Consider the following 56,338-nt stretch of genomic DNA (forward strand, 5'->3'; position numbering starts at 1 on the left):
GCCTACGTCCACAAGATCCTCACCGGCCGCAAGGACGACTTCGAGCGCCTCCGCAAACAGGGCGGCCTGTCCGGCTACCCGAGCCGCTCGGAGAGCCCGCACGACTGGGTCGAATCCTCGCACGCCTCGGCCGCCCTCTCCTACGCCGACGGCCTCGCCAAGGCGTTCGCGCTCACCAAGCAGCGCCGCCACGTCGTCGCGGTCGTCGGCGACGGCGCCCTCACCGGCGGCATGTGCTGGGAGGCGTTGAACAACATCGCCGCCGGACCCGACCGCTCACTCATCGTGGTGGTCAACGACAACGGCCGCTCCTACTCGCCGACCATCGGCGGCCTCGCCGACCGCCTCACCGCGCTGCGCATGCAGCCCGCCTACGAACAGGCCCTCGACGCCACCAGACGTTTCGTGCAGAGCATCCCGCACGTCGGTGGTTCCGCGTATTCGATGCTGCACGCCGTCAAGACCGGTATCAAGGACGCCGTCGCCCCGCAGGAGCTGTTCAGCGACCTGGGCGTGAAGTACGTCGGCCCGGTCGACGGCCACGACATCGTCGCCCTCGAGGCGGCCCTGCGCCGCGCCAAGGACTTCGGCGGCCCGGTCATCGTGCACACCGTCACCCAGAAGGGCCGCGGCTACCGTCCCGCCGAGAATCACGAAGCCGACCAGATGCATTCGATCGGCGTCATCGACCCCGAGACCGGGGAACCCATGGGCGGCAAGACGATCGGCTGGACGTCGGTGTTCTCCGACGAACTCGTCCGCCAGGCCGAACAGCGCGACGACATCGTCGCCATCACCGCCGCCATGTCCGGCCCCACCGGCCTCGCCCCGTTCGGAAAACGCTTCCCGGACCGCATGTTCGACGTCGGCATCGCCGAACAGCACGCCATGACCTCCGCCGCCGGACTCGCGCTGGGCGGCCTGCACCCGGTCGTCGCGATCTACTCGACGTTCCTCAATCGCGCCTTCGACCAACTCCTCATGGACGTCTCGCTGCTGCACCTCCCGGTGACCCTGATCCTGGACCGCGCGGGCATCACCGGCGACGACGGCGCCAGCCACAACGGCATGTGGGACCTGTCGGTGCTCGGCATCGTCCCCGGCATCCGCGTCGCCGCCCCCCGCGACGCCGCCACCCTGCGCGAGGAATTGGCCGAGGCGCTCGCCGTGCAGGACGGCCCCACCGCCCTGCGTTTCCCGAAAGGCGCTGTCGCCGAGGACATCACACCCGTCGAACGCCTCGACGGCATCGATGTGCTGTGTATGCCCGAGGGCGCGTCCGCGCGCGCCGTACGCGGTGACGTCCTGCTGGTCGCCGTCGGCCCGTTCGCCCACACCGCCGTCCAGGTCGCGGGAACCCTTCAGCGCGAAGGGGTTTCGGTCACCGTGGTCGACCCGCGCTGGGTGCTGCCGGTGTCGGACACCATCGTCAAACTCGCCGAGAACTACCGCCTCGTCGTCACCGTCGAGGACGGCGGCCTGCACGGCGGCGTCGGCTGCACGGTGTCGGCGAAGCTGCGCGCCGCCGGGCTGGACGTCCCGACGCGCGATCTCGGTGTGCCGCAACAGTTCCTGGAGCACGCCTCGCGCGCCCAGATCCATCAGGACCTCGGCCTCACCGCCGAGGACATCGCCCGTCGCATCACGGGCTGGCTCGCCGGAAGCGCCTGAGCGTTTCTATCGATTCCCTAACCGTTCCCGAACGGTCTCCCAGCACTGCGCTCATACCGTCGTCGGTGTTCGACAGATCGGACGAGACATCGTCCCCGAGCGCAGGAGTCCGTGCCATGTCGTTGTTCACCGTTCGCCGCCTCACCGCCGGTCTCGCGGGCAGTGCCGCCATCGTCGCGCTGGCGCTGCCCGCCGCGGCGAGCGCCCAGCCCCCCGTGCCCGGCCCCCCGCCGGGCGGCGAGGTCGGCCCCGTCCCCGGCCCCCCGCCGATCGAGGTCGGCCCCGACGGCCAGCGCTACGCGATCGGCCCCGACGGTCAGCGGATCATCATCGGCCCCGACGGCCGGGGCGAGTTCGACGGCCCCGACGGTCGCCGCGTGATCATCATCGCCCCGGGGGAGGGCGCGCCCGGCGAGCCCGGACCCTGCGCGGCCGTACCCGGTGACGACCCCGCCACCATCCACATCGATCGCGACGACACCGACGCCGAGGGCCACCACATCATCATCTGCCACCGATAAACCCCCGCGGATATCGTCGAATCGTGACGAGCAGTCGAGTTCTCGTGGTCGACGACGACGCCCGCGTGCTCACCTCGGTGGCACGCGGGCTGCGGCTGTCGGGTTTCGAGGTGCACACCGCCGTGGACGGCACGACCGCGCTGGCCGCCATCGCCGCCGACGCCCCCGCCGCCATGGTCCTGGATCTGAATATGCCCGGCCTGGACGGAGTTCAGGTCGTCACCGCCCTGCGCGCCCTCGGCAACGACATCCCCATCTGCGTGCTCAGCGCGCGGTCGGAGGTCCTCGACCGGATCGGCGCGCTCGAGGCGGGCGCCGACGACTACCTGACCAAACCCTTCGACCTGGGCGAACTCGCCGCCCGCCTGCGCGCCCTGCTGCGCCGCGTCCCCGCCCCGGCCGCCGACCCCGGCCGCATCGTCGTCGGCCCGCTGACCATCCGGCCCGCCGCCCGCCGCGCCTACATCGACGATCGCCCCCTGGATCTCACCAAACGCGAATTCGACCTGCTGGCCGCCCTCGCCGCCGCCCCCGGCCAGGTCCTCAGCCGCACCCAACTCCTGAATCGCGTGTGGGGCTACGACTTTCGCACTCAGACCAAGGTCGTGGACGTCTTCGTCGCCTACCTCCGCCGCAAGATCGAGGCCACCGGCCACCCCCGCCTCATCCACACCGTCCGCGGCATCGGCTTCGTCCTGCGAGCGGAACCATGAAAACCTCTGTCTCCCTGCGCACTCGGGTCGCCTTCGCCAGCGCCACCGCCGCCACTCTCGTCGCCGCCGCCATGTGCGCGACCTTCTTCGCCCTCGCCCCCTCGGGCACCGAACACCAGGTCGACAAGGCCGTCCGCTCCCTGCGCATCACCGCCTTCACCCCCGGCGACCCCGATTCCCCCGCCCCACCACCGAATTCGAACTCCACTTCGCCCGCCAAGCCTCCCGGTCTGGATGCCACGCCCCCCGATCTCCCAAGTGCCCTGAATTCCCCTGGCCCCCAATCGGCTTCGGCAACCGCGTCGCCCACCGGGCCTGACGAGACGGTCCTCGGCTCCCCGAGCGGCCCGAAACTCGTTTCCCCGCAACCGGTTCCGCCGACCGCGCCGGATGCCTCCGCCCCGACTCCACCCCACCCACCCGCGGGCCGCTTCTTCTTCCTCACCCAACGCCCCGGCGACCCCGCCCCCGATACCCCCCTCACCTGGGACGTCCCCACCCAACTGGCCCCAGGCAACACCGTCCTCGTCGCCGCCAGCGTCCCGCAGCAGACCCTCGCTCAAACCGTAGCCGATCAGCGCACCCGCATCCTCGCCGTCGGCGCGGCCGCCATCGCCGTCGCGGCGGCCCTCGGCTGGTTCTTCGCTCACCGCGCCGTCCTCCCGCTGCGCCGCCTCACCGCCGCGACCGCGAACGTGGGAACCCGTCTGTCCCTGGACATTCCACCCACCCGAGGCACCACCGAGACCGCCGAACTCACCGCCGCCATGAACCGGATGCTCGACCGCATCGCCGCCGAACGCCGCCACACCGCCGATGCCCTCGCCGCCGCCCGCGACTTCGCCGCCACCTCGGCCCACGAACTGCGCACCCCGCTCACCTCCATGCGCACCGACCTACAGGTCCTGCGCACCATGGACCTCCCCGAACGCGACCGCCGCGAGATCCTCGACGACATCCTCACCACGCAACGCTCGGTCGAGGACACCCTGGTCGCCCTGGAACGCCTGGCCCTGGGCGAACTCACCACCGCCGACGATTTCGCCGAGGTCGATCTCGACGACCTCATCGATCAGATCGTCGAGGACGCCCACCGCACCCACCCTGGCGTCACCATCGAGGCCACCGTCCCCGAACCCCTGCGCCTGCGCGGCCTCGGCGCGGGCCTGCGCAGCATCCTCGAGAACGCCCTCACCAACTCCGTCCGCCACGGCCACGCCACCCGCGTCGACATCACCGCCCGCCGCGCCGGCGACCACATCGAACTCACCGTCGACGACAACGGCACCGGCGTCCCCGAGCCCGACCGCGACCGCCTCTTCGACCGCTTCACCCGCGGCGACACCACCGCCACGGGCAGCGGCCTCGGCCTCGCCCTGGTCGCCCAACAGGCCCGATTGCACGGCGGCACGGCACAACTCACCGACTCCCCGCACGGCGGCGCCCGACTGCGCGTCACCTTGCGAGACACCCCGGTAGATTTCTGAAACAGGTTACAGTTCGGTGCATGTCCTTCGTGCTCGTCGACAAACCGCGCCCCCAGATCGCCCTCGTCACCCTGAACCGTCCGGACCGCATGAACGCCATGGCGTTCGACGTCATGATCCCGCTGCGCGAGACCCTCGAATCCGTCGCCGCCGACAACGACGTCCGCGTGGTCGTACTAACCGGCGCGGGCCACGGCTTCTGCTCCGGCGCGGATCTGCAAGGGGCGGGCAAGGTTCCGAACATCGGCGGCCTCACCCGCACCACGATCGCCCGCCGCTCCATGGACCTGCTCAACGACGTCATGCTCACCCTGCGCCGCATGCATCAACCGGTCATCGCGGCGGTGAACGGCGCGGCCATCGGCGGCGGCCTGTGCCTGGCCATGGCCACCGACCTGCGAATCGCGGGCGCCGACGCCTACTTTCGCGCCGCGGGCATCAACAACGGCCTGACCTCCGCCGAACTCGGCCTCAGCTTCCTGCTGCCGCGCGCGGTCGGCTCCACCCGCGCGTTCGAGATCATGCTGTCCGGCCGCGACGTCGACGCCGCCGAGGCCGAACGCATCGGCCTCGTTTCCCGCACGGTCCCCACCGCCGAACTTCTCGACACCGCATACGAATTGGCCGACCGCATCATCGGCTACAGCCGCGTCGGCGTCGAATTGACCAAACGTATGCTTTGGAGCGGCCTCGAGGCGGGCTCCTACGAATCGCAGATGCAACACGAGGGCATGTCGCAGCTGTACGTGCGACTCACCACCGAGAATTTCGACGAGGCCATTCGCGCCCGCCGCGACCGCCGCCCACCCGTGTTCGAGGATTAACGCGGCCGATACTCGTCGGATATCGCGAGCAGCAATGCGGCGGAATCGCTTTCGCTCAACGCCACCCGCCGCAATTCCGCGAGCACGGCCCGGTACTTCTCGACCTCCGCCGCCCGCTCGAGATACAGTTCGCCCGTGTATTCCTCGATCGACACGATCGGCGGTTCCATCATCCGGGTCTGGCTCAGCATCGGAAACTCCAAGAGCGAGAACGACCCGACCAGCGACCCGATATGGCTGCGTGCGTTGAACGGAAGCACGCGGATCGACACATTCGATCGCTGCCCGATCTTCACGAGATGATGACGCTGTTCGTCCATCACCGCGAATCCGCCCCATTCCTCGCGAATCGCCGCCTCGGACACCATGATCTCGACCGCGAATGTCGGATCGTCGACGCGCCGTTGCCGTCGCACCTCCGCCTCGATGCGCGCCTCGATCCGCTCGGTGGGCAGGTGCGGGCACTCGGTCCACGCGATCGCGCGCCGGTAGTCGATGGTCCGGACGACCGACGGCAGCAGCACGACCTCCCACACCGTCAGCCGCGCCGCCGCGTTCTCCAGCATCGTGCGCGGATCGAAATCGTGAGGGCCGCGGTCGAGATGGGCCCGCCACCATCCGCCGCCGTATTTGGCCGTCGCGCGGACCTCCCGGGCCAATGCCAATATGGCACGGCGATTCTCGTCGGACACGCCGTAGTGATCGCACAACGTATTCATATAGAGATCATTGGCCGAACGCGCCGACAGCCCGTCCTCGATTCGTCCCATGGTTTGCGGGGAGATTCCCAGTATCCGCGCCGCCTGGCCCTGACTCACCTCCGCCTTCTTGCGCAACGCGTGCAATTGCCGACCCAACGCCCGGCGCGCGAGCGTAGAACCCTCTGCGACCATTCGTTTCCTCGCTCTCTCTCGGCTGCCATTGTTCGAAAGGGCCTCGGCACCCGGGGAACCGGGCGTAGTTCCGCCGCCGTTCTGCGGGGGCCGTAGTCGGTCCGGCGGCCCATCCTCGAAGGGACCGTGGAATGGCCGGGGTGCCGAGGCAACTCCAGGATGCCGGTAAGGGTCGGCGCGAGAAAACTGCCGAATCCGCACCAAAGTCGGCACAAGCCAGGTAATTTGGCGGTTCCACAGTTGGTCGCAGGGGAGAGATGGGCCACGACATGAATCTTGAATGGACACCGGAAGAGGTGCGTGCGCTGCGCGTCGCGATGCGCCAGAGCCCGCGAGAATTCGGCAAAACGGTGGCAGTGACCACACGAACGGTCACATACTGGGAGAGCGGCCGGACAAGCAACATCCAGGCCGCGAACAAGAGAAGCTTGGACGCGGCGTTGGAGAACGCTCCGTCACAAGTACAGCAACGTTTCCGGCGGGCCGTCTTCGGGACGGAGGCCAGCGATGACGTGGTCCGCGTGTCGGACGTACCCGCCGGTGAGGAGGTGGGCGACGTGCTGCGGCGCGAGTTCCTCATGAATGTGTCGGTTGCCGGTGTCGGGGCCGTGGTGGGCCTCGAAATGACAAGGCACAGTTTGAATCAGGCATTGGAAGCGGGGCCGGAGATCGATCTTGCGGATTGGTATCAGATCGTTCGGGACTACGGGTATCTGTCGCAGACGGAGGCTCCGGTTCGGCTGTACGAATTGCTGCGCACCGATCTGCTGAGTCTGCAAGCGGCTTTGACGGCCGCGTCGGACGCGGATCGGCGTCGGGAGCTGTACCGGATCGGAGCGTTCCTGAGCCAGACGATGGCGGAAGGCGTTCGAGATGTCGGTAAGGGACCCGAGGCCGGAAGATGGTGGCGCACAGCGCGTTACGCAGCGGACGCGTCGGGCGATCCGCACGCGATGCTCTGGGTGCGCGGTCGCGAGGCCATTTACGGCATGTACGACGGCCGTGCGCCCGAGCAGATCGTCGCCAGCGTCGACGCGACCGAGGAACTGATGGCGAGGGGGCCGGTCATCGGCTTGCCGAGCCTGCTCTCGGCCCGAGCCCAAGCGTACGGAATGCTCGGTCGAGCTCAGGAGGCGGAGGCGGATCTCGTCAAGTTGCGAGATGTCTTCGCGCAGTTGCCCAGTGAGGTGACCAACGACCAGGGTAATCACTGCTGGGCGCACGGGGAGGAAAGAGTCCGGTTCACCGAGAGCTACGTCTGGTCTCATCTCGGCAATGTCGAGGCCGCCGAGCAGGCCCAGAACGCCGCCTTGGCGTTGTACGAGGCCAGGCGGGTGCGTGCGATCGCTCAAATCGAGATACAACGCGCTTTGTGCATGGTGCAGAGCGGTGATTTCGATGGGGGAGCACGGTATGCGGCGACCGTGGTGAACGACCTTCCCGCCGAGCATCACACCTGGGGCTCGACCGGATTGAGCGAAAGCGTCCTGTCCGCCATCCCGGTCGAGGACCGAAACCGCCCAGCCGCAAAGGAATTGCGCGACGTCATCATCCGAACGGAGAACCTCAACCGCCAGAACCGGTCCGTCCTGTCCTGACCCCCGGAACCTGTCGCCCCCGCCCGCTACCATCCCGCGTATGCCCATCAAACTCGAGAACGTAGCCATCGCGGTCCGCGACCTCGACGCCGCGATCGCCTTCTTCACCGACCTCGGCCTCACGGTCCTCGGCCGCGACACCGTCAGCGGGGAGTGGGCCGACACCACCGTCGGCCTCGACGGCAACCACACCAAGATCGCCATGCTCCAAACCCCGGACGGCCAGGGCCGCGTCGAACTCTTCGAGTACATCCACCCCCCAGCCATCGAAACCGCCCCCACCCTCCCCAACGAGATCGGCATGCACCGCATCGCCTTCTCGGTAGACGACCTCGACAAATCCCTCGAAATAGCCGCCCGCCACAACTGCCACCCCCTCCGAGGCGTAGCCAACTACGAGAACATCTACAAACTCACCTACCTCCGAGGCCCCAGCGACATCCTCGTAATGCTCGCCCAAGACCTCACCCAAAACCCCTGACCCCCAACCCCTTTCGCCCCGACATCCCACCGCCGCCCGGGTCGCGCAACTTCACCCCCTACCCCCTGGCCTGGGATTCCGCAGCGCCCCGGCGAGCTGCCCGAGGGCGGGCACAATCAGCAGTTCGATCAGGTGCGATGTGACGTGATCCAGCAAAGGTCGACGCACATCGACATTCACGAAACCACCCCCAACACGCCGGGTGCCGTGAACCCCGACGGAATGGCGAACTCCGGGTGAGGGTTGAGGCTGAGTCGGTACATGACTCGTTCGCCGGTGAACGCTGCCCGTCCGTGCAACCACCGATGGTTGTGCAGTACATAGCCTTGCCCAGGCTCGAGGCTGAATCTGACGGTGTGGCGGTCGATCGCGGCGTCGAATGTCAGCAGCCATCGCCGGACCTCCGGCGAGTACTTGACCAGGTTGTCGCGGCGATAGCGGATTCGGATCCGCCCACCCTGCGCGTGCTCGAAAACAGAGCCCAAATGGCCCGAAGCGCCGCCGAACAACGCGGTTCGAGGTCGCGTGAGAGCTTGCACAGCATCGGGTTGAGTCCGCGCAAGGTCGTCGTACACCGCCCGTCCGTCGATTGCGATGCACTCGCCGCCCCTTGTGCTCTTGCGACCGCAGAGAACGAGCAACAGCGCTGGGGGTTCCAGCACTCCGGACCGGTCGGTGTGGGGCGGTAGGGATCCGGTGCCGAATCCCTCGAATCCGAGCTGCTGCGCGAGTCCCGCTCGGTGTCGCAACGCGGTGACGCCGTCATGGCCGCTGTCCCGGTGGGGGGACGATTTGCCCGAGGGACGCTCCCAACGCAACCATTTGCTCGCGTGTGCGAATTGTGTCGAATCTGTCCATCCCGTCAGTGGCGAGGGCTGTCGCCACCCGTGCCGCCCAATCCTGGTGTAGCTCAACCATCATGCCGAAACCGTGCGCTCGGCGCGTTCGCCGTGTCCACTGACGAACTGTCACCGCCAACCGCCCGGCCAGCGGCAGGGCGCGGTGCTAGCGTCGCGGGCATGACCTCCGGATACGTGCCGCACATGTACTCGATCTCGATCAAGGGCGTTGTCGTGCGGGACGGGCGCGTGCTGCTGCTGAAGAACGAGCGCGAAGAGTGGGAGTTGCCAGGCGGCAGAATCGAACCCGACGAAACACCGGAAGAGTGCGTGGCACGGGAGATCACCGAAGAGACACAGTGGCCGGTCACGACGGGGCCGATTCTCGACTCGTGGATCTACTACATCAACGAGGCCGAACGGCACGTATTCATCGTGACCTACGGCTGCTTTCCGGACACCGACGCTGAGCCGGTGCTCTCCCACGAGCACAAAGAGGTCGGTTTGTTCGCCGAGGACGAGGTAGCCGCGCTCAACATGCCCGAGGGCTACAAGCGGTCGATCATGACATGGTTCGCGCAACTGAGGGCAGCGGAAAGCGTCTAGGGGTGGACCAGTGGCCGACACCCGATCGTGGCCATCGGTCGTCCAGGCTTCCATCGTGACGTCCGCCGACTGGCTGTGGGCTTCCCCGGAAGCCTCCACCGCGATAGCGTCCAGGGACTTGTCCACGATCCTCCGGGCGTTCCGGCGCATAAACGGCATGAGCCAGGTGGCGCTGGCGGAATTGCTGGGCTACGACAAGTCGTACGTGTCCATGCTCGAGACGGGACGCCGAGCGATCAACGATGTCGGCACCCGTAGGCACATAGCCGCTCGCCTCTCACTGCCTGCTCATGTGCTCGGCGTGACCGACGTCGACGATGCCGAGTACCGGGCAATGCTCCAGTTCGGTGACAGCACCGTGCGTCTCGCCGAAATCGCCAGACAGGCCGGTCGGGCGGTCGAAGCGGTGAACGAACTATGGCCCTTGGTCGCGCGTCTCGAAGCGCGAGCGGCCGAAGGTCAGATGGAACGCGATAGCCTGGCACTACTCGCCCGAGCGCGCGTCGCGCTCGGAGTCTCACTCGGCACCGTGTTGCCCGAGGAGCGTCTGTCCTCCGCGGCACGATGGACCGGACTGGCAGTCGAAATAGCTGCCCGCCTTGATGATTCGAACTTCTACGCACATGCCCTTCGAATGCATGGGAATGAGTTGCGAAAGGCAGGCCATCCCGGCGCCGCGGTAGCCCGACTCGACCACTCCCTACAGTTGTCGAACGATCCAGCCGACCGAGGCAGTGCGCTCGCCTTCATCTGCCGAGCCGCAGGCGAACTCGGCGACGCTGAGCGATTCGACACCGCGCTGAGCGATTACCGGAACTTGCTCGACAAGAACACCGGCAGCGGCTTGCTGTTCCAGCCATTCACGCTGCGAGAGATCGCACTTCGTGGGCTCATGAGCACCGGACGGATCATGCGAGCGTGCAGCCTGGTCCACCGTCAGGCCGGGAGACCGCCCGCGCCACAGTGGTACATCATCGAACGGGTGACCACGGGCGAAATACTCGTGGAAAGCCGGAACGTCGAGGGCGCCGTCGACGCGTTCACCGACGCAATCGACTCCGCGGAACGTCATCGATTGCCCCATCAGATCCAGCGCGCCGTTCGCGCGAGCGTGAAAGCCGGACTGGTCGACGTAGCTGATGCCGGGCGGGCGGCTCTCGCGCGCAACCAGTCACGGCTCAGCGCGCGGTAGCCCAATCTGCGGACGGGGCCGCTGTTTCGAGCATCGGTGCGGCCTTGGAGACGAACCCGCCGCCCCGGCTCCAACGCGCAATTACACCCCCTGCCCGCGCCCCTGCTATGCGACTCCACCCGCCGCCGCCCGCCCCTGGCCCATGGCTTCGCCTGCCGCTGCCTCGATCCCCGATGCGCGACTTCACCCGCTGCGCTCTCCGTCCCTGACTCGGAATTCCCCAGCGCCCCGGCGAGCTGCCCGAAGGCCACGGCGTAGCCGACCCAGCGCCGCCAGCGCCGCGTAAGGCCCGCGCAAGAACCCCCTGCCACCGTGGGTTCATGACCTGGCACAACGGCCGACGCGCCGACGAGCGGACCTTTCTGGTGACCGGAGCCAGCGCGGGCATCGGCTACTTCGTCGCCGAGCAGCTCGCCGCCACCGGCGCGACCGTCGTCCTGGCCTGCCGCAACCCCGCCAAGGCCGACCTCGCGATGGCCACCATCCGCGCCCGCGTCCCGGCCGCGCGCCTGCGATCGGTCCCCTTGGATCTGGCGGACCTGTCCACCCTCCCCGCCACGGCCGACGCCCTGCCGGTCGACCGCCTCGACGCGATCGTCCTCAACGCCGGGATCCTCCTCGACGATCCCGAACGCCACACGACCCCCCAGGGGGACGAATCCATGTTCGCCACAAACCATCTCGCGCACTTCGCCCTGACCGCCCACCTGGCCCCGCGCCTCGCCCCGAACGGCCGCGTGGTCACCGTCGGCAGCTACGCCGCCCGCTCCGAACGCCTCGACCTCGCCGACCTGGACTCCGCACACGACTACCGCCCCAAACGCACCTACGCCCGCTCGAAACTGGCCCAGATGATCTTCGCCTTCGAACTGGACCGCCGCCTCCGCGCCCAAGGCTCCGACATCGCCAGCGTCGTCGCGCATCCCGGCGGCGCCCTCGACTCCCTCACCCCCTCCCGGCCCCCGCTGTTCACCCACCCCCGACGCCTCCGCGCCCTCCCCGCGGCCCTCGCCCTGCACGGCAAACACCAGGGCGCCGAAACCATCGTCCGAACCGTACTGGACCCGCACATCACCGGCGGACAACTCTGGGGCCCAAGGGTTCTCGGCCTCCGCGGCCACCCCCACCGAGAAACCCCGCACCCCCACGTGACCGACCCCGCCACCGCCGCCGCCCTCTGGACCGCCAGCGTCACCCGCACCGGCACGAACCCCTTCACGGCGGCATCGAGTCCCGAGCGCTAGCAGGACACACCCGATCGCAATGAAGCGAGACCGGCCTCGGCACACGCGTCGTCCTGTTCGGGCGAACCCCCACTGACCGCGATCGCGCCGACCACCGCCTCCCCGCGCCGAATCACCCGGGAACCGGCCCCCACCACGATCGGCGCCCCCGCAACCTCGTTCACCTGCGCGAACAGTCCGGGCCACGCCTGCTGCATCCGCAGCAACTCACTCCCGTCGCGCTGGAACAACGCGACCCCCGACGCCTTCGCCGGGGCGATCCGAGCCGACAGCGGCGGCGCACCATCCATCCGATCGACCACCACCACATGCCCGCCGCTGTCGACGACCGCGACCGTGACACGCGCGCCGAGCCGAGCGGCATGGTCCTGGACGTGGGCGCTCAAGGCCCGCGCCTGCTCCGAATTGATCGACATCCCTGCACCTTTCGAAACCACGTAAAAAAGCTTGGTCCGACCAAGAGTAACCGAATTCGTGGGTCCGGCCAAGAGATTGATTAGACTCCGGGCATGGAGCTGGACGACACACCCGCTCGCCTGCGGGACAAACCGACCTGGTTGATCAGCAAGACGGCCGCACGCGCACACCGCCTCATCGGCGAGGCCATGGCCGAGATCGACGGCCGCGCTTACCATTTCGCGATCCTCGCCGCCCTCGACGAATTCGGCCCCGCCAGCCAGACCCGAATCGGCCAACGCTGCGGGATCGACCAGAGCGATATGCACGCCATGCTCGCGGAACTCACCGACCAGGGCCACGTCTCCCGCGCCCCCGACCCCGCCGACCGCCGCCGCAACCTGATCACCCTCACCCGCTCCGGCCGCAAACGCCTCGAAAAACTGGACGCGTCCCTCACCGCCGTCCAGGCCGACCTCCTCGCCCCCCTGTCGGCCGCGGAACGAAAACGCCTCGCGGACTTGCTCATTCGCGTTCTCCGGTAGCCCGGCCACCCGAGGCCCGGGAAGTTCATCGGGCCACGGTCCAACTCGCCCTCACCCAGCGACGAAACATCGTATGGTAACCCCACCGCACCCGGTAAGGAGACAGATGAGCCCCACGGTAACCGACGACCAGATCAAGGCCCTGGCCGCGACAGCGAAGCCCTACACCCTGGTACTCCTGCACTGGACGCCCGAGCGAACAATGGACGGCGCCGACGCGATCGAACTCGAGCATCAGCGCCGCATGGTCTCCCTGCGCGCCGACGGCGTGATCGCCGTCCTCTGCCCGGTCGCCTCCGACTCCGTGGCAGGCGTCGCGATCCTGACCGTGCCCGCCGACGAGGCCACCGAGCTCATGGCCGCGGACCCCTGCGTGCGCGCGGGAATGATGCGCTGCGAGGTACACCCGTGCCACGGCTTCCCGGGCGACACCCTCCCCGCCTGACTCACCACGCTTCGATGATCGGCGAATCCGCCTCGGCCCCTTGCCATTCCCGATCCAGGCGCCCCAACCGGCGCCCATCGGCGATCCCGCACACCCCCGAAACCTTTCCGTCCCGAACCTCCAGCACGGTCACCCCCACGACCCGCCCACCGACAGCGAAAAGCAAAGCCGGACACCTGTTGACCACCGCCGCGTGAATCGACGGCGTCCCCCCGGCGAGCCTCCGCTTGCTCGGCGTCGGTGTGAATCCCGCCCGCACCGCCCCGGCCACGCGCTCGGGAGACCCGTACCGAATCAGTTTCCCGCCCGTCCGCAATCCGGCCCCATCGGACACACCGCTCGCGTCCTCGGTCAACAACGCCACCAGCCGCTCCGTCCGCCCCGACGCGGCGGCCTGAACGAACTCCTCGACAATCCGCCGCGCCGATTCCGCATCGACCTCGAAACTGTTCCGTGACAGCGAGATTCGCCGCCGAGCCCGATGCAGATGCTGCTGACTCGCGGCCTCGGTGATGTCCAGAATCCCGGCGATCTCGGCGTGACCGTACGAAAACGCCTCGCGCAGAACGTAAACCGCCCGCTCGACCGGTGACAGCCGCTCCATCATCACCAACACCGCCAGCGTCACCGACTCCCGTTGCTCGACGGTGTCCGCCGGACCGAGCATCGGATCCCCGTCCAGCAACGGCTCGGGCAGCCACGCCCCGACCGCGCGCTCATGCCGAGTCTTGGCCGCCCGCAACCGATCCAGCGCCAGATTGGTGACGACCTTGGTCAACCACGCCTCGGGCACCGCGACCTGTTCCCGGTCGGCGTCCTGCCACCGCAGGAACGCGTCCTGCACCGTGTCCTCGGCGTCGGCGGCCGACCCGAGCAGACGGTAGGCGAGCGCGGCCAGCCGATTCCGGCTGGCCTCGAATCGCGCCACGGTGGCGGTGTCCATGGCCGTCAATCTAGGCGGCCACGCCGAGCGACCGTTCCCGTGGTACGGCCGCCCGATACACCCGGCTCGGCATGCCACCCGTCGGATGCCCGACCGCCCACCCGCTCGACGCCACGATCGCCGCCTTGACCAGCGCCGCCGCCCGACCCCGCAGCGCCCCCGACCTGGCCCGCGCGTCCCCGTCGACGAGCTGGAAGATCCCGTCCCCGCGCCCGAGGCTGATGTGATTGCCGATGTAGCTCAACGCCGTTCGCTCGATCTCGCGCCCGGTGCGGTCCCCGATGATCGCGGCCGCCGCCTGCTTGCCCGTGAAACCCGCGGAAGCACAGGACATCGGCAACGGCAAACCGTTCTCGCCGACGACGAAAACGCTGTCACCAGCGGCGTACACATCCGGATGCGACACCGATCGCATCTGCCGATCGACAACGATCCGACCGTCGCCCGTCACCTCCAGCCCGCTGGCGGCGGCGATCGGATGCGCGGCGAATCCGGCCGTCCACACGACCGCGTCGGCGCGCAGCACGCCGCCGTCCGCGGCGACCGCGCCCGTGGGTTCGACCCGCTCGATCGTCGTGTGCTCGTGCACCTCGATATCGAACCGCTCGAACGCCCGCAGCAGATGCCGCCGCGCCTTCACCCCCAGCCAGCCGCCCACCTCGCCGCTGGTCGCGAGCCCGACCCGCAACCCCGGCCGCGCCTCGGCGATCTCGGTGGCCGTCTCGATCGCGGTCAGGTTCCCTCCGACCACCAGCACGTCCCCGTGCCCGCCCAACTCGTCCAGCCGCGTCCGCAGCGCCAGGGCCGAGGGCCGCGCGGCCACGTGGAACGCGTGCGCGGCGACACCCGGAACCCCGTGCTCGGCGACGGTACTGCCGAGCGTGTACAGCAATGTGTCGTACCCGAGCCGACCGACGCCCTCCCCGTCGACAACGGTGACGGTCCGCCGCTCGACATCGATCTCCGTCACCCGCGCCACCCGCACCCGAATCCCGGTGCCGCCGAACACCTTCGCCAACGGCCGATGCGGAATCCGATGCCCGGCGGCCAGCTGATGCAACCGCATCCGCTCGACGAAATCCGCCTCGGCATTGACAACGGTGATCTCGAAATCGTCCGAATGAAGCTTGCGAGCCAGGTACCCCGCGGTGAAGGCCCCGGCATACCCGGCCCCGAGAACAACGATCCGATGCTGCATGTTTCGCTCCTGTCTGGTTCGCGTGCTCCTTGAACGAGACAGCCCCCGAATTCCTGACAGCCCCGACCGTGACATGGCTCACTCGTACCGGCGCCCGAGATCGTGATATGTATGCCCTACGAAAGCCCCGGCACGTCGCCGCGGCCCGAACAGCACGGGGGAGCCATGGCCGCGATAGCGAAATTCGGTGCGATAGCCCTCGACAGCCGAGACCCACGCCGCCTCGCCGAGTTCTACCGAGCCCTCCTGGACTTCGAAATCCGTTACGAGTCAGACGAACTCGTCGCCCTCCAAGGCGCGGCCATCTTCCTCACCATAGAACACGTCGCCGACCACGAACCCCCCGACTGGCCCGACAACAAAATCCCCAAACAAATGCACCTCGACCTCTTCGTCCCCGACCTCGACGAAGCCGAACAAGCCGCAATAGCCTGCGGCGCAACCAAACCCGCCTTCCAACCCTCCCCCTCCCGCTGGCGCGTCCTCCTCGACCCATCGGGCCACCCCTTCTGCCTCACGGTCCCGCCGACCGCCTGACACCCGACGAACCCACCCGCGTCCCGAATCGCCAAAAGCCTTTGTCCCGCAGGGCATCTCTCGTTCCGAACAAGGACCCCTCACCGGTGGTGTACTGTCGAACCATCGAGACCGCCGAGGTCTCGCAAACAAAGGACGTCCCCTTGTCGGACAAATCTCCGCGCAGCACGATGTCGAAAAAGCCGGGTAAAACCATCAAGCAGAAGCGAGCGGAGAAGAAGGCCAAGTCGGCCACCGCCCGATCGAACGTCGAGGCCCTGGAGAGCAGGGACAAGAAGCGCAGGTAGAGCGCTCGCCAAACCGCAACCCGCCCACACCGATATCACCCGGTATAGGGCGGGTAACCCCACTCCTCGGCCGTCAAATAGGGATCGTCGTGCCAAGGGTCGCCGTACTTCTCATACGGATTTCCCAGCGAGTCCAGCCTCTTTCATCCGAAGAAGTATTCCGTTGTGCCCCAAGCTGATGCGCCGAATCCCCTCCTCGATCGACACATTCCACGGCTCCCACGCCCGTGGTCGGATGCCCGCTACCTCTCGAGGACCACCGCACGCTCCACGGAATCATCCACGCGCGCGACCTCGGACCGATACCCGTCCCCTCCCCTCCAGGCAACGATGGCTCTATCAGAGCAAGCGCCCAGGAGGAACAGTGACGGCCACCAAATCCGGAACCTACATCGGTGCCACAGCCGCGGAACTCCGCGACAAGAACACCCCCGACAAGGCGGCGGCCCTCGTCAGCCAGAAGGCCCTGTTCCACCGCCGCGGCAAGATCGTCCTCGACCCCCACACCCTCCTGTTGTCGGCCTGGAACGATTCCGGCGACCTGCTCCTGCGCCCCACCGACATCACCGCGATCGAGCGAAAGTTCACCGACCACTACGGCCGCTTCGTCGGCGGCCTCCTCAACTCCGGCAAGCCTTTGATCCTGCACACCGTCCCGGTCGGCGAGATCTACCTCCTCATCGACCGTAACGAATTCCTCGAAACCACCCGAAACAAGACCTGGGCCGAAGCCCTCCTCGACTGGCAGGCCACCGGCACGTCACATACGAATTGAACTGTGCCGCAACGACTTCCGACTAGCGCGATTCGATACGTGAGCACGCGACAGCCTGGCGATCGCGACCGACCTCAGCCCAGAATCAACCGCGTCGCAGTCTCGACGATATCGGCCCGAGTACCCGTGCTGTGATCGGCGGCGATCAGATAATTAGCGATGACCAAGGAGAAGGCAAGCATGCTCCGGGCCTCCACATCGCGCGGGTCGTCGCTGATCGTGCCGATGAGATCGCGCAGATAGTCCATGCGGCGGTTGTCGACCCTGCGGAGCCGCTCGGCGACCGCCGGATCGCGCCGCGCCCATTCCCGCACGGCGAGATCGAGGGGGAGTAGCTCTCTGGAGAAGGTCAGCCTGCCCGCACTGCGCACCTTGCTCTCGGCGTCGCCGCCCTCCCGCTCGACGCGCTGCCTGACCTCGTCGATGCTGCGATGCTCCCACGTGTCGAGGACGGCATCGAGCAACTCCTGACGGCTGTCGAACTGCCGATAGAACCCGCCCCTGGTCACACCCAGCTGCGCCGCGAGGGTTTCCACGCGCACGGCATCCGGCCCCGACTCGGACAGGATCGCCATGGCGGCGTCGATCCAGGCGTGACGGGGATTCCGCACCGGTGGGGCCATCGGTAGTCGACCAATCTCGTGGGGTTCGAAGTACTGCCCATCATAGATGCAGTACAGTACTGTATCTATGGCGGGGTCGATCTCGTCCCGCCGATCGGAAAGGAATCCCCATGCCGCGCAACGGAATCGCAGAGCCGGACGTCGACCTCGAGCCGTCGCCGAGGATCGAGGCCCTCGACATCACCCCCGAGATCCTCGCCCGCAGCACGCTGCCCGACATCCAGCACACCGACGCCCACCTGCTCCACATCGACCGTGCCGCCGACCGCTCGGCCGAGCAGTGGGCACGCGCGATCATGGAGGAGGTGCCCGCCGAGGTCCGTACGACGCTCGAGCGCGCCTGGCAGTCCATCGCCCTGCGCCTGACCCCCGGCGCCCCGCGTACCGTCGCGGGCTGGTCGATCGCACACTCCGGTACGGACTACGTCCTGCTCCAGGCGGAATCCGCCCTCGATTTCGAAGGCCAACTCCTGTTCGAGCGCCGCGAAAACACCGTTCTCCTGGCGACTTTCGTCCGCTATCGCGACCCGGCCGCGTCAACGGTCTGGGAACGCGCCCTGCCGTCCCACCTGGGGTTCGTGCGGGCGTTGCTGGAGCGGGTCGCCCAGTTTGAGTAGCGGTATTGAGTAGATCGGCGGATTCGGGCACCCGCGTGCGGCCGATACCGTGATCGGAATCCAAACGGCTACAGGAGGTTTCGCGATGATCACGGAAATGATGCGCAGGCTGGCGGCGGTGGCCGCGCTCGGCATGCTCGGGGTGACCGCGTCGATGGGCGTCGCTCGAGCCGATGAAACCAGCTTCACTTGGGACACGATCCACCGCGGTGACTGCCGGATGTACGGTGCGACCTGGACGATCCACTCCGACGGCACGGCGACGTTCGACGGCAACCTGCTGTCCTCCACCGGCGGCGACGCCTGGCTCATGCACGCCGAACTGTTCGACCACGACGACGCCTACCTGGCCAACCTGACCGTCGACGGCCCACCCGCCGACCCGGGCGATATCGGCAAATTCGTCATGAACCTACAGTTCGCCCACCGTGACACCCACTGGATCACCTACGGCAAATACGACCGCAACCTCTACCCGCTGATCGGCTCGATGAAGCTGCGATCGGACTGCTGACGGGCGCTCCCGCGCACACCGGCGATCCTCCCGTCCCGGATCCCCAGAACCGTGACGCCCACAACCCGATCGCCGACCACGAAGACCAGAGCCGGGCAATGACGCCACCGGCGTCCGGGACTCGCACCCGACGGGAAACCGGGCCTATACGAGTCGCCAGCGGTCCATGCGGTCGGCCCTCGAACCGACCGCGAGCAAGCGCCGACTCGCCGGGGCACGCCGTCGGTGCACGCAGGGGTGGTCTCATCGACCGGGCAGGCACCAACCCCCCCAACTACCCCGGAAACAACGCCCCCACCAACACCGGCACCACCAACCCCCGCTGCCACCCCCGAGCCCCACCCGCCTTCAAGAACTCATCGATCTCCCACCCCGGATCCTCCGGCCGCACCCCACTCCGATACGCCCCCAACCCATCCCAACACAACCGCCGCAACAAATCCGGCGTCAACAGATTCTCCACCGGCACCGAATACCGAGCAGACAACTCGCCCATAGCCGCCCGAGCCGCAGCCAGTCGCGCCGCCGCCGCCGGATCCCGCCGCTCCCACCGATTCACCGGCGGCGGACCGTCATACGGCTGGCTCAGCGTCGGCAACTCCGAATCAGTAAGCGCCCGGGCCCGTTCCACCGCACCCAGCCAGTCCCGTGAATACCGCCGCTGCCGCGGCCCACCGAACACCGGCAACGCCCGCAACTGCCCGATAGACTTGGGATCGGTCTCCGCCGCCGCGATGATCGCCGAATCGGGAAGGATCCGCGCCGGAGCCACATCCCGGCTGCGCGCCAATTGATCTCGCGTGGTCCACAATTCGCGCACGATCGCCAATTGCCGCGCCCGGCGCAAGGTATGGATCCCCGACGTGCGCCGCCACCGCTCCGCCCGCGGCGGACCCGGCTCGAGCGTGCGCACATGTTCGAATTCCTCTGCCGCCCAAGCGGATTTGCCCTGCTCCTCCAGCGATTCGGCGACCGCCTCGCGCAGTTCCAGCAACAGCTCCACATCGAGCGCGGCGTAATTGAGCCACTCGGCGGGCAACGGACGCGTCGACCAGTCGGCCGCGCCGTGCCCCTTGCGTAACTCGCGACCCAATAGTCGCTCAACCATCGCCGCGAGCCCGACCCGCTCGAAACCGGCCAGCCGCCCGCCCAACTCGGTGTCGAACAGCCGCGCGGGTCGCAGGCCCAGCTCGGCCAGGCCGGGCAGATCCTGATCGGCCGAGTGCAGCACCCACTCCAGGTCGTTGATCACCTCCGCGAGGGGAGCGAGATCCTCGTCCACGGGGATGGGGTCGATGAGCACCGTGCCCGAACCCTTGCGCCGCAATTGGATCAGATAGGCGCGATTGGAATAGCGGAATCCCGAGGCGCGCTCGGCGTCCACCGCGAGCGGACCGTCACCGGCGGCCAGCCGGGCGGCGGCGTCGGCGATATCGGCCGCGGTATCCAATACCGGTGGCACGCCCTCGGCGGGTGTCAGCAGGGGAACCGCGGTCGCATTCCCCCCGACCCCACCCGGGAAATTCTCGGACTCGTCGGGCATAGCCCAGAACTTTACGTTGCGGTCAGAACCGGTCGTCGGCAATCTGCGGACCCGGCCGCAAATGCGTTATGCCCGCCGGGGGCAATCCCGCCGCATAGGCCAGCACTTCGCAGAAAGCCTCGACGTGCGGTCCGAGCTCGGTCGAGCCCACCGTCCAGGAGGCACGCAGTTCGAGCTGATACGCGCGCGGCGGTCCGGCGATGTCGCCGTAGCGGACCGAACTGGTGGACGTCACCGTCCCACCCAACGCCGTGAACTGCTCGTTCCGCGATTCCAGGGCATCGACCAGCCAACTCCACGCGACCTCGGGGAGCAGCGGATCACCGGCGAGAGCGGCATCGATATCGGCCTGAATGTAGGCCACCAGCCGGAAAACCCCGTGCCACGCCTCCTGCCCGTTCGGATCGTGCAGCAGGATCAGCCGGCCGAAGGCGTCGCCCTCCGAATCGACCGGAATAACATTCGTGTCGGGATGTTTGACCTCCGCTCCGATGGCGTATGAATAGGGAGCCAGGCGTTGCGGCGGCCGGATCGGTGCGAGCTCGATCCGGGGATGCACGGAGGCGGTGCCCATCGCATCGACCGCCGCGCGAAACTGGGCGGGTTCGCTGTCCGGTCCCGGAGTCGGTGCGGCGCCGTCGCGGAAGTCGAGCGGTGTCACGTCTGCGAACTTAAACCCGAACGGCGTCCCTCGGTCGGAGGCGCGCGGTTGAAGGTTGATGAATCTGGGTTCGCGGCACCACATACGATGGCGATGATGAGCACACCTACCCGCCGCCGGTTGTCCGATGCGCCCTTCCTCGCCGCCGCCACGGGCGCCCGGCCGACGCGGCGTCCCGTCTGGTTCATGCGGCAGGCCGGGCGGTCGCTGCCGGAATATCGGGAGGTGCGGGCCGGGATCGGGATGCTCGAGTCCTGCTTCGATCCCGAACTGGTCTGCGAGATCACGCTGCAACCGATCCGTCGGCACGGCGTGGACGCGGCGATCCTGTACTCCGACATCGTGGTTCCGCTCAAGGCCGCGGGCGTCGATCTCGACATCGTGCCCGGCGTGGGTCCGGTCATCGCCCAGCCCGTGCGCACCCCCGACGCCGTGCGCGCCCTGCCGCGGCTGCGACACGAGGAGGTCGGCGCGGTCGCCGAGGCCGTGCGGCTGCTGGTGGACGAACTGGGCGACACGCCGCTCATCGGATTCGCCGGAGCGCCCTTCACTCTCGCGTCCTACCTGGTCGAGGGCGGCCCGAGCAAACATCACGAGCGCACCAAGGCGATGATGCTCGGCGACCCCACCACCTGGCACGCGCTGCTCGGCGCGCTCACCGACATCACCATCGAATTCCTGCGCGCCCAACTCGCCGCCGGGGTGGACGCGATCCAGCTGTTCGACTCCTGGGCCGGCGCCCTGTCGCTGGCGCAGTACCGCGAGTACGTGCTGCCGCATTCGGAGCGGGTGTTCGCCGAACTGGCCGAGGCCGGCGTGCCGCGCATCCACTTCGGCGTCGGCACGGGGGAGTTGCTCGGCGCGATGGGGGAGGCGGGCGCCGATGTGGTCGGCGTCGACTGGCGAATTCCGCTGCCCGAGGCCGCGCGCCGCGTCGGGCCCGGAAAGGCGTTGCAGGGCAACCTCGATCCGGCCGCCCTGTTCGCGGGCACCGCGGTGGTCGAACGCGAGGTGCGGCGGATCGCCGACGAGGCCGACGAGGCCCTGGCCCTCGGCGCTGCCGGGCACATCTTCAACCTCGGGCACGGGGTGATGCCCGACACCGACCCCGGGGTGCTCACGGCCACGGTCGAATTCATCCACGGTCTGTCGGTGTAGCCGTGCGGGTCGCGGTCATCGGGGGCGGCATCAGCGGTCTGGTCGCGGCGTATCGGCTGCGCGCCGCACTGGGGGAGACCCTCGAGCTGACCCTGTTCGAACGCCGCGACCGCGTCGGCGGCATCCTGCGCACCCGCGACATCGAGGGCGACCCGGTCGATCTCGGGGCCGAGGCGTTCGTGGGCCGGCGCCCCGAAATCCCCGCGCTCATGCGCGAATTGGGCATCGAGGACCAACTCGTCCACCCGGCTGGCCTACGCCCCCTGATCTGGTCCGGCGGCGCGCCACACCCCCTCCCCGAACGCACCCTCATGGGCATCCCCTCCGGCCCCGACGCCGTCGCCGGACTCGTCGACGACGCCACTTTGCGGCGGATCACCGAAGAGCCGAACCGCCCCCTCCACTGGGACCGCGACACCGACACCTCCGTCGGCGCCCTGGTCTCCGACCGCTTCGGCGACCAGACCGTCCGCCGCAGCGTGGACCCCCTCCTCGGCGGCGTCTACGCCGGACTGGCCGACACCATCGGCATCCGAGCCGCCCTCCCCACCCTCGCCGCCGCCCTGGACGCCGGAGCCCCCAACCTCACCCAAGCCGTCGCCGCCGCCCTACCTCCACCCTCCACCACCCCAGTCTTCGGCGGCATCCGTGGCGGCTACCGAGCCCTCCTCGACGCCCTCCTGACCGCCGCCGCCCCCGACCTCGAAACAACAACGGCCGCAACGAAAATCGAGCGCATCGGCCGCAAGTGGCGTGTCCACACAGCCACGCCCGCAACGGGCACCGAACCAATAGCGGACCGCTCGAACGTCCATAACAACCTGGCGGCCAGGGATCACGATGGCGCCGCTCTCGGTGCGCCGGTCGATACCGAAACGGCCGCAACAGACTTCGAGCGCACCCCCGGCGGTTCACACGCCGTCGGCCCGGCCGCTCAGGGGCTCGGAGAGGCAGCGCCTGGCACTCGCGCGGTTGGTTCGGCCGCCCGAGGTCCGAGAGAGGCCGTATCTGGCGCGCGCGGCGCTGGCTCGGCCGCCCGAGGTCCCGGGGAGGCCATGCCCGGCGCGCGTGGCGTCGGTTCGGCTGCCCAAGGCCCCGAACGGGCAACGCCCGACACATCCCCCGCCCCAACGGATCTCGAACCCGGCTGGCACCCCGGCCCACTGGGCGAGTTCGATGCCGTGATCCTGGCGACACCCGCCCCCGTGACCGCCCGGCTGCTGGCCTCCGTCGCCCCGGACGCCGCCCGAGCCGCCGAGGGCATCGGCACCGCGTCCTCGGTCGTCGTGGCCTTGGCCTTGCCCGCCGACACTCCGCTACCCCAGAACTCGGGCATCCTCGTCGCCACCGGAGAACCCTTGCGGGCCAAGGCTTTCACTCTGTCGAGCCGCAAGTGGTCCCATCTCGCCGAGCGCGAGGTCGCCCTGGTGCGCGCCTCCTTCGGCCGGTTCGGCGACGACCGCCCGCTCTCCTGGAGCGATGAGGAGCTGATCGCCGCCGCCGTCGAGGACCTGGCGACCGTCACCGGCATTCAGCCGCAACCGAAGTCGGCCGTCGTGCAACGCTGGCCCAACGGCCTGCCTCAATACGCCCCCGGCCACACCGAACGCGTGGCCACCATCGAGGCCGCCGTGGCCGAACTCCCGGGCCTCGCCGTCGCCGGATCGTATCTGCGCGGCGTCGGCGTCCCGGCCTGCGCGGCGGCCGGAACCGCCGCGGCTCGGCGGATTCTCGGCGTGGCACGATAGAGCCATGGCGCGACTCGATTACCAGGCCCTCAACTCGACCATCCGGTACCTGATGTTCTCGGTGTTCCAGGTGGAGCCGGGCGTGCTCGGGGACGATCGCGAGGCCGCGATCAAGGAGGCGCGCGCGTTCTTCGACTCGCTCGACGAGCGCGGGGTGGTGGTGCGCGGCATCTACGACGTCGCCGGGATGCGCGCCGACGCCGACTTCATGATCTGGAGCCACGCCGAACGCATCGAGGACCTCCAGTCCGCCTACGCCGACTTCCGCCGCACCACCGAACTCGGCCGCGCCAGCACCCCGGTGTGGAGCAACGCCGCGCTGCACCGCCCCGCCGAATTCAACAAGAGCCACATCCCCGCCTTCCTCGCGGGCGAGGACCCGGGCAACTACATCTGCGTCTACCCCTTCGTCCGCTCCTACGAGTGGTACCTCCTCCCCGACGAGCAGCGCCGCAAAATGCTCGCCGACCACGGCAAGGAGGCCCGCGGCTACCCCGACGTCCGCGCCAACACCGTCGCCGCTTTCGCCCTGGGCGACTACGAGTGGATCCTCGCCTTCGAGGCCCCCGAACTCCACCGCATCGTCGACCTCATGCGCGACCTGCGCGCCACCGAGGCCCGCATGCACGTCCGCGAAGAAGTCCCCTTCTTCACCGGCCCCCGAGTCGAACTCGACCAACTCATCACCGCCCTCCCCTGAAGCGCTCCCCCCACCCGCCACGGCAACCCAGCCGCACCCTTTATTCGAATCCGCACCCCCTGCATGGCCCGATAACGGGTGCGGATCCGAATAAGGGGTGCGGCTGGGCGTACGTTGCCGCCGGACGGGCATAACGTCAGAGCAAACCTCTGGCTGCACCCCTCCGGAAAGGGATTCGCGCGATGGATGTACTGGTGGCGGGATCGTCCGGCTTCGTCGGCAGCCGACTGTGCCCGGAACTCGAGCGGGCCGGGCACACGGTCCGCGCGATGACCCGCCGCCCGCACTCGTATCACGGTGCGGGACAACCGATTCGGGGCGACGTGCACGACCGCGACTCGCTGCGAAAGGCCATGGACGGCTGCCAGGCCGCCTACTACCTCGTCCACTCCCTCGACGACCCGAAATTCGAGCAGCGCGACGCCGACGCCGCCCGCACCTTCGGCGAGGTCGCGGCCGAGGCGGGCCTCGAGCGCATCGTCTATCTGGGCGGCCTCGGCGCGGAGGGCGACGACCTCTCCCCGCACCTGCGCAGCCGCCGCGCGGTCGAACGACTGCTCGGCGTCGGCGGCGTGCCCGTCACGACCCTGCGCGCGGGCGTCATCATCGGCCACGGCGGCATCTCCTGGGAGGTCACCCGCCAACTCGTGGAGCATCTGCCCGCCATGGTCACACCCAAATGGGTGCACGTCCGCACCCAGCCCATCGCCCTGGACGACGTGGTCCGCTATCTCGTCGGCGTCCTCGACGAGCCCGAAACGACCGGACGCACCTTCGAGATCGGCGGCCCGTACGCGCTCACCTTCGCCGACATGCTGCGCCGCGTCGCCGACCTCGAGGGCAGACCGCTCATCCTGGTCCCCGTCCCCCTGCTGTCGCCCTGGCTGTCGTCGTTGTGGCTGTCCCTGGTCACCGACGTCGACGCCCGCACCGGCCGTTCCCTCATCGGCTCGATGGTCAACGAGACCGTCGTCCACGACGACAGCATCCGCGAACTGCTGCCCTTCGAACCCCTCGACTACGACGAGGCCGTCCTGCGCGCCCTGCGCGACCGAGTGAAAGCCCGACACGCCGCATGAGCACGAGAACCGTCGGCGCGGCCTGGCTGCTCGGCACCGCCCTGCTGCGCCGCTCCCTGTCCGCCCCACCCGATTCGACCGAGTTCTACACCCAGAGCCTCGCCACCGCCGCCACCTTCGCCCTCGGCGGAACCGCTTGCGGCCCACCACGATTCGCCGCCGACCGCCCCGCCCGCACGGCCCTGACCGCCACAGCCACCGGCATCGGCGCCTTCGGCGTCTTCTACGGCTGCGCCCTCATCGCCCGTCGCATCCCGATCCTGAACCGAGCCATCACCGACGTCCTCAGCTACGCCCGCTTCGGCACCACCCCCCGCGCCCTGGCGGTCGCCCTGATCAACGGCGCCGCCGAGGAGATGTTCTTCCGCGGCCCGGTCTACGACGCCTCCGGCAAGCACCCCGTCGCCACATCCACAGGCGTCTACTGCTTGACCACGGGAGCCACCGGCAACCCGGCCCTCACCCTCGCCGCCGCCCTCATGGGCACCCTGTTCGCCCTCGAACGCCGAGCCACCGGCGGCATCGGCGCCCCCCTGCTCACCCACCTGACGTGGTCGACCCTGATGGTCCGCTACCTGCCCCCGCTGTTCCCCATCACTCCTTCGGCAGCAGCCGCAGCGAAATCGAGTTGATGCAGTACCGCTTGTCCGTCGGCGTGTCGTACCCCTCGCCCTCGAACACGTGCCCGAGGTGGCTGTGGCAGTTTGCGCACAGCACCTCGACTCGCCGCATACCGAGGGAGTTGTCCTCGCGCAGGATCACCGCGTCGGAGTCGGCGGGGTCGAAGAACGACGGCCAGCCGCAGTGCGAGTGGAATTTCTCGGTGCTGCGGAACAATTCGGCACCGCAGGCGCGGCAGGCGTAGACGCCCTCGGTCTCGGTGTCGGTGTACTCGCCGGTGTAGGCGCGTTCGGTGCCCGCCTCGCGCAGCACCGCGTACTCCTGCGGGCTCAGCCGCGCCCGCCACTCCTGCGGCGTGAGCTGAATCTTCGGCGCGGGCAGGGACGTGTCGGAACTCATGCATACGAGTCTAGTGCGGCCCACGGCCCTGTCCCTCCGGCCGCCGCGCAGCCGAACGCGGGACGGTTCCGCGCAGGTGGCCGAACCCGGGGCGGCACCGCGCGGGTAGCCGAACTCGGGACGGCACCGCGCAGGTGGTCGCACCCAGAACGGTACTGCGCAGGTAGCCGAACTCTGCGGAACGAGCCCGCCGCCTAACTCAACGCGGTGGCCCGCGCGTCGGGCTCGCGGACGTCCGGCTCGATCAGAGCCCGTTCGGTCTCGGCGGCCACGGGCCGCGGCGCCGAATCCTCCAGCAGGAACGCCGGTTCGATGCCCCCATCCAGCCGCCCCTCGCGCCGCGCGGCCAGATACCGGTCACCCAGCACGCAGAACGTCACGATCAGCAGCAGCCCCCACCCGAACGTGACCCGCAGGTATTCCAGTGCCCGACCCGTACTCTGCCAGTGGTCGAGCAACCACTTGTCGTAGGTCATGAACCCGAAGATCGCCAGCCACGCGGGCCAGTTGCGCAGCACCGAGTTTCGCAGCACGACGGTCATCAGGAACGGGAACAGCATCATCGAGTAGTACTGCTGACCCAGCCCCGACAGCAGGAACAGGGCGGTCAGGAGGATGCCCGTGCTCGTGCACACGAAGAACAGTTCGTCCTCGCGGCAGTACCGATACAGCAGCCACAGCGAAACCAGCACCAGCACACCGACGCTCAACCGGATGGTCCACGTCAACCAGACGGGCAGCCCGTAATAGCTCGCATTGCCGACGATGGCGCTGTTGAAGTAGTCCCGCGACTTCAACAGATACGGCAGCGTCCGATTCACGAAATCCATCGGATCGGTGATCAACGGCCACGCCACCGCGTTCAACACGACCGGCACCCCGACCGACGTGATCAACACCTTCCACTGCCCCCGCATGATCGGAATCAGCAACAGCGGAGCCAACGTCGGCTTGACCGCGATCGTCAACCCCATCACCACGCCCGCGAGCAGATCCCGCCGCTTCAACAGTAGATGGATGAACACCACCTCGGCCAGCAGCACGCACCCGTTCACATTGCCGAAAGCCAGTGTGTTGATGACGGTTTCGGAGGCGAACATCAGCAGCAACAACAACGGTGCCGCGGGGGAGGAGAGCCGAAAGCCGAACAGCCGCAACAGCAGATACCAGGCCAGCACGATCGCGATCGCGTTGAGCCCCATGAAGCACCACTTCGACGCCTGCGGATCGATGATCGCCAACGGCGCGATCAGCAGCGTCCCGCTCGGCGGATACAGGTAGTGCGGATCGACGTAGTCGAAGTTCTCGTTGTACACGGCCCGGCCGTTGAGGAACGCCAGCGAGGCCCGATAGACCGGCGCGAAGTCATCGGTGATGGTGAAGTTGGTGGCCTTCACGAACACCTGGTGCAGCACGGTCATGACCGCGAACGGCCACAGGACGAAGTTCAAGACCTCGGCGGTCGTGCGAGCGGTGCGGGGCTCGAGCTGACGAAACAACACTGGGGCACGGTACACCGGAACCCCTACCCGACGTACCACGGACCCGCCGTTCAACCGTGCTTCAGACCACTTCGCGCCCCCTTTCGACATCACCCGCGCGGCACGCCCGCCCACGCCTCAAGCCGGGCAGGCCGTCCCGTCCGCGGGCAACTTCGCGTCCTTCAGATACGCCACCAACGCCTGCTGCCCGCACCCCGAATGATTGAGCACCGGATGCCCGTACCCCTGCCACCGGATCGTCGCCGTCCCGGCCCCCGCCCGCCCCAGCGCGCCCGTGACGGTCGGCAGGGCGTCGCTCCCGGTGACCGGATCGGCCGTCGCCCCCAGCAGCAGCACCGGCAGCGTGAGCTTCTCCGGGAGCTGGGTGGGGTTGGGTACGGGCCAGGCCGCGCACGCCATCATGCGCACGGCCGCGTCCTTCCCGAACACGGGATACGTTCCGCCCCAAGTGTTTTCGAGTTCCCGCGCGCGTTCGGGCGTGGCGGGTTGCTGATTGTCCGAACACCGCGACACGAACTGCCCGTCCGATCCGACCGACCCCGACTGCCGCTGCAACAGCGCATTGATCGGCCCCCGATCCCCGCGCCCGGCCGCCGACAACGCGTCCGCGAGCTCGCCCACCCGATTGCTCTGATCGGCCCGCGGATCCCCGAGAAACCCGGCGATCCCGGTCAGCAACGCCCCCGCCGACAGATCACCCAGACCCCCGGCCCGCGCCCGATTCACCAGATCGAGCACGGCCGCCCGCGGATCCGCCCCCAACGAGCAGTTCAACCCCGCACACCGCTGCGCGAACGCGGTCAACGCCGCCTCTTCCCCCTTCACGCGTTGTTCGGTCCGCGTCACCGCGTCGGCGTCCACGGCCTGCGGCGCGTCCAGGACCAACCGCGCCAGATGATCCCCGTACTTGGCCGCGTAACTCATCGCCACCCGGCCCCCGCTGCCCGTCCCCACGAGCGCGATCCGGTCGACCTGCCACGCCTTGCGCAACTGCTCGATGTCGTCGGCGGCGTGCGGCGCGTCGAACGTCCGCTGATAGGGCTGCAAGAAGTCCTGACACGCGACCGTCGCGTCCTGGCTCAGCTTCACCATCGCGTCGACCTGGTCCCCGCCCGCGAACTGCGCCGAATCGGCCAGCCCCCGCCGCGTGTCGGTGGCCATGCAGTCGATCGCCTGCGAATTGCCCACGCCGCGCCGATCCACCGCCACCACCGGATGTGCCGCCAGCAGCGCCGAATTCGGCCCCGTCGCCAGCCCGGCCAGGGTCTCGGTCGAGGACCGGTCACCCCCGGAGGTCAGCACCACCGGCGCGGCGTCGGCGGGCGTATTCGCCAGCTTGGCCCGCACGGCCGCGGTCCGGAACGTGCCCAGCACCGACCCGCTCGTATCGATCGGCGTGGAGAACTCGGCGCATTCGAACACCAGGCCCGCCGGGGGAGCGCCGAGCCCGAGCTTGCCGAATGTGGGTGCGGCGCAATCGCGCCAGGCCAGATCCGTCTTGGGCACCTCGGGTCCGGGCGGCGGCGCGGGCGCGGCGGACGTCGTGGTGGGCGATCCCGCCTCGTGCGGCCGCTCGACCGCGACGCCGGGGCGGCTCGACGGACCCGCGCCACACGCGCCGACGAGGACAACCGTCAGCGACGACGACATCAGCAGGGCGGCCCGACTCCAGCGCATGCGCTACAGCCTGCCAGGTCCATCGAGCCGTTTCAGCTCTGGGTGTGCGTGCGTTCCCAGCGTGTCAGCACCGAACCGTCGTCGTCGAGCAGCGCGTGGCACAACGTCATCGGCGTCGGCATCTCTTTGGGCGCCACCGCGATTCGGCCCGCGGTGCCGCCCACGAGCAGTGGCGACACCGTCAGGCACAACTCGTCCACCGCCCCGGCCGCGATGAGCTCCCCGAACAGCGCGGGCCCGCCCTCGCACAGCACCCGCAGCAATCCGCGTTCGGCGAGGGCCGCGCGAATGCCCGCCGCCGTGACCGAGGTGTCGCCCGCCTCGATCACCTCCGCGCCCGCGTCGGCGAGTTCGGCCTTGCGGTCCGCGGGCGCGTCGGTGGTGGTGAGCACCAGCGGCGGCCGGGTCGTATCGGTGAACAACCGGCTCGCCGGATCGAGCGCCGCACTGGCCGTGACCACCGCGATCGGCGGCGCGGAGCCGTCCTGCGCGCCGCCCAGCCCGTGATGGAACAGCCGGATGCGCCGGAAGCTGTCGGTGCGCGCGCCGCCGTAGTTCTCCGACCGCGCCGTGCCCGCCCCGACCAGCACCACATCGGCCAGATCCCGCAGAATCCGGAACACCGCCTTGTCGGCCGGACCGCCCAGCGCGCCCGACCGGCCGTCCAGCGTGACCGCCCCGTCGATGCTCGACACGAAGTTGATTCGCACCCAGGGTGATTCGAGCCTCGCCGGATACGTGTAGAGGCGCACCAGTTCGTCGGTGCTCAGCTTTGTGAACTGGATCGCATTGGGCACACGCTGCATAACGACCGATCACACCACGTCAGTACGCTACATGCGTGCAACAACACCTCGTCGATCGCAACCCGGAGGTCCCGGCCGATCAGCTCATCGCGCAGATGGTGCCGCCGCCCACATTCGACGAGGTGAGTTTCGCCTCCTACATTCCCGCCCCCGACGAACCCAGCCAGGCCGAGGCCGTGGCCAAGGCCGAGCGGTTCGCCGGACAGGTCGCCAAGATCCACGCCGCCCAGGGCCGCAAGACCCTGTTCGGCAAGAAGAAGCAGGTCGACGGGGCGGGCCTGTACCTCGACGGCGGTTTCGGCGTCGGCAAGACCCACCTGCTCGCCTCGATCTTCCACGCCTCGCCCGCACCCAAATCGTTCGGCACCTTCGGCGAGGTCACCAATCTGGTGGGCGCGCTGGGTTTCGCGAACGCCGTCGAACGACTGTCCGGAAACAGCGTGTTGTGCATCGACGAATTCGAACTCGACGACCCGGGCGACACCATGCTCGTGTCCAGACTCCTTACCGAACTCACCGCGCGCGGTGTCTCGGTGGCCGCGACCTCCAACACGCTGCCCGACCAGTTGGGCGAGGGCCGCTTCGCCGCGCAGGACTTCCTGCGTGAGATCCGCAAGCTCGGCGCGCTGTTCGAGACCGTGCGCGTCGACGGCCCCGACTACCGCCACCGCGACCTGCCGCCCGCGCCCGAGCCCACCGATCCGGCGCATCTGGCCGAAAAGGCCGCCGCCACACCGGATTCCACGCTCGACGAGTTCGACGCGCTGCTGCAACATCTGAGCACCCTGCATCCCTCCCGGTACGGGGCGCTGCTCTCGGGTGTGTCGGCGGTGTTCGTGTCGAACGTGCACACGCTCACCGACCAGGCGGTCGCGTTGCGCGTGGTGGTTCTGGCCGACCGGCTCTACGATGCGGGTATTCCGGTCACGGTGTCCGGGGTGAAGCTGGACAAGATCTTCTCCGAGGAGATGCTCGGCGGCGGTTACCGCAAGAAGTACCTGCGCGCCATCTCCCGGCTGCTCGCGCTGTCGCGGTACGAGGTACCGACCGCCTGAGGAAAGGAATCTTCGTGGCCCACCGCTCCGTTCGTCTCGCCGCGCCGCTGATCGCCGCGGTCCTCGCCTGCGGTCCCGTCGCCGGGGTCGCGCTCGCCGTCGAACCGCCCGCGGCCACGAGTTCGGTCGTGACCGATCTCGACCAGCGCTCGCTCGGATTGCAGGGGGTGCTCAACGCCCGCGACCTCGGCGGCTACCGCACCACCGACGGGCACGTGGTCCGCTCGGGACTGGTGTTCCGCACCGGCGAGCTGAGCAAGGCCACCGACGCCGACCTGACCGCGCTCACCGATCGCGGGGTGCGCGCGGTCGACGATCTGCGCATGGCGATCGAGCGGGCCGTGGCCCCCGACCGGATACCCGTTGGCGCGCAAGCCCATTGGGACGACATCATCGGCCAGGCCCCGCCGCAGGTGATGGCCTCCGCGATCACCGCGGGCCCGGATCTGTACCGCGCGTTCATCACCGCGCCCGGCGCGAGCGAGGGCTTCGCGAACGTCGTGCGCGACATCCTGGCGGGCGACGGCGCGGTGCTCTACCACTGCACCGCGGGCAAGGATCGCACCGGCTGGATGTCGGCGGTGCTGCTGACCGTCCTCGGCGTCGACCGCCAGACCGTCACCTACGACTACCTGTTGTCGAACTACTACCGCGACGCCGCGCCGAACGACACCCTCAACGGCGTCGCCCCCGCGGCCCTCGACGCCGCGTTCGACCAGGTGGACCAGAGCTACGGGTCGTTCGACAACTACGTACGGGACGGGTTGAAGCTCAGCGCCGACGAGGTCGCGGCGCTGAAAGCCGCACTGCTGTCCTGATTCCCGATCGCTTCCAACTGGGCGCAATGTCGTTAGCGGACGTAAGATTGCGCGTGTCCGTGGTCACGGACGCTCGATCGTTTTCCGTTGCGTCACAGCTGGTTCTACCGATCGGAGGAATGCCGTGCGTACTGAGGGAGATACCTGGGACATCGTGAGCAGCGTCGGGGCGACGGCCCTCGGCGTCGCCGCCGCCCGGGCACTCGAGTCCGAACAACCCGACGCGTTGATCCGCGACGATTTCGCCGCCCGCTTCGTCACCGCCTCCGGCCACGAGGGCATGACCCGCTGGCTGCACGAGGATTCGGACCGCGTCGAATCCAAACTGGCCTCGACCATGATCGGCCTGCGCAGCCGGTTCTTCGACGAACACTTCCGCGCGGCCGCCGCGGACGGGGTGCGGCAGGCGGTGATCCTCGCGGCCGGTCTGGACGCGCGCGCCTACCGCCTGGACTGGCCCGCGGGGACCACGGTGTTCGAACTCGATCAGCCCAAGGTGCTCGAATTCAAGGCCCGGGTCCTCGACGAACACGACGCGGTGCCCGCGGCCCGGCGGCACGCCATCGCCATCGATCTGCGCGAGGACTGGCCCGCGGCACTGCTCGACTCCGGTTTCGATCCGGGCGCGCCCACCGCGTGGACCGCCGAGGGTCTGCTGCCGTATCTGCCGGGCGCGGCGCAGGAGGCGCTGTTCGAACGCGTCGAGCGACTGTCGGCGCCGGGCAGCCGCCTGGCCCTGGACTCGATGAGCGATCTGCGGGATCTGGATCGGATGGCCGAATTCCAGGCCGAGCAACTGCGGGGCACGCCCATGGCGGAGATCGATCTGCGCGAGCTGTTCTACACCGACGACCGCAGCGCGCCCGAAACCTGGTTCGGCGCGCGCGGCTGGACCGCGGAATCGCTGACGGTGCGGGAACTTTCGGCTCGTTACGGCCGCGCGCTGCCGGAGATTCCGGAAGTGTACGAGACCATGTTCCTCGGGGCGCGGTTCGTCGCGGTCGCCAAACCGGTCACAGCGCCATCTGCATGACGTAGTCCTCGCACACCCGCGAACCGACGGTGAAGGTCTTGGTGCCGACGCGTTCGAATCCGTGCTTGGCGTAGAAGCGTTGGGCGCGTTCGTTGTACTGGTTCACCCCCAGCCACACCACGGCGAACCCACCGCGGCGGGCCGTGTCGACGGCGGCGGCCATCAACGCCGTCGACACGCCGCTGCCGTGATGGCCGGGGAGCACGTACATCTTGCTGATCTCGATCACCGGGCGCGCCGTAACCGCTTGTGCCACATCGGGATCGGCGGGTTCGCCCGCGACCAGCATGGTGTAGCCGACGATCTCCGCGCCCGCTACGGCCTTGAGCACGGTCCGGTGCGGATCGCTGAGGTAGTCGCCGAAGTGGTCCTCCGACAGCACGTTCGCGACGAACGCGTCGATGTCGGCGGGCGCCAATTCCGGCGGGCACGCGAGCGGGAAGGTGGCCGCCGCGACATCGCTCAGGGCCTCGGCGTCCCACAGCCCGGCCCGGTCGACGGTGACTGGGGTATCGATCATGGTCCTATCGCACCACAACCGACCGACGCGGATGGAACCACCGGGCGGACCCGATCAGCAGCACCGCGAAGATCAGCGGGATGACGAATCCGACACGCCGCGAGGTGGCGTCGGCGACGGCCCCGACCACGCCGCCGCCGATGAGGGTGCCCGCGTAGTTGAACAGGTTGAGCCGGGCGATCACCGCGTCGAGCCCCCGCCCGCCGGTCAGCTCACCCGCCTCGCTGAAGCACAGCGGCGCGATCACCGGCAGCCCGAGCCCCGCGACGAGGAATCCGAGCAGCGCCGGGACGGGGGAGGGGGCGGCCACGACGAGCAGCAATCCGACCGACCCGATCGCGGCGGCCGTGCGGACCACCGCCCGCGCCCCGAACCGCCGAGTGAACGCGTCGCCGGTCGCCCGGGTCAGCAGTGACGCCCCCTGATAGGCCGCCAAGGCCAGCGCCGCCGTCGCCGACGAGGACAGCAGATCGTCCTTCAGATAGAGCGCCGACCAGTTGCCCACCGCGAGGTCCACCGCGAACACCAGCGCCATCGCCACCCCGAACGCCAAATACGCTCGCAGCCCGACCCTTTCGGCCGCGGCGGCCTCCTCGGGTTCGGCCTCCGCCTGCCGCGTCCCCAGCAACCGCGGCCCCAGGACCAGCCCCGCCACGAACACCACCCCCGCCGCGATCCCGAGCGTCCAACTCGCGTGCACCCCCACCTTCTCCGACCCCGCCACGAACAACGCCCCCAGAATCGACCCCGCACTCCACGCCGCGTAGAACGACGCCAGCACGAACGTCCCCAACCCGTGCTGAATGAACACCGCCTGCATATTCGTACTGGCGTCCACCATCCCCACCGCCACCCCGTAACCCCCCAACGCCACGAACAACACCCCCACACTCGGCGCCACCGCCACCCCCACCCCCGTCATCCCGATCAACCCCAACCCCACCCGCACCGCGACCCGACTCGACCACCGCACCGCCACAGCTTCGGCCACCAAACTCCCCACCGCCGCCAACACCGAAACCATCACCACCGCCCCCAAAACCTCCCCATCCCCCAACCCGAACCGATCCCGCTGCTGCGGCAACTCCGTCAACACCACAGCCAAGAAGAACCCCTGCAACCCGAACGCCACCCCATTGGCAACCCGAGCCCCCCGAACCACCGCCAAACCCATTGCGGCAGCCTAACCCCCACCACCACCCCCAGGCCCACGAACCCAGCCGCACCCTTTATTCGAATCCGCACCCCTTCCAGGGCCCCGAAACGGGTGCGGATCCCAACAAGGGGTGCGGCTGGGTTCGTGGGCCTGGGTCTCGGCGGGGCCTCGTTCCACGCTTGTTGGTCACGCCGACGAACCGGTTGCATAACGAATCCGGTCGGGTTCACGTGAACTGTCCTGATCTTTGCGGCACTCTGGAGGGAGCAGGCCGGAACGGTCGGCGGGTGCACGGTGTAGGGGAAGTGGTCGCGTGAGCACGAAGGAACGGACCGAGGTCGGGCCAGCGGGCGCGGCGGTGCTGGCGCCCACGGATATGCCCGTGGTGGAGCCGAATCCGCGCGGACATCAGCCGGGGGAGCGGTGCCGGGAGCCGGGGTGCGGTAACTGTCACTGGGATGTGCAGCGGTTCAAGTACTGGCTCCGCGGTCGGCTGCTGGCGTGCGGCGCGGACGACGCCGAGGTCGACAGGCCGCTCGGCGCGCAGACCCCGAGTGTGTTGTGGCGCAAGGGTTCTCGCCGCTGCGCGATCGAGGTGCGCAGCGCCCCGGTATCCTTGGCGCACGCGCAGGAACGCACGGCCCGCCTGCGCGCGGTCGGCTGCGACGAGGTCCTGTGGTTGTGCGCCCCCGGCTTCTGGGTACCGCGCCTGCCCGCCCTCGGCGTCGACGACTTCGCCCCGGCGGTCTGCGAGTACCGCGCGGTCTCCGGACGCGTCGAGGCGGGCCCCGCGGGCGTGGTCGAACCGACCGAAAAATCCTGGGCGGTACGAGATTTCCTGGACGGCTGGGTATCCGGCGACCTGGCCTGGGGCTGGCGCGACGAGACCACGGGAGGATGGGCGACGGTGACCGACTGGGAGCAGCACACCCGCGCGCAGGCACTGCTCATCGCGCAGCAGCGCCAGGAACTCGTCCACCAGCGCACCGCATTGGCCTTGGCCCGCAAGGCCACCCGCGACAAGGCCAAACAGATCCACAAACTCCTCGGCCGCCTCGAACGCGCCGAACAGACCGCCGAGGACCTCGACGCCACCCGCCGCCGCCTCGCCGACCACGACCGCGTGGACGCCACCCTCCGCGTCACCATCGCCAAACAACAAGAGGCCCTGAAACATTGGCAACTGATCACCTGCTTCGCCGTATTGGTGATCATCACCTTCATCGCGGCAGGCCTCATGCTGCACTGACCCGTCCCGCCGAATTCCGGCGGAGGTCGTGCCCAGAGGGGTCCCGCAGGCGCGGGACTCCTCAACGCGCCGCCCGCCCCGCCAACACCGACGCCGCCGTCCCACCGACAGCACACCCCACCACCGTCATCCACGCCACCGGCCCCAGCGGCACACACCCGAAGAACCGGCTCACTCCCGGCGTCATGATGATCCCCGCCAGCAGCGCCCCGCTGCCCGCGACGGTCGCCCACACCAGTCGGCTGTCCCGCCCGATCATCAGCGTCTGACCCAGCTGCGTTCCGATCAACGCCGCCAGCGCCATCGTCTCCGCGCGCCGCCGTCGTCCGGTGTACCGGCCGATCAGCCACGCCGCCCCCGCACCGGCGGTCGTGCAGGCCCCGCGCACCGCGACCGCGCGGAGGAAGTCCCCGCCGATCTCCGGCGGCGGGCCCAGCGTTCCGTCCTCGGTCTCGGTGTGCCCGGACAACGCGACCGCCATCGCCGGACCCAGGTCGGTCAGCAGATTCACCACCAGGAACTGCCGCGTCCCGATCGGCGCGCGCCCGGACAGCAGCGTGCCCAGCACGGTGAACGTCACCTCCCCGGCGTTACCGCCCACCAGCACCCCGATCGCGTCGCGCACCCGCTGCCACATGCCCCGCCCCTCGGCCAGCGCGTCGCGTAGCACGGTCAGATCCGAACCCGAATCCGGTTGCGTCAGAATCAGATCCGCCGCCTCCCGCGCGGCGACCGAACCTCGCGCGGCCAGTCCGATGCCGACATCGGCGGTCCGGATGGCCGCCGCGTCATTGGACCCGTCCCCGGCCATCGCGACCGCGTGCCCGTGCCGTTGCAGGGCCGATACGATCCGCACCTTGTGCTCGGGCGACACCCGCGCGAAAACCGTTGCGTGCTCGATCAATTCGCCCTGCGCGTCCTCGTCGAGCGCGTCGATGTCCGCCCCGGTGACCACCGTCTCGGCGGGAATGCCGAGCTGTTCGGCGATGGCGCGCGCGGTGATCGGATGGTCCCCGGTGATCATTCGCACCCCGATCCCGTTGTGCGCCAACTCCTCCACGAGCTGCCGGGCCTGCGGTCGCGGGCTGTCGGCGATCCCGATGAATCCGAGCAGGGTGAGTTGCTCGATCTCCTCGGTGACATCGTCGGGGGCCGTGGCGAAGTCGCGCCGCGCCACCACCAGTACCCGCAACCCGCGCGCCGCCATCCGCCGCACTGCCTCCTCGGCGACGGTCCGATCGTCGGCGGTGAACTCCTGGACGCGGCGTCCGGATCCCCTGGCGCGCAACACTTTCTCGCATCGCGGCAACAGCACCTCCGGCGCGCCCTTCACCGCGAGCCGCAGATGTTTGGCGGTGTGCCCGATGGCCGCCGCGTACCCGCGATAGCTCTCGAACGGCACCTCCTCGATGGGATCCCAAGTGTGCGCGGCCTGTTCGCCGAGCGCGGTGTCGGCCGCCTCGACCACCGCGCGGTCGGTGGCGTGCACCAGCGGCCCGTCCGCCGGATTCGGGCAGGCTCGCGCCGCCGCCCGCAGCAGCCGCCGCGCCTCCGCGGACTCCTCGGCCCGGTCGGCGTCCCAGTCGTCGTCGAGATCACCGAGCGCGACCAGCCGCAACCGCCCCTCGGTAAGGGTGCCGGTCTTGTCGAAGCAGACGGTGTCGACCCGGCCCAGCGCCTCGATCGTGCGACTGGACCGCACCAGCACCCCGCGCCGCGACAGCCGCCGCGTCGCCGCCAGCTGCGCCACGGTCGCCACCAGCGGCAGGCCCTCCGGCACCGCCGCCACCGCGACAGCGAGTCCGTCGGCCAGCGCGGGCCGCAACGGCAGTCCGCGCAGGAAACTGGCCGCGGTGACGGCGGTTCCGCCGCTGAGCGTGAACGGCAGCACCCGCTCGGTGAGGCTGTGCAATTGCGCCTGCACGCCCCCGGTGGGCGGCGGCCCGGCCACGGCCAGCGCCCGCCCGGCCTCGGTGCCGGACCCGACCGCGACCACCACGGCCCGCGCCGTGCCGTTCACGATGACGCTGCCCTCGAACACCATGCAGGACCGATCCGCCAGTGCCGCACCGGGTGTCGCCGATATCCGCTTCTCCACGGTCACCGATTCGCCGGTCAGCCCGGATTCGTCCACCTCGAGCCCGTCGGTCTCCAGCAGCCGCGCGTCGGCCGGAACCACCTCGCCGGAGGACAGCGCGATGACATCGCCCGGCCGCAGATCCGTTGCGGGCAAACGCTTCTCGGCACCGTCGGCGATCACCCGCGCCTCCAGTCGTTCCCCGACCAGCAAGCGGTGCAACGACATTCGCGCCCGGCGACGCTGCGCGGCCGATACGACCGCGTTCAATCCGAGCACCGACCCGACCAACAGCGCGTCGGTGGGCGACCCCAGCAGCGCCGAGGCCACCGCCCCCACCGCCAGCAGCGGCGTCATCGGATCGGCCAGTTCGCGCCGCACGTGCCGGGCGAGGTCGATCAGCGTCGCCGCGGGCGCCGCGCATCGGCCCGCGAGCCGCTCGCCCACCGACGCCAACCGCGACGGCGGCGGCGGGGCGAGCCGTTTGGGCGAGGGCAGCCGCGACAGCACCTCGTCGGCCTCGAGCGCGTGCCAGGGGACCAGCGGCACCCGGGTCGGCGGCGCCGAACTCGCGGCCCGCCGACCGCCGATGAACCCGGTGGTCAGCCCGAGGAACGTCGCCGCCCAGATCGGACTCGTCGCCCGCGCGGGCCTGCTCCCCGCGGGCCCGGCCGCGAGCAGCAGGCCCGCCAGCGTCGCCGCCGACAGGGTCAGCACCCGTCCTCGCTCGCTGACCTCCCGCGCCCGCCCGGCGGCCGCGATGATCACCCGCGCACACCCGAGATCCGGGCATACCACATCCGCCTGCCACGGCACGTGCAGCGTTCCGCCGTCCCCGTGCGCGAGCATCCCGATCCCGAGATCCGCCGCACCCAATCCGCGATGCGCCTGGGTGCTGAGCACCGCGACCACATGTCCCTGCCGCTGCATCCGCCGCACGAGCTCCGTCACCGAAACGCCCGCTCGCACGAACTCGTCCGCGCTGCGGCGCAGTTCTCCCGTCCCCTCGTCGCCGATGAGCACCACCCGCAACCCGGCTTTCCGTGCCGCCGCCAGCAGGCCCACCGCGTCCGGATGCGGCTCGCGGCCGATCAGTACGCGTCCTACGGTCCGGCCTCGTTCTCGCAGTAGATACCAGCGGGGGTCTCCTGGTTCGGGAACGTCACCGGCACAAGGCTTTCCGCATCGTTCGTCGCGGATGTCTATATTCGCGTCATCGTCGTCGCCCGCGACAGCCTCGGTCGGCTGCTGGCCATGTCCCGCCGTCCGCTTCGATTCCGAATGTGTCGTACCCGAGCTGTCTGCCGTCGGCTCCAAAAGGTTTGTGCCCGAGACATCTCCGGTCTCCACCGAAAGAATGGTGCCCGAGTCATCTCCGGTCGGAGCCGGGTGGGCGGCGGACTGGTGTTCTTCGGTCTCCTCCAAATCCACTGGGGGAGTGCCGTTCCCGATTGCCCCCAGCCGCATCGCGGTTGTGTCACCAGCAGCGCGGCTCGTCGCGACCACATCGCCGTCCCGCTCCGTCTCCGAATGGATTTCCTCGGACGAGTTCGCACGCGGCACTTCACCGGAGTCGAAACCCCCTGGCACCGAACGCTTTCCATCGATCCCCCCGTGCTCGTCCTCGTGCGGCACATCCTCGGGAACCAACTCCAGATCGGCCCGCCGACGCCCCCGCGGCGGCGGAATCGGCAACTCGTGGCCATTGCGCCACAACAGCCGCTGGGTCGCGCTCCAGACCTGCTCGGTCGGCCAGTCGTCGGTCGCGCTGTCGGCGGCGAGGACGACCGACCGTTCCCCACGAACGGCGTGCCGATCGACGACAATGGCCGAAACCCGATCCAGCCGACGCCACAGCAACGGATCGATGGTCAGCACGCCACGCGCGGACATGGCGGTCGCCAAGGTTCCGGCGAACACCTCCCGCCCCGCGCGCGCCGCCTTCGGCACACCGGCGGCCACCGCGTCGGCGGCATCACGCACGCCGCGGCCACCGGTCAGCGTCGCCGCCGAGACCAGGGTGGAGGCCGAGCTGACCTCGTCGGCGCTGCGCTCGACGGGCCCGCGCGGCAGCGGCACGGGACGTGGTCCGGGCGTGCGGCATTCGGGCACGCCGGGCTGGTCGGGGTCGGCGAGCCGGTCGTCCCAGCGTCGCCACTGCGCGTACCGCGCCCCCGCCTCGACCAAGCGCACCGACCGCTGCACGGCATCGGCGAGCAGGCTCGTCACCTGCGAATCCATCGCCTGGCTCAACGCGTTCCCGACCGTGATCACGGTATCGGTGCGATGCCGCCCCAACTGCGCCTCCAGCAGACCCCGCACCCGGGGCTGCCCGTCGACGAATCCGACCGTCGCGCGCAGCACATTCGCGGGCGGCGGCAACGGCAGCGTCCGCCCCGCCAGCGCCGCCCCGAGCCCGATCACATCCCCCGCGAGCTGCAACGCCGAGTTCAGCACCGGTTCGACATCCGCCGGATGCTCCACCGTCCGACTCCACGGCCGCTCCGCGGTCCCCGCCACCTCCTCGACCTTCTCCAGCAGCGTCTCCAGCCGCCCGGGCGAGAGCGCCTCGCCGGCCACCGTCACATGCCCGGTCGCCGCATTGACCCGAACCCACTCCACCCCCGGTTCCGCCCCGAGCCGCCCCCGCAACGCACCCCCGACCTCCCCACCGTCCGCCCCCCGCAACCCCCGCACCTCGGCATGAATCCTGTTGCCCCGCACACTGATCCGCCGCTGCCGCCGCAACCGCCGCGGATCGAACAACGCCCCGATCTCCCGCCCGACCCCCTCACCCAACTCCCCGACAACCTCCCCCACCTCAGCATCCAGCACCCACCCCACAGGTCTACGCACAAACCCGGCCGCGGGTTCCAGCACGCGCGACGCCCTCGCCGCGGAATCCCGCGCGAAGTCGGCAGCGGGATCGAGAACGCGCGATGCCGCCGCCGCTGGATCGCGCATCAGTTCAGCGGCAGGATCCAGCACTCGCGCTGCCACGGTCGCCGGAGTACGCATGAGTTCAGCGGCGGGGTCCAGCACCCGCGACGCCGCTGCCGCCGGGTTGCGCATCAGTTCGGCGGCAGGGTCCAGGACTCGCGCTGCCGTCATCGCGGGTTTGCGCACGAGTTCGGCGGCCGGGTCCAGGACTCGCGCTGCCATCGTCGCGGGGGTGCGCATGAGTTCGGCGGCAGGGTCCAGCACTCGCGACGCCATCGCCGCCGGGTTGCGCATGAGTTCGGCGGCGGGGTCCAGCACCCGCGACGCCGCTGCCGCCGGATCACGCACGAATTCGGCGGCGGGGTCCCACACCCTCGACGCCAACTCCGCGGGTCTGCGGGCCAATTCGAGGCCGACGGCCATCGGGATACGGACAGGGGCGGTGACGATCGATCGGAGCGTTGCGATCATGGCGTGCTGCGGGCGGGTCGACGCGAACGGTTGGCCGGGCCGGTCTGCTTACCGCTGCGGGAGCTCGACTTCCGCTTGCCCTCGATGGCCACCGGCTTCTCCGTCTCGGACGCCGAAATCTCCTGCGGCGGTTCATGTTTGCCGCGTCGCGCGAGATAGGCGATGCCCGCCACCCCACCGGCCGCGGCCGCGATCGGCCATTCGACGAGTCCGGCCACGCCCGCGGCGGCGACCCCGAGCGCGGTGGCCGTCGGCGCGTCGATCCCGTTCCGGGCGCCCGAGACGGCGCCGGCGATCATGCCGCGCGCGGCCCCGGTGGTCGCGCCCACCGCGGCGCCGCCGACCGCGCCGGCCGCCTGCGCGGTGGCGGAGGCCGTGGAACCCAACGCTTTCGCAGTGCTCGATGCAATGCTCATGATTTCCCCGTCCTCTGGATTTTTGCGATGTGCACGGCGTGCCCGCCCGTGCGCCCGGCAAACATGCGCGACACCGGGGCGAATCGCTTCCGGACGGAACGGGCTCAGCCGCTGACGTCGCGGGCCAGCCGGAACGGCCCGCGTTCCCAGCGCCAGCCGTGCCGCACGACCATCGCGCTCAGGTCCACCACGTCGATACCGGTCTCCTCGACGAACCGCGCGAACTCGCCCCACCCCATCGGCCCCCGCGCCAGCCGGTTGCGCAGCGCGTTCTCGTGCCGGGCGTCGACCTCGTGCCGCGCCAGATCGTCCGCACCCATCCGGCTCCCGGTGAACACCAGCCAGCCCCAGCCGCGTTCGTGCGCCCACGCCCGCGACGCGGCCAGCTTCATCCGATTCCCATAGACCGCCAACCGCCCCAACGGCACCACGTCGATCGCCATGATCCGCCCGTCGGTCAGCCGCGCCGCGACGGTCGGATGATGCGTGCGCCGCGCCCCGTCCAGCCGGTACTCCACCGCCCCGGGCCGCTCCACGAACGTCTCGACCTGTTCCCCCTGATCGAGCACCCGCAGCAGCCGCGCCTCGAGCGCGGTGTCGAAGCTCGCCTCCCGCCCGAGCTTCTCGGTGAACATCGACCCCCGCGCGTCATCGGCCGCGTCGAGCGTCTCCAGCGGTGTCGACGGCAGGGCCGCCGGAGTCCCCGAACCCCACACCGCCCGCCGCAGCAGCGGCGTCGCCAGCCCTGCCGCCGGATCGGCCTGCCGCGGTTCGGTCGGATGCCAACGTCCGCGCTGCTGCCACCCGGCGATCCGCTGGAACACGAACCCCGCGATCCGCTTCGAGTCCAACAGCCCGTGCCCGGCCAGCCGCAACTTCAGATATGCCAGATCCTGCGCCGCGATATCGGCGTCGGTCGCGTAGGTCTCGGCGAGCAGGGTCCGCACCAACCGTTCGTCACCCCAGCCGACCGGATATCGTTCCGCGAACACCGCGGTGCTCGGCACCCCCGTCGCCTGCACCCGCCGGATCAGCTGCCCGATCGCTCGCGTGTAGATCTGCCGCACCCGATCCCGCGACAACTCGTACCGAATGCCCAGCAGCGTGAGCGTCTCGGGCCGCTCCCCGTCGAGCCCGAGCCGCAACGGAATCAGCTCCCCGTCCCGCGCCCGCTCCGCCGCCTGATCGGCCACCATGGCGGTGATCGTCTCGTCGATCTCCTCCAGCTGGAACGACAGCCCCTCGCGCACGTCGTCGAGCAGCCCGTCGCCGCCCGCGTCCACCCGGCTCGTCGCCACACCTACCCCTTACACCAGCTTTCGCACGTTCATTCGAAAGGGTATGCGCTCGGGGCGGTTTCGGTGGTCAAGCGGGGGCGTGTCCGGTTCTTCGGCCCGCCGATCCCACGCGGCCACGACCCGCACCCCCGCGATCACCAGCGCTCACCGGCCCGGGCTCGGTGATCCGCCCGCCTCGGCGACGACCCCGACCCGCGTGATCACCAGCGCCACGAGCCACGCCGCGGCCGCCGCGAGCGCGAGGGTGTGCAGTGCGGGAACGAAACCACTCGTGTGCGGAGAACCGGCGAACGCGCCGAAGATCGCGACTCCGGTCGCGGTACCGATCTGGCGCGAGGTATTCGACACTCCCGTAGCCAACCCGGACCGAGCCGGGGGAGTGGCCCGTACCACGGCCGCCACCACGGCAGTGGTCATCAAACCCGCCCCGCACCCGAGCAATGCGAAACCGCCCAGCAGCCAACCGGACCCGCCGTGCCGACCCACCCCGATCAACAGCAGCGACCCGACCGCGGCCAGCGCGCACCCGAGACTCACCGCGGTCCGCGGCCCCCGCGCGGCGGTCAACCGTCCCGACACCGGAGCCAGCACCACCAGCGGAATCGCCATGGGCAACACCATGACTCCGGCCGCCAGCGGCGAAAAGCCCAGCACGTCTTGCAGATACAGCATCCCGACGAACAACGTCCCGTTGAACAGCCCGTTCATCAGCACGGCCACCACATTCGGACTCAGAAATGCCTTGCGCCGCAACAGATCCAGCGGCAGGATCGGATGCTCGGCCACCCGCGCCGACCACAGCGCCGCGCCGAATCCCAGCACGGCCACCGCCGCCGCGACCACCACGGTCGCGCCGCTCGCCCGATGTCCCGCCGCGATCACGGTGAACACCGCCCCGCTCAACCCGGCCACGAATCCGGCGGCCCCCACCACGTCGAGCCGCCCGGCCTTGTTCCCCGGCCGATTCGGCACCACGAGCAACGTCCCCGCGATCGCGAGAATCGTCAGCGGCACATTGATCCAGAACACCGGCCGCCACCCGAACCGATCGACGAGCAGCCCGCCGAGCAGCGGTCCCGCCGGGAGCGCCAGCGACGACACCGCCGCCCACGTGCCCAGCGCCTTCGCCTGCTCCCCGCGTTCGGGATACACGTCGACGATCACGGCCATCGTGCTCGGCAGCAGCAGCGCCCCGCCGATGCCCTGCACCACGCGCGCGGCGATCAGCACCCCGATGCTCGGCGCGAGCGCGCATCCCAGCGAGGCCAGTCCGAACACCGCGAATCCCGCCAGCAGCACCCGCCGATGTCCGATCCGATCGCCGACGGTCCCACCCGCGATCAGCAGTCCCGCGATGGCGACGACGTAGCCGTCGACCACCCATTGCTGCATGGCGACCTCGGTGTGCAGCCCGCTCCCGATCGCGGGTAAGGCCACGTTCACGATGGTCACGTCCAGCAGGACGAGGAACATCCCGGCGCAGAGTACGGCCAGGGTACGGCCCCGGTGCGGGTTCTCGATCGTCGTCTTGTCGAGGGTCGAAGCACTCATATCCGTAGTGTTGCCCGCGAATCCTTCGGCTCTCGCCGAACCGTGCGCGCACACTTCGGTACGGACCGAAGTGTGTCCGCGCCACACTGGAGACATGACCGACAACCGCCCCCTGCACGGCTACACCGATATCGCGGCGGTCGGCGCCCTGCTGGCCGACGCCACCCGCGCCCGCGTCCTGGCCGCCCTGGCCGACGGCCGCTCCCTCCCCGCGTCGGTGCTGGCGGCGGAATCGGGCGTCGCGGCCTCGACCGCCAGCGAACATCTCGCACGCCTGGTCGAGGGCGGCCTGCTCACCGTCGAACGCTCCGGCCGCCACCGCTACTATCGCCTGGCCAATCCCCAGGTGGCCGCCGCCATCGAGGCATTGGCGGTGCTGGCCCCCGACCGCCCCGTCCGCTCGTTGCGCGAATCCACCCGCGCCGCCGCCATGCGCCGCGCCCGCAGCTGCTACGACCACCTCGCGGGCCAGCTCGGCGTCGCGGTCACCGAGGCCCTCCTGACCCGCGAGGCCCTGATTCGCACCGACGGCGGCACGGGAACCGAACGCGCACAAGGCGATCCGCTCTCGGCCCCCCTCCAGGAGCACCCCTACGAACTCGGCCCGCACGCCGAACCCGTCTTCACCGACCTCGGCGTCGATCTGAATTCCGTTCGCCGCCAACGCCGCCCACTGCTGAGGTTCTGCCTGGACTGGAGCGAACAACGCCATCATCTCAGCGGCGCGCTCGGCGCCGCGGTGCTGACCCGCATGGAATCGGCGGGATGGCTTCGGCGACAAGGGAAACGGCGGACGCTGGGCGTCACCGACGAGGGCGCCCGAGCACTGGAGAAACTGCTCGGCGTGGACGTCGCGGCCTGACAGGGCTGCTTCGGATCAACCTCGGCCACCCGCTTCACCACTTCCGGCCCCGAGCGGACCGCCCGGTACTATGCTGCCTATTTGCCGGTCGTGTCCGTTTCGCCGAAGGAGCGACGAGAAGTAGGTGACCATGCTCCCGCGATACCCCCCGATGCTGGCCGCCCCCGGCCCGATACCCAGCGACGAACAGCACTGGGCCTTCGAGATGAGATTCGACGGCATCCGCGCCGTGGCCTACGTCGCCGACACGTTGCTGTTGCTGTCCCGCACCGGCAACAACATCACCTCGGCGTGGCCCGAACTCGCCACCCTCGCCCCGGCGGACCCACCGTATGTGGTCGACGGCGAGATAGTCGCCTTCGTCGACGGCGTCCCCGCCGCGGCCCCCATCCAATCCCGCATGCACCAGCGCGACCCCGACGAGATCGCCGCCCTCGCCGCCACCGCCCCCGCCGTCTTCGTCGCCTTCGACCTCCTCCACCTCGGCGACCGCACCCTCATCGACCTCCCCTACGACCGCCGCCGCGAACTCCTGGAACAACTCGCCCCCGACACCCCGCACTGGCAGATCTCACCCCGCCTCACCGGCCCCGCCACCGAGCTCCTGGCCCACTCCCGAGAGCTGAACCTGAAGGGCCTCATAGCCAAACGCCTCGACGCCCCCTACCTCCCCGGCCGCCGCACCCCGCTGTGGACCAAGATCGAAAACCTGCACACCGAACCCGTCGTCATAGTCGGCTGGCGCCCCGGCCCCCGACCGGGCCGAATCGGCGCCCTCCTCGTCGCCACCCCCACCCCCGACGGCCGCCTGATCCGTATCGGAACCGTAGAAACCGGCTTCACCCGCACGGCCCTCACCGACCTGCACATGAGACTGGTTGCGCTGCAACAGGACACACCGGCGGTGGTCAACCCCGGAGCGGGCGAGGAGGTGGTCTGGGTTGCCCCTCGCCTGACAGCGGAAGTGGCCTTCACCGATTGGACCGCCGAGGGCATGATGCGCGACCCGTCCTGGCGCGGGTTGCGCCCCGAAGCACACCTCGACCGGCCACGCCGCTGACCCCCGAACACAAGAAAGCCCCGGTCGAAACCGGGGCTATCCTGCCGAACATGGTGCGCGATACTGGGATTGAACCAGTGACCTCTTCCGTGTCAGGGAAGCGCTCTCCCGCTGAGCTAATCGCGCCTGTCGCCTACTAGAGGCGGCGACGGGAATCGAACCCGTGTGCACGGCTTTGCAGGCCGTTGCCTCACCACTCGGCCACACCGCCAACCAGGCCGGTTGGCCTCGAGCGGATGACGGGATTCGAACCCGCGACCCTCACCTTGGCAAGGTGATGCGCTACCAACTGCGCTACATCCGCATTTTGCCCCCGGCCGCGCTCTCGCGCCCTTCCGGCTGCGAGAGAGAACATTAGCCCACGATCCACACACCCAACAAATCGCCTGGTAGAGAGCCCAAAATCCGAATAACACCCCTGTAGTTCCCCTGCTCACCCCCACCCCTCCCCACCAACCGCCGACCCTCGAGCCGCCGCACCCGCCCCGACCGGAAACCCCCAGCTCAACCCCCGATTTGGTGTGACAAGGGTGAACCGTGTTAAGGTTCCATCTCGTTCGGAACGGACCCCAACCCGCCCCGAACCCCACGGTTTCAGGTCTCATAGCTCAGTGGGAGAGCGCTCGCCTCACACGCGAGAGGTCGCTGGTTCGAACCCAGCTGGGACCACTTCCCCTGTTCAGGGCCTATCGGGTTCTCTCCTTCTCAGCCATCCGTCTGCCCGCAGGATGAGCTGCTGGGCCCGCTCTCCATCCAACGCCGGTGCACGCAGCTGCGACCAAGCCTTCTCGTATATCTTCAACTCGGCCGCGTCTGTGATGGCTGCGCCGCTCACCGTCTCGATCTCCGTGAGCCCTGATCTGACAACACGAAACACGTTGTCGGATGCACGAATCGGCTGACGAGCGGCACCGCCTCCGAACATGAGTCGCGGATCGGCGACGCGATATCGAGCAGATGCCGCAACTGCCCGGCATTACCGTTCCGTCTCCCACGACCGTCGTCAGCGCCACTTCGGTGGACAAGTATCACGAATTCGTGTCCGTCTTCCTCCAGCACGTGCTGTCGTCGTATCCGCCCGTCCACCGCGGCGTCCACGTCGTCGACCGTCCCGGACGATGAAAGGCGCTGGGAGAGGGCAGATTTCGTGTATTCGCGGGTTTGTACCAGCCCAGGGATTAAACCGGGTCTGTAGATTCAATGCACTCCTGCCAACGACTCCTGTTCGAAGAGGGTTCGCTGTAGGGAGGCATGTCCGCTCGCCGTCACAGTCGGCCAGACGATCCAGGTCCGACGCCCGGAAGGTGCCATCCGGTCCTCGCGCCGCGCGAGTCCCGAACGCAGTGTGACACAGGCCAGGGCTGGTAGACCGGATCGTCGCCCGTATTTCGGCCGCTCCGACGGATGCGTCGCACGCGGTCACGCCGGTAGGCCAGTACCGCGTCACCTGTGAACTTCAGCCCTACGGATGTCGCCGCTCCGCGAATCCCAAGCTGAAACAAGATCACCCACCGATAGTCCCCACATGCTCCTATAACCGGTCGGTCGGTATTTGGTTGCTCCCATGGTCCGTGCTGAGATGCCGCAGGGTGAGTCGAATGGAGGGCCCGTCTCGGTCGAGTAGTGGTAGGCTGATTGCCTACATCGCGGTGTTGACGCCTGTAACTACGGATCATGCCGGAGCCGTATCACTCTTGGCCTGTGGATATTGTCGATGGTATCTTCGGCTCGGATTCGCAGAGCAACGACACGCTGCTTGGCTGCGCCCGCCCAAGCGGCCCGAACGCTACACTCGCCCAAGCCGATTGAGTGAGTCGCCCTTCGGGCAAAACGGGAAAGGTCATCGAGATGCGGACATGGGCCGGAGCGATTCTTGCGGGCGCGGCCATGGTGGCAGTGGTGGTGGGTGAGGGGAGCAGCAGTGCGTCGGCGGACGCTCATGCGACTCTAGGGCCGCTGACCGTGAGCGCCCAAAAAATGGCATGCGTAATCGATGTTACAGCGCTTCATCCAATAAGTCGCAGCGCGGCGCATCCTCCTCCGCTTTGGGTTTGTGATCCGCAGTCCAACATTAACGATGACCATGTTGAACAAACAGTCGAGTTCGGCCCGAATAGGTAGGAATAAGTTAGATCATATTTAGCCTGGATTCTGTGAGATCTTGATAAGTGCGACACGGTTTCGATTGCTCACGCCGTCGGCCCGAAGTAGAAGCATCAGCAGACGATTGATGTCTAGTACCTTGCGAAGGTTGCCGGATTCGCACCGCGATAACCGATCGGAACCTATCCGAGCGGCCCGCGTATCTCGGGCGGGTGCGGTACGCGCTGCAGCCATCAACCGCGCGGGCGTTATTAAGGCCGCCAGGATAAATAGGGCGGCGGCACTAATGGCTATCGTTGCTAGTTTGGTTGTATCTATATCTGCTTCCTCGGTCACTGCTTACGTTGCATTTGGCGTGGCGAATAAGCAGATCGCTAGTGCTGACGCCCGATCTCGCTCTGAATTTCTGAACAAGGAACGGGAAGTGTCCTATGTTGAATTGCTGTCGGCGATAGATAACGCACTGATTGCGACTCTCGACTTTGCTGCGCTGCCGGCCTCGCGACGGTCGGATTCGTTAGGGGCGTCTGATACTAGAGAATGGGCTAGCTTACGAGAAGCATTCGAAGCTACCGGAAAAGCTGCTGCGAAGGTCAATCTGACGTGCTCAGACAAAATATGTAAAATTGTTGAAGAAATCTCAAGAAGATTGGATCTTCTGTATAGAACGGTGGTTTCCGGTGCTGTGCCAGATCGTAACCTTCTTGATCCGTTCAATCAATTGAAGCTGGACTTCAACCGTGCGGCTCGAGCCGACTTGGCGGCCGACCGATAGCGAGCGCGCAAATTCGTTTACGATTGCTAATGAGGTAAATGACATCAAATAGGACAGGGCGGAAGTTAACCTGCCGTAATTGAAGTGGTGAACTTCGAAAACTATGAAAGACCCTTCACTCCGGGTCGCGGCGCGCGTCCACCCCCGGCGCTGCCAGGTGTCGGCAACGAAGCCCGCCACCGAATAGGGGTACCCCCAACGACATCCACTCCCTCCCCCACCCCCCAGCGCTATAGTTCCTGCCCAACAACAACTTTCGCCGAGGGGGAGCACGCCATGCCATCGCCCGCACCCGGCCGCTGGATCGCCCTGGCGGCGATAGCCCTGGCAACCCTCACCATCGGCCTAGACGTCACAGTCCTGACAGTCGCCCTCCCCACCCTCTCCCTCGACCTCCACGCCGGAAACTCAGCCCTGCAATGGTTCAGCACCGCCTACACCCTCATGCTTGCAGGCGTAATGCTCCCCGCGGGCGTCCTGGGCGACAAGTACGGCCGCAAACGCCTGCTGCTCGGTGCGCTCGTACTGTTCGGAATCGCCTCGGCCGCCTGCGCATACGCCGACAACGTCGCCCAGCTCATCGCCGCCCGGGCGGTGCTCGGGCTCGCGGCGGCGATCATGATTCCGCTCTCGATCGCGGTGCTGCCCGCGCTGTTCGCCGATCCCGAGGAGCGCGATCGGGCGATTGCCGTGTGGGTGGCGGCGGCCGCGCTCGGGTTGCCGTTGGGGCCGGTGCTCGGTGGGTTTCTGCTGAACCACTTCTGGTGGGGCTCGGTCTTTTTGATCAATGTCCCGCTGGTCGTCGTCGGCGCGGCGGCGGTGGCGGCGTTCGTGCCCGAGCAGCGCGGCGCTGGGGCGGTGCCGGTCGATTACGTGGGCGCGGTGCTCTGCTCGCTCGGGTTGCTCTCGCTCACTTACGGTTTCATCAAGGCGGGGCAGGACGGGTGGGGTGCGCCGCTAGCCCTGGGGCCGATCGCGGTGGGGGTGGTCGTGCTCGCGGTGTTCGTGCTGTGGGCGCGGCGCGCGGCGCATCCGCTCATCGATCTGGCGCTGTTCCGTAGCCGCGGGTTCTGTGCGGGAAGCCTGTTCATCGCGCTCGGCATGTTCATTCTCTACGGCCTGTTGTTCGTACTCCCGCAGTACTTCCAGGCGGTGTCCGGGACGGACGCGTTCGGTTCCGGGCTGCGGCTCATCCCGATGATGGCGGGGCTGGTGGTCGGCACCCGGGTCGCCGACGGGATCCGGCGGCGGGGCGGGGCGCGGCCGGTGATCGCGCTCGGCTTCGCGATGCTCGCGTGCGCGGCGGGAATCGGCGCGGGAACCTCGGTGGACACCGCCTACTGGATCATCGGGGTGTGGACGGCGCTCGTCGGCGCGGGCATGGGTTTCGTCATGCCGACCGCGCTGGGCACCGCGGTCGATTCGGTGTCGGCCGAGCGCGCCGGATCGGGATCGGCGGTGATCCAGGCGTTCCGGCAGGTGGGCGGGACGATCGGCGCGGCGGTGCTGCCCTCGCTGGTCGCCTCGCGGTACCGGATTCGGCTGGGGGACTTCGACATTCCCCCGATCCGGGACAATGTGAGCGCGGGCGTGGCCGCTGCGCGGATCCCCGAACTCCTCGCCCTCGTGCGCACCGCCTTCGTCTCCGGCATGGATCTCATGCTGTGGGTCTGCACGGGCGTGTGCGTAGCCGCCCTGATCCTGGCGGTATGGTTGACCCCACGCCGCCGAAAGCCCTCGGCGACAACGGAATCGGTGGTTCAGGACACCTCGAACTGATCGAAGTCGCCCGCGCGCAGCCGGGCCCACATGATCCGCCGCCGCGATTTCCCGCTGGTGGTCCGTTCGATGGTGCCGCGCGCCACCGCGAACACCCGGACCGGCACGTCGGCGCCCGCGCACCGCCGCACGATCGCCCGGACCCGTTCGGCGTCGACCACCGGCCGCTCGACCAACAGCCCGACTTCCGTTGCGGCCCCGTCGTTTCCGGCGACGGCGGCCACCCGATTCGCCCCGAGCGCGCACCCCGCGGCCACCGCCAGTTCGATATCCTCCGCGAAGATCGTGACCGCCCGCACCTTGATCGCGTCGCCGAGCCGACCGATCGGGTACAGCTCGCCGTCCACGATCACCCCGGCGTCCCCGGTCGCCAACGCCCCGGACTCGTTGCACCGCAACGACATCGGGCCGTGCACCGTCTGATACCCGACGGCGACGCTCGGCGCCCGCACGACGATCTCCGGATTGCCGGTCACCGCAACCCCGTCGAGCGCCCGCCCGCAACTCACCAGCCAGCTCCGCCCGTCGTCGAGCGCCGCGTCCAGTAGATCGACCGGCGCACCGCCCTCGGGCAGGCAGCGCACCCGCTCCCCGGGCCGCACCCCGGTCACCGCCAGCGTCGCCTCGGCCAGCCCGTACGCCGGGCACAGGGCCCGCTCGTCGAAACCGAAGGGCCCCAGCCGTTCCACGAGCCCGCGCAGCACCGCGGGATCGATGCGTTCGGCGCCCACGATGAGACACCGCCACCGGCCGAAGTCGCAGCCCGCGAGCGCCGCCGCGGGCACCTTGGCCAACAGATAGGACAGGGCGAAGTTCGGCGCGGCCGCGATGGTCGCGTCCCCCCGCCCGAAACAGGACAGCCAGCGCAGCGGGTCCTGGATGAAATCCAGCGGGGTCATCGCGTCGATCGGCAACCCCAACACCGTGGGGGCGAGCAGACAACCGATCAACCCCATGTCGTGATACGGCGGCAGCCACGTCGCGACGCGATCCGTGGCCCGCGCGTCGAGCCAGCCGCGGATGGCCTCGATATTCGCCGCCAGATTGGCCACGCTCACCCGCACCGCCTTGGGCGTGCCGCTGCTGCCGGAGGTGAATTGCAGCAACCCGATCGAATCCGCCGCGCAGCCGGGCGTATTCGCCGTCGGGCCGTCGGGGTCCACGAACACCGCGCCCGCGGCCACCGGCCGCAGCAGGTCCGCCAGGTCCGGTGTGGTCGACACGAGGCCGGGCCGGGCGACCCCGAACAGCGCCGCGGTCCGCTCGACGTAGGCGTCGGCGCGTTGCAGCGGCAGCGGCGGTGGCAGCGGGTTCGGCGTCGCACCGGCCAGCAGCGCCCCGAAGAAATCCACCAGGAACTCGTCGACCACGGGCCGCACGATCGACACCACGGTGCCCGGCCCGGCCCCGGCCCCCGCGAACCGCCGCCCGGCCGCCACGACGCGGTCCCGCAGGACCCCGTAGGGGATCTCCCGCCACCCCCGCCCCTCGGCGACGCGCACCCGCGCGGTCGCGGACGGCTCGTCCAACCATGAAAGCAGCTGTCGCACTTCGCATTCCCCCGAACGACCACCAGCGGACGCTTCGATCCTACTCGCGTTCGCAAGATTGTGACAGCACGAAAATATCTGCCCGGCAACGCAACTCGCGCCGAGATCGGCCCACGCGGGACTAGCATGGGACTCGCCGGTCGCCGCGGCCGGTGGGGAGGTCGGCCGGATGCCTGTCGAACGAACGAGCGCCGCCTCGACCGGCCAGCGCCTGATGTGGCTGCTCGAGCGCTACCGCGGCGCCGACGGCGCGCTCACCGTCTTCAGCGCGTACCGGCTGCGCGGCCCCCTGCGCGTCCCCGACCTCACCGCCGCCGTGTGCGCGCTGACCGAACGCCACGAGGGCCTGCGGACCACGTTCACCGGTGTGGGAGCCGACTTGACACAGCACGTCCACACCCCGGAACCGGTGCCGGACAGCCTGATCCGCGTCGTCGACTGCGCGCCCGGCGAGGTGGCGGGACTGGTCGAGTGGGAGTACCACCGCCGCTTCGAGCTGGCCCGCGAATGGCCGCTGCGCTGCCGGGTCTTCCGCGTCGCGCCCGACGAGCACGTGCTCACCCTCGCCGTGCACCACATCGTCACCGACGGCTGGTCGACCGCCGTGATCGCCGACGACCTGCAAACCCACTACGCCATCCGGATCGGCGCCGCCGCAACGCCTTCCGAGCCGCCCACCTGGCAGCTCGCCGACTTCACCGACTGGCAGAACCGGCGGCGCGACGAAGGCGCGCTGACGGAGAAGGTCGCCTGGTGGCAGCGGACGCTGGGCGACGGCCAGCCGGTCCCGCTGCCCCCCGTGCTGGACCACCCGGCCGCGTCGGCGGAACAGGGGATGCTGCGCTACGACATGCCCGCCGCGTTCGCCGCCCTGCTGCGCGACCTCGCCACGCGCGAGCGATCCACCCTCTTCGCGGTGCTCACCGGCGCGTTCGCGGGCTATCTCGGCGCGCTCACCGGCGCGGAGCGGGTGATCCTGCCCGCGGTGTTCGCCGACCGCTCCAATCTGCGCGTGCGCCGCACCGTCGGCTTCCTGGTGAACATGCTGCTGCTGCCGATCGATGTGAGCGGCAACGACTTTCCGGCCCTGTTGCGCGGCGCCCGCACCGTCGTGTTCGGCGCGATCGCCCGTCAGGAGGTGCCCTACCACCTGGTGCCGATGCCGCGCGGCGCGGCCGCCCGGCGACGGCATCCGGAGCTGCTGTTCGAGTACGGCTCGATCGATGTCGAGTACCTCGACGTCCCCGGTAAGACGCTGACCCTGCCCGGACTGGCGGTCGAACCGTACGAAGACGTCCCCTTCTCCACCACCCCGTTCGCCGCGGAGTTCCATTTCGGCGATGTGGCCGACGGGCTGGGCGTCAAATGCCTGTATTCGGTGGACCGCACGAACCGGGCCGCGCTGATCGAATTCCTCGACGGCTTCGTCGCCCATGTCGAGGCCGCCGCGCGCGCCGCATACGGCCCGGCGACCGCCCCGCCCCACTGACGAGAGGATCCGGAATGAACTCGCGGACAACGTCCCTCGACGCCGTGCTCGACGGCCACCGGCGTCATGTGAGCGACGGGATGGGCCGGATGCTGCGCATGCTCGGCGCGCCGATCGAGGCGTCGAGCCTGGGGTGTCACGTGTTCGACGAGCACGGCGAGCGCTACCTGTCCTGCGGCGGCAACGGCGTCTTCCTGCTCGGGCACGGTCATCCGCGCATCCTCAACGCCGTGCTCGACCAGCTCCGCAAACGCTCGCTGGCCACGCATCTGCTCGCGGACCCGACGATCGTCGAGGCCGCGGCGACGCTGGCCGAGTACGCACCCGCGGGCCTGGACCACGTCACCTTCACCAATTCCGGCGCCGAGGCCGTGGAGGTCGCGCTCAAACTCGCCCGGGTCTCGGGACGGCGGCGAATCATCGCCATGGACAACGGTTTTCACGGCAAGACGCTCGGCGCGCTGTCGGTCACCGGCCGCGACCGCTACCGGGCCACGCTCGGCCCCCTACTGCCCGGGGTGGTGCACGTGCCGTTCGGCGACCTGCCCGCGGTGCGATGGCTGCTCGCCGACGGCGAACCCACCGCCGTGATCGTGGAACCGGTCCAGGCCGAGGGCGGGGTGCGGATCCCGCCGCCGGATTACCTGGCCGGGCTGCGGCGCGCCTGCGACGAGGCCGACGCGTTGCTCATCGTCGACGAGATCCAGACCGGACTCGGCCGCCTCGGTACGCCGTGGGGTTGCGCGGAAGCCGGTGTGACACCGGACATCCTGCTGGCGGGCAAGATCCTCGGCGGCGGCGTGGTGCCCGTGGGGGCGACGATCGCGAGCGCGGAGGCGCACAGCCCCCTGGACCGGGATCCGTTCCTGCACACCTCCACCTTCGGCGGCAATCCGGTCGCCGCCACGGCCGCCATGGCGGCGCTGTCGGTGCTGCGCGACGAGGATCTGGCGACCCGCAGCGGCGAGTTGGGCGCGCGGCTGTTGCCCGCGATCCGAACCGCGATGTTCGCGGGTTGTCCGGGCGCGGTACGGGAGGTGCGCGGGCGGGGTCTGCTGATCGGCATCGAATTCGACAGCGCCCGAACGGCGCTGGCGATGACCCGGGCGCTGCTGCGCCGCCGGGTGATCGTCTCGCACACCCTCGGCGCGAACGAGGTGGTGCGGCTGACGCCGCCCGCCATCCTGGGCGAGGCGGACATCGAGTGGCTGCTGACCGCGCTCGGCGGCGCGGCCGAGGAGATCGGCGGGCGGGGCTAGACCGCGGAGTCGCGGATCGCCGCGCGGACGAACG

At 69.2% G+C, this 56,338-nt stretch carries 53 protein-coding genes and 4 tRNA genes (2 of these 57 cut by a window edge); 33 read left to right on the forward strand and 24 right to left on the reverse strand.

Annotated elements, in window-relative coordinates:
• The 5 genes from dxs to ACFYTQ_RS02965 form a co-directional block, all read left to right on the forward strand.
• On the forward strand, positions 1–1,671 hold the 3' portion of the coding sequence (dxs, locus tag ACFYTQ_RS02945) for a 1-deoxy-D-xylulose-5-phosphate synthase (RefSeq protein WP_387356583.1). It extends 222 nt beyond the left edge of the window; only the last 1,671 of its 1,893 coding nucleotides appear in the window; the start codon falls outside the window, past its left edge; its stop codon occupies positions 1,669–1,671.
• Between the two features lie 116 nt (positions 1,672–1,787).
• Complete coding sequence (locus ACFYTQ_RS02950; RefSeq protein ID WP_387356585.1) at positions 1,788–2,192, forward strand: hypothetical protein; 405 nt, start codon at positions 1,788–1,790, stop codon at positions 2,190–2,192.
• 23 nt (positions 2,193–2,215) lie between these two features.
• Positions 2,216–2,905: a response regulator transcription factor gene (locus ACFYTQ_RS02955; RefSeq protein WP_387356587.1), complete on the forward strand. Its 690-nt coding sequence runs from the start codon at positions 2,216–2,218 to the stop codon at positions 2,903–2,905.
• Complete coding sequence (locus ACFYTQ_RS02960) at positions 2,902–4,392, forward strand: ATP-binding protein (protein WP_387356589.1); 1,491 nt, start codon at positions 2,902–2,904, stop codon at positions 4,390–4,392. The genes ACFYTQ_RS02955 and ACFYTQ_RS02960 overlap by 4 nt, the downstream gene beginning before the upstream one ends.
• A 20-nt stretch (positions 4,393–4,412) precedes the next feature.
• Positions 4,413–5,216 (forward strand): enoyl-CoA hydratase, encoded by an 804-nt coding sequence (locus tag ACFYTQ_RS02965; protein ID WP_387356590.1) that lies wholly within the window; start codon positions 4,413–4,415, stop codon positions 5,214–5,216.
• On the opposite strand, the gene ACFYTQ_RS02970 is transcribed toward ACFYTQ_RS02965, so the two are convergent.
• Positions 5,213–6,310: a helix-turn-helix domain-containing protein gene (locus ACFYTQ_RS02970; RefSeq protein ID WP_387356591.1), complete on the reverse strand. Its 1,098-nt coding sequence runs from the start codon at positions 6,308–6,310 to the stop codon at positions 5,213–5,215. The two genes, ACFYTQ_RS02965 and ACFYTQ_RS02970, sit on opposite strands and share 4 nt — an antisense overlap.
• 56 nt (positions 6,311–6,366) lie before the next feature.
• Between ACFYTQ_RS02970 and ACFYTQ_RS02975 the strand changes: the two genes are divergently transcribed.
• Complete coding sequence (locus tag ACFYTQ_RS02975) at positions 6,367–7,707, forward strand: hypothetical protein (protein ID WP_387356593.1); 1,341 nt, start codon at positions 6,367–6,369, stop codon at positions 7,705–7,707.
• 40 nt (positions 7,708–7,747) lie between these two features.
• Positions 7,748–8,188, forward strand: coding sequence for a VOC family protein (locus ACFYTQ_RS02980; protein ID WP_387356595.1), 441 nt, complete (start codon positions 7,748–7,750; stop codon positions 8,186–8,188).
• Between the two features lie 176 nt (positions 8,189–8,364).
• Here the strand turns inward: ACFYTQ_RS02980 and ACFYTQ_RS02985 are convergent, their stop codons facing one another.
• Positions 8,365–9,102 carry a TauD/TfdA family dioxygenase gene (locus ACFYTQ_RS02985; protein ID WP_387356597.1) on the reverse strand — a complete coding sequence of 246 codons (738 nt, stop codon included), beginning with the start codon at positions 9,100–9,102 and terminating at the stop codon, positions 8,365–8,367.
• Between the two features lie 105 nt (positions 9,103–9,207).
• On the opposite strand from ACFYTQ_RS02985, the gene ACFYTQ_RS02990 reads away from it, so the two are divergent.
• The 3 genes from ACFYTQ_RS02990 to ACFYTQ_RS03000 all read left to right on the forward strand — a co-directional run bounded on the left by ACFYTQ_RS02990 (position 9,208) and on the right by ACFYTQ_RS03000 (position 12,069).
• Positions 9,208–9,633 carry an NUDIX domain-containing protein gene (locus tag ACFYTQ_RS02990; RefSeq protein ID WP_387356598.1) on the forward strand — a complete coding sequence of 142 codons (426 nt, stop codon included), beginning with the start codon at positions 9,208–9,210 and terminating at the stop codon, positions 9,631–9,633.
• 55 nt (positions 9,634–9,688) lie between these two features.
• Positions 9,689–10,825 carry a helix-turn-helix domain-containing protein gene (locus tag ACFYTQ_RS02995; RefSeq protein WP_387356599.1) on the forward strand — a complete coding sequence of 379 codons (1,137 nt, stop codon included), beginning with the start codon at positions 9,689–9,691 and terminating at the stop codon, positions 10,823–10,825.
• 320 nt (positions 10,826–11,145) lie between these two features.
• Positions 11,146–12,069, forward strand: coding sequence for an SDR family NAD(P)-dependent oxidoreductase (locus ACFYTQ_RS03000; protein WP_387356601.1), 924 nt, complete (start codon positions 11,146–11,148; stop codon positions 12,067–12,069).
• Here the strand turns inward: ACFYTQ_RS03000 and ACFYTQ_RS03005 are convergent.
• Complete coding sequence (locus tag ACFYTQ_RS03005; RefSeq protein WP_387356603.1) at positions 12,066–12,485, reverse strand: heme-binding protein; 420 nt, start codon at positions 12,483–12,485, stop codon at positions 12,066–12,068. The genes ACFYTQ_RS03000 and ACFYTQ_RS03005 overlap by 4 nt on opposite strands.
• A gap of 93 nt (positions 12,486–12,578) precedes the next feature.
• Between ACFYTQ_RS03005 and ACFYTQ_RS03010 the strand changes: the two genes are divergently transcribed.
• Positions 12,579–13,010, forward strand: a complete 432-nt coding sequence (locus tag ACFYTQ_RS03010; protein WP_387356605.1) for a MarR family winged helix-turn-helix transcriptional regulator — start codon at positions 12,579–12,581, stop codon at positions 13,008–13,010.
• Positions 13,011–13,116: 106 nt separating this feature from the next.
• Positions 13,117–13,455: a hypothetical protein gene (locus ACFYTQ_RS03015; protein ID WP_387356606.1), complete on the forward strand. Its 339-nt coding sequence runs from the start codon at positions 13,117–13,119 to the stop codon at positions 13,453–13,455.
• A gap of 1 nt (position 13,456) precedes the next feature.
• Here ACFYTQ_RS03015 and ACFYTQ_RS03020 read toward each other — a convergent pair whose 3' ends face one another.
• The gene (locus tag ACFYTQ_RS03020) at positions 13,457–14,398 is read right to left on the reverse strand and encodes a sigma-70 family RNA polymerase sigma factor (RefSeq protein ID WP_387356607.1); all 942 of its coding nucleotides are present in this window, start codon (positions 14,396–14,398) and stop codon (positions 13,457–13,459) included.
• Positions 14,399–14,408: 10 nt separating this feature from the next.
• Positions 14,409–15,596, reverse strand: coding sequence for an NAD(P)/FAD-dependent oxidoreductase (locus ACFYTQ_RS03025; RefSeq protein ID WP_387356608.1), 1,188 nt, complete (start codon positions 15,594–15,596; stop codon positions 14,409–14,411).
• Positions 15,597–15,707: 111 nt separating this feature from the next.
• Between ACFYTQ_RS03025 and ACFYTQ_RS03030 the strand changes: the two genes are divergently transcribed.
• The 3 genes from ACFYTQ_RS03030 to ACFYTQ_RS03040 all read left to right on the forward strand — a co-directional run bounded on the left by ACFYTQ_RS03030 (position 15,708) and on the right by ACFYTQ_RS03040 (position 17,195).
• Positions 15,708–16,133, forward strand: a complete 426-nt coding sequence (locus ACFYTQ_RS03030) for a VOC family protein (RefSeq protein WP_387356610.1) — start codon at positions 15,708–15,710, stop codon at positions 16,131–16,133.
• 143 nt (positions 16,134–16,276) lie between these two features.
• Positions 16,277–16,420, forward strand: a complete 144-nt coding sequence (locus tag ACFYTQ_RS03035) for a hypothetical protein (protein ID WP_387356611.1) — start codon at positions 16,277–16,279, stop codon at positions 16,418–16,420.
• 364 nt (positions 16,421–16,784) lie between these two features.
• Complete coding sequence (locus ACFYTQ_RS03040; protein ID WP_387356613.1) at positions 16,785–17,195, forward strand: hypothetical protein; 411 nt, start codon at positions 16,785–16,787, stop codon at positions 17,193–17,195.
• Between the two features lie 74 nt (positions 17,196–17,269).
• Here ACFYTQ_RS03040 and ACFYTQ_RS03045 read toward each other — a convergent pair whose 3' ends face one another.
• On the reverse strand, positions 17,270–17,818 hold the full coding sequence (locus ACFYTQ_RS03045) for a TetR/AcrR family transcriptional regulator (RefSeq protein ID WP_387356614.1): 549 nt from the start codon (positions 17,816–17,818) through the stop codon (positions 17,270–17,272).
• A gap of 110 nt (positions 17,819–17,928) precedes the next feature.
• On the opposite strand from ACFYTQ_RS03045, the gene ACFYTQ_RS03050 reads away from it, so the two are divergent.
• On the forward strand, positions 17,929–18,435 hold the full coding sequence (locus ACFYTQ_RS03050; RefSeq protein ID WP_387356616.1) for a hypothetical protein: 507 nt from the start codon (positions 17,929–17,931) through the stop codon (positions 18,433–18,435).
• A gap of 85 nt (positions 18,436–18,520) precedes the next feature.
• The gene (locus tag ACFYTQ_RS03055; protein ID WP_387356617.1) at positions 18,521–18,949 is read left to right on the forward strand and encodes a DUF6294 family protein; all 429 of its coding nucleotides are present in this window, start codon (positions 18,521–18,523) and stop codon (positions 18,947–18,949) included.
• A 274-nt stretch (positions 18,950–19,223) separates the two neighbouring features.
• On the opposite strand, the gene ACFYTQ_RS03060 is transcribed toward ACFYTQ_RS03055, so the two are convergent.
• A complete protein-coding gene (locus ACFYTQ_RS03060) occupies positions 19,224–20,492 on the reverse strand; it encodes an HRDC domain-containing protein (RefSeq protein WP_387356618.1) in 1,269 nt (422 codons plus the stop codon).
• Between the two features lie 22 nt (positions 20,493–20,514).
• The gene (locus tag ACFYTQ_RS03065) at positions 20,515–21,153 is read right to left on the reverse strand and encodes a DUF3000 domain-containing protein (RefSeq protein WP_387356620.1); all 639 of its coding nucleotides are present in this window, start codon (positions 21,151–21,153) and stop codon (positions 20,515–20,517) included.
• Between the two features lie 87 nt (positions 21,154–21,240).
• Between ACFYTQ_RS03065 and hemE the strand changes: the two genes are divergently transcribed.
• The 5 genes from hemE (at position 21,241) to ACFYTQ_RS03090 (ending at position 26,470) form a co-directional block, all read left to right on the forward strand.
• Positions 21,241–22,311, forward strand: coding sequence for a uroporphyrinogen decarboxylase (hemE, locus tag ACFYTQ_RS03070; RefSeq protein WP_387356622.1), 1,071 nt, complete (start codon positions 21,241–21,243; stop codon positions 22,309–22,311).
• A gap of 2 nt (positions 22,312–22,313) precedes the next feature.
• Positions 22,314–24,059 carry an FAD-dependent oxidoreductase gene (locus ACFYTQ_RS03075; RefSeq protein WP_387356624.1) on the forward strand — a complete coding sequence of 582 codons (1,746 nt, stop codon included), beginning with the start codon at positions 22,314–22,316 and terminating at the stop codon, positions 24,057–24,059.
• 4 nt (positions 24,060–24,063) lie between these two features.
• Complete coding sequence (hemQ, locus tag ACFYTQ_RS03080) at positions 24,064–24,759, forward strand: hydrogen peroxide-dependent heme synthase (protein ID WP_387356625.1); 696 nt, start codon at positions 24,064–24,066, stop codon at positions 24,757–24,759.
• Between the two features lie 182 nt (positions 24,760–24,941).
• On the forward strand, positions 24,942–25,838 hold the full coding sequence (locus ACFYTQ_RS03085; RefSeq protein ID WP_387356626.1) for an NAD(P)H-binding protein: 897 nt from the start codon (positions 24,942–24,944) through the stop codon (positions 25,836–25,838).
• Complete coding sequence (locus ACFYTQ_RS03090; protein ID WP_387356627.1) at positions 25,835–26,470, forward strand: CPBP family intramembrane glutamic endopeptidase; 636 nt, start codon at positions 25,835–25,837, stop codon at positions 26,468–26,470. Before ACFYTQ_RS03085 ends, ACFYTQ_RS03090 begins: the two co-directional genes overlap by 4 nt.
• On the opposite strand, the gene msrB is transcribed toward ACFYTQ_RS03090, so the two are convergent.
• The 4 genes from msrB to ACFYTQ_RS03110 form a co-directional block, all read right to left on the reverse strand.
• Positions 26,433–26,858: a peptide-methionine (R)-S-oxide reductase MsrB gene (gene msrB / locus ACFYTQ_RS03095; RefSeq protein WP_387356629.1), complete on the reverse strand. Its 426-nt coding sequence runs from the start codon at positions 26,856–26,858 to the stop codon at positions 26,433–26,435. The genes ACFYTQ_RS03090 and msrB overlap by 38 nt on opposite strands.
• 194 nt (positions 26,859–27,052) lie before the next feature.
• Positions 27,053–28,399 carry a glycosyltransferase family 87 protein gene (locus tag ACFYTQ_RS03100; protein ID WP_387356631.1) on the reverse strand — a complete coding sequence of 449 codons (1,347 nt, stop codon included), beginning with the start codon at positions 28,397–28,399 and terminating at the stop codon, positions 27,053–27,055.
• A 78-nt stretch (positions 28,400–28,477) separates the two neighbouring features.
• On the reverse strand, positions 28,478–30,037 hold the full coding sequence (locus ACFYTQ_RS03105; RefSeq protein WP_387356632.1) for an alpha/beta hydrolase: 1,560 nt from the start codon (positions 30,035–30,037) through the stop codon (positions 28,478–28,480).
• Between the two features lie 32 nt (positions 30,038–30,069).
• Complete coding sequence (locus ACFYTQ_RS03110) at positions 30,070–30,843, reverse strand: pyrimidine reductase family protein (protein ID WP_387356634.1); 774 nt, start codon at positions 30,841–30,843, stop codon at positions 30,070–30,072.
• 35 nt (positions 30,844–30,878) lie between these two features.
• Between ACFYTQ_RS03110 and zapE the strand changes: the two genes are divergently transcribed.
• The 3 genes from zapE to ACFYTQ_RS03125 all read left to right on the forward strand — a co-directional run bounded on the left by zapE (position 30,879) and on the right by ACFYTQ_RS03125 (position 33,749).
• Positions 30,879–31,898 (forward strand): cell division protein ZapE, encoded by a 1,020-nt coding sequence (gene zapE / locus ACFYTQ_RS03115; RefSeq protein WP_387356636.1) that lies wholly within the window; start codon positions 30,879–30,881, stop codon positions 31,896–31,898.
• A 14-nt stretch (positions 31,899–31,912) separates the two neighbouring features.
• Positions 31,913–32,716: a tyrosine-protein phosphatase gene (locus tag ACFYTQ_RS03120; protein ID WP_387356637.1), complete on the forward strand. Its 804-nt coding sequence runs from the start codon at positions 31,913–31,915 to the stop codon at positions 32,714–32,716.
• Between the two features lie 124 nt (positions 32,717–32,840).
• Positions 32,841–33,749 carry a class I SAM-dependent methyltransferase gene (locus tag ACFYTQ_RS03125; RefSeq protein ID WP_387356639.1) on the forward strand — a complete coding sequence of 303 codons (909 nt, stop codon included), beginning with the start codon at positions 32,841–32,843 and terminating at the stop codon, positions 33,747–33,749.
• Here ACFYTQ_RS03125 and ACFYTQ_RS03130 read toward each other — a convergent pair.
• On the reverse strand, positions 33,730–34,269 hold the full coding sequence (locus tag ACFYTQ_RS03130) for a GNAT family N-acetyltransferase (protein WP_387356641.1): 540 nt from the start codon (positions 34,267–34,269) through the stop codon (positions 33,730–33,732). The genes ACFYTQ_RS03125 and ACFYTQ_RS03130 overlap by 20 nt on opposite strands.
• A 4-nt stretch (positions 34,270–34,273) precedes the next feature.
• Entirely contained in the window at positions 34,274–35,443 is a 1,170-nt protein-coding gene (locus tag ACFYTQ_RS03135; protein WP_387356642.1) for an MFS transporter, read from the reverse strand.
• A 295-nt stretch (positions 35,444–35,738) separates the two neighbouring features.
• Here ACFYTQ_RS03135 and ACFYTQ_RS03140 point away from each other — a divergent pair, with 295 nt between their 5' ends.
• Positions 35,739–36,674 carry a hypothetical protein gene (locus tag ACFYTQ_RS03140; protein WP_387356643.1) on the forward strand — a complete coding sequence of 312 codons (936 nt, stop codon included), beginning with the start codon at positions 35,739–35,741 and terminating at the stop codon, positions 36,672–36,674.
• Between the two features lie 61 nt (positions 36,675–36,735).
• Here ACFYTQ_RS03140 and ACFYTQ_RS03145 read toward each other — a convergent pair whose 3' ends face one another.
• From ACFYTQ_RS03145 to ACFYTQ_RS03160, 4 genes are all read right to left on the reverse strand, one after another.
• Complete coding sequence (locus ACFYTQ_RS03145; RefSeq protein ID WP_387356645.1) at positions 36,736–42,162, reverse strand: HAD-IC family P-type ATPase; 5,427 nt, start codon at positions 42,160–42,162, stop codon at positions 36,736–36,738.
• Positions 42,159–42,578 carry a hypothetical protein gene (locus ACFYTQ_RS03150; RefSeq protein WP_387356646.1) on the reverse strand — a complete coding sequence of 140 codons (420 nt, stop codon included), beginning with the start codon at positions 42,576–42,578 and terminating at the stop codon, positions 42,159–42,161. The genes ACFYTQ_RS03145 and ACFYTQ_RS03150 overlap by 4 nt, the downstream gene beginning before the upstream one ends.
• Positions 42,579–42,682: 104 nt before the next feature.
• Entirely contained in the window at positions 42,683–43,876 is a 1,194-nt protein-coding gene (locus ACFYTQ_RS03155; protein WP_387356648.1) for a hypothetical protein, read from the reverse strand.
• Between the two features lie 144 nt (positions 43,877–44,020).
• Positions 44,021–45,427, reverse strand: a complete 1,407-nt coding sequence (locus ACFYTQ_RS03160; protein WP_387356650.1) for an MFS transporter — start codon at positions 45,425–45,427, stop codon at positions 44,021–44,023.
• A 94-nt stretch (positions 45,428–45,521) separates the two neighbouring features.
• On the opposite strand from ACFYTQ_RS03160, the gene ACFYTQ_RS03165 reads away from it, so the two are divergent.
• Both ACFYTQ_RS03165 and ACFYTQ_RS03170 read left to right on the forward strand, forming a co-directional pair.
• Positions 45,522–46,289 carry an ArsR/SmtB family transcription factor gene (locus tag ACFYTQ_RS03165; protein WP_387356652.1) on the forward strand — a complete coding sequence of 256 codons (768 nt, stop codon included), beginning with the start codon at positions 45,522–45,524 and terminating at the stop codon, positions 46,287–46,289.
• 130 nt (positions 46,290–46,419) lie between these two features.
• Positions 46,420–47,349, forward strand: coding sequence for a hypothetical protein (locus ACFYTQ_RS03170; RefSeq protein WP_387357022.1), 930 nt, complete (start codon positions 46,420–46,422; stop codon positions 47,347–47,349).
• Between the two features lie 51 nt (positions 47,350–47,400).
• On the opposite strand, the gene ACFYTQ_RS03175 is transcribed toward ACFYTQ_RS03170, so the two are convergent.
• From ACFYTQ_RS03175 to ACFYTQ_RS03185, 3 genes are all read right to left on the reverse strand, one after another.
• Positions 47,401–47,475, reverse strand: a tRNA-Val gene (locus ACFYTQ_RS03175).
• Positions 47,476–47,489: 14 nt separating this feature from the next.
• Positions 47,490–47,560: transfer RNA gene (locus ACFYTQ_RS03180), tRNA-Cys, on the reverse strand.
• A 20-nt stretch (positions 47,561–47,580) separates the two neighbouring features.
• Positions 47,581–47,653 (reverse strand) — tRNA-Gly (locus tag ACFYTQ_RS03185).
• 293 nt (positions 47,654–47,946) lie between these two features.
• On the opposite strand from ACFYTQ_RS03185, the gene ACFYTQ_RS03190 reads away from it, so the two are divergent.
• A tRNA-Val gene (locus ACFYTQ_RS03190) sits at positions 47,947–48,018 on the forward strand.
• A gap of 162 nt (positions 48,019–48,180) precedes the next feature.
• Here the strand turns inward: ACFYTQ_RS03190 and ACFYTQ_RS03195 are convergent.
• Positions 48,181–48,546, reverse strand: a complete 366-nt coding sequence (locus ACFYTQ_RS03195) for a Scr1 family TA system antitoxin-like transcriptional regulator (protein ID WP_387357024.1) — start codon at positions 48,544–48,546, stop codon at positions 48,181–48,183.
• 1,261 nt (positions 48,547–49,807) lie between these two features.
• Between ACFYTQ_RS03195 and ACFYTQ_RS03200 the strand changes: the two genes are divergently transcribed.
• The gene (locus ACFYTQ_RS03200) at positions 49,808–50,227 is read left to right on the forward strand and encodes a hypothetical protein (protein WP_387356654.1); all 420 of its coding nucleotides are present in this window, start codon (positions 49,808–49,810) and stop codon (positions 50,225–50,227) included.
• Positions 50,228–50,503: 276 nt separating this feature from the next.
• Positions 50,504–52,006, forward strand: coding sequence for an MFS transporter (locus ACFYTQ_RS03205; RefSeq protein WP_387356656.1), 1,503 nt, complete (start codon positions 50,504–50,506; stop codon positions 52,004–52,006).
• On the opposite strand, the gene ACFYTQ_RS03210 is transcribed toward ACFYTQ_RS03205, so the two are convergent.
• Positions 51,988–53,535 (reverse strand): AMP-binding protein, encoded by a 1,548-nt coding sequence (locus tag ACFYTQ_RS03210; protein ID WP_387356658.1) that lies wholly within the window; start codon positions 53,533–53,535, stop codon positions 51,988–51,990. The genes ACFYTQ_RS03205 and ACFYTQ_RS03210 overlap by 19 nt on opposite strands.
• A 190-nt stretch (positions 53,536–53,725) precedes the next feature.
• Between ACFYTQ_RS03210 and ACFYTQ_RS03215 the strand changes: the two genes are divergently transcribed.
• Both ACFYTQ_RS03215 and ACFYTQ_RS03220 read left to right on the forward strand, forming a co-directional pair.
• Positions 53,726–55,045: a condensation domain-containing protein gene (locus ACFYTQ_RS03215; RefSeq protein ID WP_387356660.1), complete on the forward strand. Its 1,320-nt coding sequence runs from the start codon at positions 53,726–53,728 to the stop codon at positions 55,043–55,045.
• Between the two features lie 14 nt (positions 55,046–55,059).
• Positions 55,060–56,304: an aspartate aminotransferase family protein gene (locus ACFYTQ_RS03220; RefSeq protein ID WP_387356661.1), complete on the forward strand. Its 1,245-nt coding sequence runs from the start codon at positions 55,060–55,062 to the stop codon at positions 56,302–56,304.
• On the opposite strand, the gene ACFYTQ_RS03225 is transcribed toward ACFYTQ_RS03220, so the two are convergent.
• On the reverse strand, positions 56,301–56,338 hold the 3' portion of the coding sequence (locus ACFYTQ_RS03225) for a phosphopantetheine-binding protein (protein ID WP_387356662.1). The gene runs 229 nt beyond the window's last position; only the last 38 of its 267 coding nucleotides appear in the window; its start codon lies beyond the right edge, outside the window — the gene reads right to left on this strand; it ends in the stop codon at positions 56,301–56,303. The two genes, ACFYTQ_RS03220 and ACFYTQ_RS03225, sit on opposite strands and share 4 nt — an antisense overlap.

This window comes from Nocardia sp. NPDC004068 (assembly GCF_042874315.1).
Taxonomy (GTDB): domain Bacteria; phylum Actinomycetota; class Actinomycetes; order Mycobacteriales; family Mycobacteriaceae; genus Nocardia.

What these genes read in the sequence shown, in the direction of transcription:
- ACFYTQ_RS03085 (WP_387356626.1), top strand. Translation starts at nt 24,942, where the DNA reads ATGGATGTACTGGTGGCGGGATCGTCCGGCTTCGTCGGCAGCCGACTG.
- ACFYTQ_RS02975 (WP_387356593.1), top strand. Translation starts at nt 6,367, where the DNA reads ATGGGCCACGACATGAATCTTGAATGGACACCGGAAGAGGTGCGTGCG.
- ACFYTQ_RS03020 (WP_387356607.1), bottom strand. Translation starts at nt 14,398, where the DNA reads ATGGACACCGCCACCGTGGCGCGATTCGAGGCCAGCCGGAATCGGCTG.
- ACFYTQ_RS03165 (WP_387356652.1), top strand. Translation starts at nt 45,522, where the DNA reads ATGACCGACAACCGCCCCCTGCACGGCTACACCGATATCGCGGCGGTC.
- ACFYTQ_RS02960 (WP_387356589.1), top strand. Translation starts at nt 2,902, where the DNA reads ATGAAAACCTCTGTCTCCCTGCGCACTCGGGTCGCCTTCGCCAGCGCC.
- ACFYTQ_RS03045 (WP_387356614.1), bottom strand. Translation starts at nt 17,818, where the DNA reads ATGGCCCCACCGGTGCGGAATCCCCGTCACGCCTGGATCGACGCCGCC.
- ACFYTQ_RS03215 (WP_387356660.1), top strand. Translation starts at nt 53,726, where the DNA reads ATGCCTGTCGAACGAACGAGCGCCGCCTCGACCGGCCAGCGCCTGATG.
- ACFYTQ_RS03025 (WP_387356608.1), bottom strand. Translation starts at nt 15,596, where the DNA reads ATGCAGCATCGGATCGTTGTTCTCGGGGCCGGGTATGCCGGGGCCTTC.
- ACFYTQ_RS03205 (WP_387356656.1), top strand. Translation starts at nt 50,504, where the DNA reads ATGCCATCGCCCGCACCCGGCCGCTGGATCGCCCTGGCGGCGATAGCC.
- ACFYTQ_RS02980 (WP_387356595.1), top strand. Translation starts at nt 7,748, where the DNA reads ATGCCCATCAAACTCGAGAACGTAGCCATCGCGGTCCGCGACCTCGAC.
- ACFYTQ_RS03105 (WP_387356632.1), bottom strand. Translation starts at nt 30,037, where the DNA reads ATGCGCTGGAGTCGGGCCGCCCTGCTGATGTCGTCGTCGCTGACGGTT.
- ACFYTQ_RS02990 (WP_387356598.1), top strand. Translation starts at nt 9,208, where the DNA reads ATGACCTCCGGATACGTGCCGCACATGTACTCGATCTCGATCAAGGGC.
- ACFYTQ_RS03055 (WP_387356617.1), top strand. Translation starts at nt 18,521, where the DNA reads ATGATCACGGAAATGATGCGCAGGCTGGCGGCGGTGGCCGCGCTCGGC.
- ACFYTQ_RS03050 (WP_387356616.1), top strand. Translation starts at nt 17,929, where the DNA reads ATGCCGCGCAACGGAATCGCAGAGCCGGACGTCGACCTCGAGCCGTCG.
- ACFYTQ_RS02950 (WP_387356585.1), top strand. Translation starts at nt 1,788, where the DNA reads ATGTCGTTGTTCACCGTTCGCCGCCTCACCGCCGGTCTCGCGGGCAGT.
- ACFYTQ_RS03090 (WP_387356627.1), top strand. Translation starts at nt 25,835, where the DNA reads ATGAGCACGAGAACCGTCGGCGCGGCCTGGCTGCTCGGCACCGCCCTG.
- ACFYTQ_RS02965 (WP_387356590.1), top strand. Translation starts at nt 4,413, where the DNA reads ATGTCCTTCGTGCTCGTCGACAAACCGCGCCCCCAGATCGCCCTCGTC.
- ACFYTQ_RS03005 (WP_387356603.1), bottom strand. Translation starts at nt 12,485, where the DNA reads ATGTCGATCAATTCGGAGCAGGCGCGGGCCTTGAGCGCCCACGTCCAG.
- ACFYTQ_RS03220 (WP_387356661.1), top strand. Translation starts at nt 55,060, where the DNA reads ATGAACTCGCGGACAACGTCCCTCGACGCCGTGCTCGACGGCCACCGG.
- ACFYTQ_RS03000 (WP_387356601.1), top strand. Translation starts at nt 11,146, where the DNA reads ATGACCTGGCACAACGGCCGACGCGCCGACGAGCGGACCTTTCTGGTG.
- ACFYTQ_RS03015 (WP_387356606.1), top strand. Translation starts at nt 13,117, where the DNA reads ATGAGCCCCACGGTAACCGACGACCAGATCAAGGCCCTGGCCGCGACA.
- ACFYTQ_RS03145 (WP_387356645.1), bottom strand. Translation starts at nt 42,162, where the DNA reads ATGATCGCAACGCTCCGATCGATCGTCACCGCCCCTGTCCGTATCCCG.
- hemQ (WP_387356625.1), top strand. Translation starts at nt 24,064, where the DNA reads ATGGCGCGACTCGATTACCAGGCCCTCAACTCGACCATCCGGTACCTG.
- ACFYTQ_RS03110 (WP_387356634.1), bottom strand. Translation starts at nt 30,843, where the DNA reads ATGCAGCGTGTGCCCAATGCGATCCAGTTCACAAAGCTGAGCACCGAC.
- ACFYTQ_RS03135 (WP_387356642.1), bottom strand. Translation starts at nt 35,443, where the DNA reads ATGGGTTTGGCGGTGGTTCGGGGGGCTCGGGTTGCCAATGGGGTGGCG.
- ACFYTQ_RS03010 (WP_387356605.1), top strand. Translation starts at nt 12,579, where the DNA reads ATGGAGCTGGACGACACACCCGCTCGCCTGCGGGACAAACCGACCTGG.
- ACFYTQ_RS03030 (WP_387356610.1), top strand. Translation starts at nt 15,708, where the DNA reads ATGCCCTACGAAAGCCCCGGCACGTCGCCGCGGCCCGAACAGCACGGG.
- ACFYTQ_RS03160 (WP_387356650.1), bottom strand. Translation starts at nt 45,427, where the DNA reads ATGAGTGCTTCGACCCTCGACAAGACGACGATCGAGAACCCGCACCGG.
- ACFYTQ_RS03060 (WP_387356618.1), bottom strand. Translation starts at nt 20,492, where the DNA reads ATGCCCGACGAGTCCGAGAATTTCCCGGGTGGGGTCGGGGGGAATGCG.
- ACFYTQ_RS03150 (WP_387356646.1), bottom strand. Translation starts at nt 42,578, where the DNA reads ATGAGCATTGCATCGAGCACTGCGAAAGCGTTGGGTTCCACGGCCTCC.
- hemE (WP_387356622.1), top strand. Translation starts at nt 21,241, where the DNA reads ATGGCGATGATGAGCACACCTACCCGCCGCCGGTTGTCCGATGCGCCC.
- ACFYTQ_RS03130 (WP_387356641.1), bottom strand. Translation starts at nt 34,269, where the DNA reads ATGATCGATACCCCAGTCACCGTCGACCGGGCCGGGCTGTGGGACGCC.
- msrB (WP_387356629.1), bottom strand. Translation starts at nt 26,858, where the DNA reads ATGAGTTCCGACACGTCCCTGCCCGCGCCGAAGATTCAGCTCACGCCG.
- ACFYTQ_RS03170 (WP_387357022.1), top strand. Translation starts at nt 46,420, where the DNA reads ATGCTCCCGCGATACCCCCCGATGCTGGCCGCCCCCGGCCCGATACCC.